Origin of the sequence: Ochrobactrum teleogrylli (assembly GCF_006376685.1) — a bacterium.
Lineage (GTDB): Bacteria > Pseudomonadota > Alphaproteobacteria > Rhizobiales > Rhizobiaceae > Brucella > Brucella teleogrylli.
In genome coordinates this window covers 576717-632535 of sequence record NZ_VEWL01000001.1, presented here as the reverse complement: position 1 = coordinate 632535, position 55819 = coordinate 576717, and the positions used below count along the sequence as shown (strand labels likewise).

Genomic DNA, 55819 nt, shown 5'->3' with positions numbered 1-55819 from the left:
CCGCGCTGAGTGCGAACACGCCAGCCGGAAGCAGACCACCGAACCAGCCGTTGCCGATATGGTAAGGCAGCGACATGCCGGTGTAGCGGATGCGGGTCGGGAACATTTCCACCAGGATTGCAGCGATTGGGCCATAAACCATCGTCACATAGATGACGAGGACGGTCAGGATCGCAATCGTCATGACCCAGTTCACCTTGGCAGGGTCTGCCACCATCTTGAATGCGCCTGCATTCGGAATGGTGTAGACGGCCTGATCGGTGCTGACACCGAGGCCTTCGGCTTCAGTCTGGGTCAGGAGTTTCTGCTTGACCAGATCGGCAGCAGGGACCATCGCCTTGTCGCCACCGCGGACAGCATCAGCACTCAGCTGGAGTTCCGGATTGGCGGCCAGGAAGGCGTCAAGCTTGATGTCCGGCACCTTGGCAGGATCGCGGACCAGCGGGAAGCCTGCCTTCTGGAGAGCCAGGTTCACGCCATGAGCGAGTTCAGCCTGCTTGCCGGCAGCACCTGCACCAGCCTGAACGGCATCATAGGACGTAATCGTCGCGTCGCCGATGGTGACGGTTGCAGGCGTTCCAGCCGCAGCGGTCTGCACGACTTCGTAAGGCACCGAGCTCTTGGCGAGGAAGCTGGTCGCAACATCGCAGGAGCTGGTAAACTTGGACGTGCCGGTGGCGTTGAACTGGAAGTTACAATCGCCAGGGGCCGCGGTGACGGTTGCCTTGATGGTCTGCTCAGCCTGCGCCAGTGCCGGATTTGCGGCATTGGTCAGCGCCTTGAACAGCGGGAAGTAGGTTACGGCCGCCAGAAGCAGGCCCGCCATGATGATCGGCTTACGGCCGATCTTGTCCGACAGCCAGCCGAAGAAGACGAAGCCGCCGGTGCCGAGCAGCAGGGCGATAGCAACCATGATATTGGCCGACTGATTTTCCACCTTCAAAACGTTCTGAAGGAAGAACAATGCGTAGAACTGGCCGCAATACCAGACCACGGCCTGACCGGCGGTGAGGCCGAACAGTGCGATAAGCGCGATCTTGGCATTTTTCCACTGGCCGAAAGCTTCGGATAGCGGAGCCTTCGAGGTCTTGCCCTCTTCCTTCATGCGCTTGAACGCAGGCGACTCGCTCATCTGCATGCGGATCCAGACGGAAATGCCGAGCAGGAGAACCGAGACGAGGAACGGAATACGCCAGCCCCAGGCGGCAAAGGCTTCCTTGCTCATCATAGTCTGGATGCCGAGGATCACCAGCAGCGACAGGAACAGGCCGAGCGTTGCAGTGGTCTGAATCCACGAGGTGAAGAAACCGCGACGATTATTCGGCGCATGTTCCGCGACATAGGTTGCCGCGCCACCATATTCGCCACCGAGTGCGAGACCCTGAAGCATGCGCAGCACGATCAGGATGATGGGCGCCAGAATGCCGAGCGTTGCCGAACCAGGCAGAAGACCGACCAGAAAGGTCGATGCGCCCATGATGACAATGGTGACGAGAAAGGTGTATTTGCGTCCGACGAGATCGCCAAGGCGACCGAAGACGAGCGCACCGAACGGACGCACCAGAAAGCCCGCCGCAAAAGCCAGCAGGACGAAGATGTTGCGCGTTGCTTCGGGATATTCGTTGAAGAAGGCTGCGCCGATAAAGGAAGCGAGCGTTCCGTAAAGGTAAAAGTCGTACCATTCGAAGACGGTACCAAGCGACGATGCAAAGATGACTTTGCGTTCTTCGCCCGTCATTTTCTGCGTGCCGACATCGGCACTTGACGAGACTGCCATTAATCTGTCCTCCCAAACAGAGCCCCTAAAGGGCAATGCAAGACTGGGGTTCATTCGCTATACAAATGTAACCAGTCCGATGCGCCGCCTTGTATCCCAACAAGTGAGGCGCACTCCTCACCAAATTATGATGAACCTAAAAAGGAGATTCGGGCAGTAGTCTTTAGTATGAGACAAAATCGACAGCTTGACGCCCGCCGGTTTTGCTTGCGGTGCAAAAAAATACAGGGCGGAAGCGGTGGAGAATTGACTCCATGCATAAAGCGCGTAAAAGCAATGCCGAACGAAGGAGAACTCGCGTGCAACGCGTTAACGTAGCGTCAGTTTCGTCTGGAACTGCCGGCATGAATGCCGGAGCAGTACGCATGCCTTCGATTACCAAAAAACTCACGGCCATCACTAAAACGACCACGAAAACGGTCTGATTCCCTTGGCCTGCTCGCCCTCTCCCCGGGTCTGGCCCGGGGACGGAAAACCCGCGTGGCCTGCGGGGTTCCGGATCTGGAAGCGGAGAGGGACAGGAGACGAAAAATGGGTTTCAAGGTAGCAGTAGTCGGCGCCACCGGTAATGTCGGGCGCGAAATGCTCAATATTCTAGAAGAACGCGGTTTTCCAGCCGATGAAGTTGTGGCGCTCGCATCGCGTCGCAGCCAGGGCACAGAAGTGTCCTATGGCGACAAGACGCTGAAGGTTCGCGCGCTCGACACATACGATTTTTCCGACACGGACATTTGCCTGATGTCTGCTGGCGGCAATATTTCGAAGGAATGGTCGCCGAAGATCGGCAAGCAGGGCTGCGTCGTCATCGATAATTCGTCGGCCTGGCGTTATGACATGGACGTGCCGCTGATCGTGCCGGAAGTAAACCCGGATGCCATCACGGGCTTCACCAAGAAGAACATTATTGCCAACCCGAACTGCTCGACTGCGCAGCTCGTTGTTGCGCTGAAGCCGCTGCATGACGCCGCCAAGATCAAGCGCGTCGTCGTTTCGACCTACCAGTCGGTTTCCGGCGCGGGCAAGGAAGGTATGGACGAGCTGTTCGAACAGTCGCGCGCTGTGTTCGTGGCTGACCCGGTCACGGCGAAGAAGTTCACCAAGCGCATTGCGTTCAACGTGATCCCGCACATCGATGTCTTCATGGAAGACGGTTACACCAAGGAAGAATGGAAGATGGTGGCCGAAACCAAGAAGATGCTTGATCCGAAGATCAAGCTGACGGCAACCGCAGTGCGCGTTCCGGTCTTCATCGGTCATTCGGAAGCGGTGAATATCGAGTTCGAAAACCCGCTTTCGCCGGAAGAAGCCCGCGAAATCCTGCGCGAAGCGCCGGGTTGCCAGGTTATCGACAAGCGCGAAGACGGCGGCTACATCACGCCATATGAATCTGCTGGTGAAGACGCGACTTATATCAGCCGTATTCGCGAAGACATCACGGTTGAAAACGGTCTGGCCATGTGGGTCGTCTCGGACAATCTGCGCAAGGGCGCAGCGCTCAATACGATCCAGATTGCAGAACTGTTGGTCGCTCGCGGCCTGATAAAGCCAAAGGCGCTTGCTGCCTGATCTGTCTTGGTCAGTCGAAATACAAAAGCGCCGGGAAACCGGCGCTTTTATTTTGCGGTGATGAACTAGCGTTCCGCGCTATCGGCAAGATTGCCGCGAATGTCGAGCAGGCGGGAACGCAAATCCTTCAGCTCATCGACGGGCTGACCGAGCGCACAGAGAATTTGATCCGGTACAGATTCAGCCGCTCCACGCAGTTTGAGGCCTTCCTCGGTAAGTGTGATGCGCACTTGCCGTTCGTCCTGTGGATCGCGGCGGCGCGTGATGCGTCCTGCCATTTCAAGCCGTTTCAGGAGTGGCGTCAGCGTCCCTGAATCGAGATGGAGCTTCGCGCCGATTTCGGAAACGGTCTGGTCGTCCTTTTCCCACAGCACCAGCATCACCAGGAACTGCGGATAGGTCAGGTCCAGTTTGCTCAAGATCGGCTGGTATGCGCGCGTCAGCGCATTTGCGGTCGAATAAATCGCAAAGCAGACCATGTTTGAAAGTTTGAGAAAAGAGTCCTGTGTCATGCGCCAATTCCTTCGAGCGCTGTTCCAGCGCATATCCTTCATACCATAAATCATGCGCAATTGCATTGTGCATCACTTAATTGTGAGAAATGATTTTGCAAAATTAGATTGCGCACAATTTAATTTTCGATAGCTTGTCTTCGGAGACAAATTATCACCGAAGGAGAAATCGAATGGCTATTCTCTACACCACCCAGTCCACAGCAACCGGCGGACGCACGGGCAGCGCCAAGACCGCAGATGGTCGCCTTAGCGTCGTTCTCGACACGCCGAAGGAACTCGGTGGTCAAGGCGGCGAGGGCACCAATCCCGAGCAACTTTTTGCGTCCGGCTATGCGGCCTGCTTCCTTGGCGCGCTGAAGTTTGTTGCTTCGAAGGAAAAGGTTGCCATTGCTGCCGACAGCACTGTGACAGCAACCGTTGGCATCGGCCCGCGCGAAGACGGCACCGGCTTCGGTCTCGATGTTGCGCTTGAAGTGGCGCTTCCGGGTGTCGAGAAGGTAAAGGCGCAAGAGTTGGTCAATGCGGCTCACATCGTTTGCCCCTATTCGCATGCCACGCGCGGCAATATCGATGTTCGTCTGACCGTTGCCTGACCCAAACAAAAAGGCGCCCGATGAGGGCGCCTTTTTGAATTGATATTCAGCAGACATTATTCCGCTTGGGCTTCGATGGCTTCCATGTCGTCATCCGACAGGCCAAAGTGATGGCCGATCTCATGGATAAGCACATGGGTGACGATATCGCCCAGCGTCTCCTGATTTTCAGACCAGTAATCCAGAATGGCGCGACGATAGAGCGTGATGCGGTTCGGGCCTTCACCGGTCTGCAGGCTGAAACGCTCGCCAATGCCGCGACCTTCAAAAAGGCCGAGCAGGTCGAATGGCGTGTCCAGCCCCATATCCTCGATAATCTGGTCTTCAGGAAAATCGGCGATCTGGATGATGATATCGCCGCACAACGCACGAAACTCCTGCGGCAGATGCGCAAGAGCTTCAATCGCGATGGATTCAACTTCGTCCAGCGAGGGCGAGAAACGTCCCGCCCAGTCGCCGCTTTGATCTTCTCGGGCCATTCCAGCCAATCGTGTCCTATTCAATTGCTCAGGCCACCGGGCTCAAAGGCCGCGTAAATTGCATTGTGTGTCATCAGGCCCAGGGACGCAGTTCGGCGCGCTTGGCTTCGAACGTGTCGATGCTCTTTGCCTTTTCCATGGTCAGGCCGATATCGTCCAGACCGTTGAGCAGGCAGTGGCGCTTGAAGTCGTCGAGATCGAAGGAAATCGTGCCCCCGTCAGGGCCATGGATTTCCTTTGCTTCGAGATCGACGGTGAGGGTGGCATTGGCACCGCGCGAGGCGTCGTCCATCAGCTTGTCGAGATCTTCCTGGCTGACCTTGATCGGCAGAATGCCGTTCTTGAAGCAGTTATTATAGAAGATGTCGGCAAACGAGGTCGAAATCACGCAACGGATACCAAAATCGAGCAGTGCCCAGGGGGCGTGCTCGCGCGAGGAGCCGCAGCCGAAATTATCGCCCGCGACCAGAATCTGGGCATTGCGATAGCCGGGCTTGTTCAGCACGAAATCAGGGTTTTCGGAACCGTCTTCATTAAAGCGCATTTCCGCAAACAGTCCCTTGCTCAGGCCCGTGCGCTTGATCGTCTTCAGGTAATCCTTCGGAATGATCATATCCGTGTCGATGTTGACGATCGGCAGGGGAGCGGCGACGCCGGTGAGCTTGGTGAACTTATCCATGTCCTGAACCTGTCGGTTGGGTATTTGCTATATTGCGAACTGGTTTACATCAGCATTGCCGAGAGTCAACGTTTCAGGCCCAAACTGCCCAATAGGTCGCAACCTGCGGCGAATTTATCGAACCATCCAGACCGTTTTGAGGCGATCCGGACGGTTCGATAGTTGATTACTGCGCATAATCCTGTCGGGAAATCCCGTCAACCTTTCTGAATCATGCGCCGTAAATGCCGCATCCGCAATTATTGGACGTTCAACGCCACACCGCCGCTCTCGCTGCCGGTCAGGCGGCGGGATTTTCCGTCACTGCCGACAACAATGGTAAAGCGCCGGCGCCGCATCGACATATTTGGCGAAACGGCGACATCGATCGCCGGGTCGAACTGCAATGTGATCCGCCACAGATCCGGCTTGATGGTTTCCTCGACGCCTATAATACGGGCGTCGAAGGGCGTGGTGTGAAACATGCCGGAGATGCGCTGGCCGACACGGTAGGGGGCGGTGTCGTCCTGCGCGGCAACCGGTGTTGCTTCCACCTTGCCGCCCGTGGCGGCAAGCGTGTTCCAGTCACGCGTGCCTGACTGGCGGGCCACGAGATCAAGCGCCTTACCGTGGCTGATGGTGATGCCTTCCTCGCTCAAAGCCTGCCGCAAACGGCGAGCCTGATGCTTGAAGTCAATAGTGGTGTGCCCAGCGGTCAAAGCTGTGGTCATTGTTTTCGCTCCTGATTGTGAGCGGCGTTTTCATGAACGGGTGCCCGCATTGCCGTTTCTGCCGTCACGGGACAGGAACGTGTATTTCGAATGCTTTACCGTGGCTTGAAACCTGCGGGCGGCTGGCGCATTCAACCGAAGGCTGGAAAATAGGCGGGCAGGGCACGGATTTCAAGCCCCCGCTTTAAAGGGACCTTTAACCCGCTCCCAAGGCTTGCACCGTGTCGCAGTTCCGTGCACAAATCGGCCATGAAAACAATCGCTCGTCCACGCCGTTCCGTTCTGTTCGTTCCCGCCGCCAATCCGCGCGCGCTGGAAAAATCGCTAACGCTTGCAGCCGATTGCGTGATCTACGATCTGGAAGATTCCGTTGCGCCCGAAGCAAAACAATCCGCGCGCGAGGCGTTGTTTGCGCATTTTGCAGCGCATCCGAAACCGGCCTTTGAGCGGATCATTCGCGTCAATTCTGGCGAGACGCCATGGGGCAAGGATGATGTGGCCGCAGCGGCTGATATGGGTGCCGACGCCATTCTCCTGCCGAAGGTCGAGCGACCGCAGGACATTATCGATGCTGCCAATCGGCTTGATCGCAAGGATGCCGATCCGTCCGTCGGCGTTTGGGCGATGATTGAAACCCCGCGCGGCATTTTGAACGCGGATGAAATAGCCATGCTCGGCCATCGCTCGGCAGTGCGGCTCGCCTGTTTCGTTGTTGGTCCGAACGATATAGCGCGCGAAACCGGTGTTCGCCCGCAAGCCGGGCGGCCTTATCTCGTGCCGTGGCTGATGCAGATCATTCTCGCGGCGCGAGCAGGCGGGTTTACTGTTCTCGATGGCGTGTTCAACGATTTTCGCGATTCTGTTGGCTTTGAAGCCGAGTGTTTGCAAGGGGCCGCGATGGGCTTCGACGGCAAGACGCTGATTCATCCGGGTCAGATCGAGGCCGCCAACCGCGCTTTTTCACCTACGGAGGAGGAAGTGGCGCATGCGCGGGCCGTTGTCGATCTGTTTGCGCAGCCGGAAAATGCGGATAAGGGCGTTATGTCACTGGATGGCCAGATGATCGAACGGCTGCATCTGGCAATGGCCGAAACGCTGCTCGCGAAAGCATTTCCAGCAAAAGTGTGAAACGGTTTTGCGTTCGGAAATGCGTAATAAATAGAACCAAGGCGGGCCTGAAATTTAACAAAGGAAGAAAGACTATGAAGCTCTATCGTTTCATCACCGGACCGGATGATTCCGCATTTTGCCACCGCGTTACGGCGGCGCTCAACAAGGGCTGGCAGCTCCATGGCTCGCCGACCTATGCCTTCAATGCGGCAACCGGCGTGATGCAGTGCGGCCAGCCGGTTGTGAAGGAAGTTGATGGCGTTGACTATACGCCGGATATAAAGCTCGGCGAATATTGATGGCCGTCCGTCGCATCGTCGCCAATATAGCTGCCAGCGACCCTGCGGCGGCAAAACGCTTCTATGGCGAATTGTTGGGCCTCGACGTGGCGATGGATTTCGGCTGGATCGTAACCTATGCCACCGATGCGCAGTCGCGCGTGCAGGTGAGCATCATGCGTGAAGGTGGTTCGGGCACACCGGTGCCCGATCTTTCCATCGAGGTGGACGACGTAGACGCCACGCTGGAGCAGGCAATCGCGATGGGGTTTCCTATCGAATACGGTCCGGCGGATGAGGATTGGGGCGTGCGCCGCTTTTTCGTACGCGATCCTTTTGGGCGGTTGGTCAATATCCTGACCCATAAGAACTGAAAAGGCCGGTTTCCCGGCCTTTTGCTTGATTAGTTCAACCCGCGCTTTTCGATCATCGCATCCGGTGTCGGCATCTTGCCGCGGAATGCTTTGTACAGATCTTCCGGGTCGCGACTGCCGCCAGCGGCATAGATGTGCTGCTTCAGCTTGGCGGCGAGTTCCGGGTTGAAAGCGTCGCCGGTTTCCTCGAAAGCCGAGAACGCATCCGCATCCAGCACTTCCGACCACATGTAGGAATAGTAACCGGCGGAATAGCCATCGCCGGAGAACACATGAGTGAAATGCGGTGTGCGGTGGCGCATGATGATCGCATCAGGCATGGAAAGCTTTTCGAGTGTCTTTGCCTCGAAGGACAGCGGATCGGCGATCTTCTCATTACCGGTATGGAAAGCCATATCCACCAGCGCGGACGCGGTAAATTCAACCGTGTTGAAACCGGCATTGAATGAACGCGCCGCCAAAACCTTATCGAGCAGGGCTTTCGGCATCGCTTCGCCGGTGCGGTAATGCACGGCGTATTTTTCCAGAACGGCGGGTACGGTCAGCCAATGTTCGTAAAGCTGCGACGGCAGTTCCACGAAATCGCGCGATACGGCAGTGCCGGAAACGGCAGGCCACGTCACATCCGATAGAAGTCCGTGCAGCGCATGGCCGAACTCGTGGAACAGCGTGCGGGCATCATCGAGCGACAGCAGGGCGGGTTCACCGGCCTTCGGCTTGGCGAAATTCATCACATTGTAGATGATCGGCTTCTGGCCGCCGTCGAGCTTGTGGCTGGATTGCAGCGCGCTCATCCAAGCGCCGGAACGCTTCGATGTCCGGGCGAAATAATCGCCGAGGAAAAGACCGCGTTCGCTGCCATCCGTGTTGAAAACCTGAAACACGCGTACGTCCGGGTGCCAGGCGGCAATGCCCTTCTTTTCTTCGAAGCGAACGCCGAACAGGCGCGTGGCCACATCGAAGCTCGCTTCAATGATCTTTTCCAGTTGCAGATAAGGCTTTAGCTCGGCCTCGTCGAAGGCAAAGCGTTCGGCGCGCAACTTTTCTGCATAGAAACGCCAGTCCCATGGCGCGACTTTGTGATTGCTGCCATCGGCAGCGATCAGGCGCTCAAGCTCTGCCTGTTCTTCACCAGCCTTTGCGCGTGCCTTGTCCCACACTGGTTCCAGCAGGTCCATGACGGCCTTTGGCGTCTTGGCCATGGTGTCGTCCAGCTTGTAGGCTGCGAAATTGGCATAGCCGAGCAGATGGGCCTTGCGCTCGCGCAGTTCGACCATCTCACGCACAATCTCGCGATTGTCGGAGTCGTTGCCATTCTCGCCGCGCTTGGCCCAGGCGTCGAAAGCCTGCTCGCGCAAGGCGCGGTTTTCCGAAAAGGTGAGGAATGGCTCGACGATGGAACGCGACAGCGTAACTGCATAAGCATCCGGTTTGCCGCGTTCGCTTGCTGCGCTCTGCATGGCGTTTTTCAGAAAATCCGGCAGCCCGGCGAGATCGGCTTCATCGGTGATGAACAGTGCCCAGCTCGACTCGTCTTTCAGCACATTCTGGCCGAAGCGTGCACCGAGACCGGCAAGCTTCTCGTTGATGCCAGCGAGTTCCGCCTTGCCAGCTTCATCGAGTTTCGCGCCGGACCGGACAAAACCCTTCCAGGTCTTTTCCAGAACGCGTTTGGTTTCCGTGTCGAGATCAAGCAGATCACGATTGTCATAGAGCGCGTCGATCCGGGCGAACAAAGCCGGGTCCATCATGATGCGCGAATAATGACGCGACATTTTCGGCGCAATTTCCCGCTCCAGTGCTTGAATGGTGTCGTTGCTATGGGCGCCTGCGCGCATCCAGAAAATGGCCGACACATGGTCAAGCGCCTTGCCTGTCATTTGCAAGGCCTTCAGCGTGTTATCGATGGTTGCTTCGCCGGTCGTGTTGGCAATAGCCTGCACTTCGGCGAGATCGGAGGCGAGCGCCGCGTCGAAGGCTGGCGCGAAATCGTCGTCTTTGAATGCGGTGAAATCCGGCAGGCCCAGCGGTCCGTTCCATTCTGTGAGCGCGTGATTATAGGTCGGCTTGTCGGACATGATGAAACTCCGGATCAAATGAATTCGATGGTCAAGACTTAAGGTTTCGGTGTCGGGTGAGCAAGGGCGTTCAACCGGCTTTTACGGTTAAGGCGCCAGACGACAGCATTCGACGCCTTGCTCGCAAAAACCTCTTCAGATTACTGTGTGGGGCTTGACTTTAAGGGCGACCAAGCGCACATCACGCTGGCTGTCCGAAGTCTCTTTGCGACAGCAATCTTCAACCGGAGTTTTATTCTCTTATGCCCAGCGACAGTCACAGTCGATTGTGTCAGCCGTCAAGGTAGCCGTGTACTGATCGCTTGAGGTCAGCTTGCACGATCTGCCTTTGACGGCGGATCGACGGAAAGGCAAGCTTAATGACCGACAACAACTTCTCTCCGGAAGTGCTTGATGTTGCCGACCTCCCGGCGGCTGCGATTGCTGCACGTATCGCCGAAATGCATACGGGCGATGCCGTTGAGCTATTGAACGAGCTCGAAGATGATGACGCAATCTCCGTCTTCGGACAGCTCACCCATGAAGATGCCATCCGCCTGCTTGACCAGCCGGAACTGCATCGTACCGCCGAAATCGTAGCGGCGCTTGCGCCGGGGCTTGCGAGCCTCCTTTTGGACGGTATGTCAGCTGACCGTTCGACGGACGTGTTTCAGGAACTCGACGAGGGTGACCGTGCGCGGCTGTTCGCCATTCTGGCCCCGGAAACCAAGGCCAATCTGAAAAAACTTATGGGCTATCCGCCGAATACGGCCGGTTCGCTCATGACGACCGAATTCATCGCCGTGCCGTCGAACTGGAATGTGGCCGAGACGCTCGATCACATTCGCAAGGTCGAGCGTACGCGCGAAACCGTCTACGCGATTTACGTGGTTGATCCGAAGTCCCGCGCCCTTGAAGGCGTGGTCAGCCTGCGCCGCCTGATCATCCGCGAGCCGGAAGAACCGATTCTATCGATTGTCCGTGACGAAGAGCCGATCACCATTTCGCCGCTCACCAGCCGCGAAGATGTTGCGCGCCTGTTCCGCAAGCACGATCTTCTGGCCGTCCCCGTTGTGGATGAAAGCCGCCATATCATCGGCATTGTGACGGTGGACGACGTGCTTGACGCCATCACCGAAGATGCCAGCGAAGACGCCTATCGCTTCGGCGGCATGGAGGCGCTGGACAAGCCTTATATGCGCATTGGCTTCGGCGAAATGTTGAAGAAGCGCGCTGGCTGGCTGGGCGTTCTGTTTCTTGGCGAGATGCTAACGGCGAGCGCCATGCAGCATTTCGAGATGGAGCTGGAAAAGGCGCTCGTGCTGACGCTGTTCATTCCGCTCATCATGTCGTCGGGCGGTAATTCCGGTTCGCAGGCCACCTCGCTGATTATCCGTGCGCTGGCCTTGCAGGAAGTGAAGCTCAAGGATTGGTGGCGTGTCGCGTTGCGCGAACTGCCGACCGGGCTTGCTCTCGGCAGTTTCCTCGGCCTGATCGGCATTGTCCGCATTGCCGTGTGGCAGACGATTGGCATCTATGACTATGGAGAACACTGGATTCTGGTCGCTCTGACCGTCGGCATGGCGCTCGTCTGTATCGTGATGTTCGGCTCGCTGACTGGCTCAATGCTGCCTTTTGCGTTGAAACGGCTTGGATTCGATCCGGCCAGTGCGTCAGCGCCTTTCGTGGCGACATTGGTCGATGTGACGGGTCTTGTCATTTATTTCAGCGTCGCCATTGTCATACTTTCTGGCACTTTGTTGTAGCGCTTGGTGCCGACTCCGCACGCCGACTGACAAAAAACTGACAGAATGACGGTGTAAAAGCGCCGATAAACAAGGGTTTTTCGCGAGAAATAAGGGGCAGTGTCGCGCTGCCCCTTTCTAAAACGCAAAAAAACCTGTAAGAGCGCCGCATTGTTTTTCCGCGCGGGTCTGTTGGCGCGGCTCCCAACTCATATAGAAGTGATCTCCATATGGAATTGCGTAATATCGCTATTATCGCACACGTCGATCATGGCAAAACCACACTGGTCGATGAACTGCTGAAGCAGTCTGGCTCGTTCCGCGACAACCAGCGCGTTGCAGAACGCATGATGGACTCCAACGACATCGAAAAGGAACGCGGGATCACCATTCTCGCCAAGGCGACCTCGGTCGTCTGGAAGAATACCCGCATCAACATCGTCGACACACCCGGCCACGCCGACTTCGGCGGTGAAGTTGAGCGTATTCTTTCGATGGTGGACGGCGCTATCGTTCTCGTTGACGCCGCCGAAGGCCCGATGCCGCAGACGAAGTTCGTCGTTGGCAAGGCGCTGAAGGTTGGTCTGCGTCCGATCGTTGCGATCAACAAGATCGACCGTCCGGATGGCCGTCATGAAGAAGTCATCAATGAAGTGTTCGACCTCTTCGCCAATCTCGACGCCACCGACGAACAGCTGGACTTCCCGATCCTGTACGGTTCTGGCCGTAACGGCTGGATGGCGCTGAACCCGGAAGGTCCGCAGGACGAAGGCCTGGCCCCGCTGTTCGACCTCGTGCTCAAGCACGTTCCGGCGCCGAAGGTTGCCGAAGGCCCGTTCCGCATGATCGGCACGATCCTGGAAGCCGATCCGTTCCTTGGCCGCATCATCACCGGACGCATCCATTCCGGCTCGATCAAGTCGAACCAGGCCGTCAAGGTTCTCGCTCAGGACGGTTCGCTGCTCGAAACCGGTCGTATCTCGAAGATTCTCGCATTCCGCGGCATCGAGCGTCAGGCCATCGACGAAGCACAGGCAGGCGACATTGTTGCCATCGCTGGTCTTTCGAAGGGCACCGTTGCAGACACGTTCTGCGATCCTTCGGTCAGCGAGCCTCTGGCAGCGCAGCCAATCGATCCGCCGACCGTGACCATGTCCTTCATCGTCAACGACAGCCCTTATGCGGGCACCGAAGGCGACAAGGTAACGAGCCGCGTTATTCGTGACCGTCTGCTCAAGGAAGCGGAAGGCAACGTTGCGCTCAAGATCGAAGAATCGAACGAAAAAGATTCGTTCTTCGTGTCGGGTCGTGGTGAATTGCAGCTCGCAGTTCTGATCGAAAACATGCGCCGCGAAGGCTTCGAACTTGGCGTTTCGCGCCCGCGCGTCGTCATGAAGGACGGCGAAAACGGCGAGAAGCTTGAGCCGATCGAAGAAGTCGTCATCGACGTCGATGAAGAATATTCGGGCACCGTTGTTCAGAAGATGTCGGAACGCAAGGCCGAAATGGTCGAGCTGCGTCCTTCGGGCGGCAACCGCGTTCGTATGGTGTTCTACGCACCGACCCGTGGTCTGATCGGCTATCAGTCGGAACTTCTGACCGATACGCGCGGCACGGCGATCATGAACCGTCTGTTCCACGATTATCAGCCATATAAGGGCGAAATCTCGGGCCGTAACAACGGCGTTCTGATTTCCAACGATCAGGGCGAAGCTGTTGCTTACGCGCTGTTCAACCTTGAAGATCGCGGCCCGATGATCATCGACGCTGGCGTCAAGGTCTATCAGGGCATGCTGATCGGCATTCATAGCCGCGACAACGATCTGGAAGTCAACGTTCTGAAGGGCAAGAAGCTCACCAACATCCGCGCCGCTGGCAAGGATGAAGCTGTGAAGCTCACCCCGCCGATCAAGATGACGCTGGAACGCGCCCTGTCGTGGATTCAGGACGACGAACTGGTTGAAGTGACGCCGAAGTCGATCCGCCTTCGCAAGCTCTATCTCGATCCGAATGAGCGCAAGCGCTTTGAAAAGAGCAAGTCGAGCGCTGCATAAGTTCGACAACACAAAAGAAAACGGCGCCTTCGGGCGCCGTTTTTGTTTGCACATTTAACGTGAATTTCAGCTCTTTCTCCCACTATGCATACGATTGGGGGGGCGCTAATGATAATGTCGCGTTATGAGCGTTTTGTACTGACAGTCGTTGTGGCACTCGGTGCAATCGACCTCACCCTCATTGCCGCAAAGGGTGTTCGCGTGGACTGGGCAGGTTACGCGATGATCGGCTTGATCGGTCTCGGCACGATCATGCTTGGTTTATTCTATCGGCTGGTCAGGCAGGATGCACGCATTTCGGAAACGCTTATTCTGACGGCGGGTTTCATTCTGTTCACTCTGGTTGGCTCGGTTTTCAACTATATGTTGCTGCCGGTTCATTTTCCCCGAATTGACGATTTCTTGGTGAGTGTTGACAAGCTGATGGGCTATCACTGGCCAAGTCTGGTTTTGTTCTTCTCCGAACGGCCCAGCTTCTCCGCGCTTTTAAAGATCGTCTATTTCACGTCTCTACCACAGCTTGTCATCGTTGTGCTTCTGCTCGGTTTTACCGGACAATCCCGCAAGCTTGCACATTTTCTCATCACCGGCATGATGGCGGCGCTGCTCAGCATCACAATATGGGCTTTTTTGCCGACATTTGGCACGTCTGTTGTTTGGAATATACCCGACGATATCGCGAACAAAGCCGGTCTCGCCGTCGATCAATCTTACGCCACGGAACTCATTCGCCTGTCGTTAGAAGGTGTCGACTATTTGTCGCCAGCCAATGTACTTGGCCTTATTGGCTTTCCATCATTCCATACTGTAATGGCCGCGATGTCGGTGTTTTTCACATGGCATATCGTTTGGCTGCGCCTGCTTGTGCTCGCATTGAATATACTTATGGTGCCCGCATTGCTTTTGCACGGCGGACACCATTTGAGTGACTTTCTCGGCGGACTTGTTGTGTTCGCAGTCGCTTGCCTTGCTGCAAGCTATGCCGTTAGCGCTCTCCGCGACGATAAGGCTGCATCAGCGCTTGCGGAACGCGCGCGCGCCTTGCCATGACGATCAGCGCAATAATCGACATGATATAGGGGATCATCAGGAAAAGCTGGTAAGGAACCGCCTTGCCATAGACGGTTTGCAGGCGAAGCTGAAAAGCATCGAACAGCGCGAAGAGCAATGCGCCCAGCAATGCGCGGGCGGGCTTCCACGATGCGAAAACGACAAGCGCGATACACACCCAGCCGCGTCCCTGCATCATGGTCGGGAAGAACGAGTTGAACGCCGAAAGCGTCAGGAACGCGCCGCCAACCGCCATCAATGCACTGCCGAACATGATCGTGAAAATGCGCACGCGGATCGGGTTGATGCCTTGCGCCTCGGCGGCATGGGGATTTTCGCCGGTCATGCGAATGGCAAGGCCGAGCGGTGTGCGGAAAAGCACATAGCCAAGCAGCAGCGCCAGTGGAATGGCGATCCATGTCAACGCTGTCTGTGTGCCCAATACCTGCCCGATAAAAGGCACATCAGCAAGGAACGATGGGTTCACCGGCTGGAATGGCGTGATTGTCGGCGGCGTTGAAGAAAGCGGCACCAGCAGACGGAACAGGAAATAGCTGAGGCTTGAAGCAAACAGCGTGATGCCGAGGCCGACCACATGCTGCGACAGGCCGAGCGGGACAGTCAGCGCCGCGTGCAGCAGGCCGAACAGCGCGCCCGAAGCGGCAGCGGCCAGCACGCCCACCCACAGATCGCCACCGTTATAGACAGTCAGCCAGCCGATCATCGCGCCGAAGGTCATGATGCCCTCGATGCCGAGATTGAGCACACCTGCGCGTTCGCAATAGAGCGCGCCGAGCGTGCCGAAGATCAGCGGAGTTGCAATGCGCAGCACCGAGACCCAGAGGCCCGCGGAAAGCAGGATATCCATCAACTCGTTCATCGGGCGATCCTGTATTGGGTGAAGAACAAAGCGACGAGCATGGTCAGGAGCGACAGCGCCACGGTGACATCGGCAATGAAGCTCGGAATGCCGATGGCGCGGCTCATGCCGTCCGCGCCAACGAACATGGCGGCGGCAAAGAGCGCCGAGAAGATCGCGCCGATCGGGTTTAAGTTGGCGAGCATCGCGACGATAATGCCGGAATAACCGAAGCCCGGCGAAAGGTCGGTCGTGACATAGCCCTTCACACCCATGACCTGAATGGCGCCCGCCAGACCTGCCAGACCGCCGGAGATACAGGCGACCTTGATCAGTGTGCGACCGAGGGGAACACCTGCAAAACGCGCCGCACCCGGATTGATACCGGCGGCCTTGGTTTCAAGGCCGAACACGGTGCGCTTCTGCATATAGGCAATGATCAGCGCAAGCGCGATGGCGATCAGGATGCCGATATGCAGTCGCATACCCGCCATGATTTTCGGCAGCACGGCGGCATCCGGCACCGGTTCAGACTGTGGCCAGCCAAAGGCCAGCGGGTCTTTCATCGGCCCTTCGATCATCATGGAAACGAACAGCACGGCAACGAAGTTCAAAAGCAGTGTCGTCACCACTTCATCGACGCCGAAGCGCAAGCGAAGGCCGAGCGGGATCAGTAGAAAAATCATGCCAGCAATCGCGCCGACAATCAGCAGCAGCGGAATGAGGAGCGGCGCGGGCAGCTGCAATTGCGTGCCCATGGCCACCACGGCCAGCGCGCCCATATAGAACTGTCCCTCAGCACCTATATTCCAAAGCTTGGAGCGGAAGGCGACAGCGGCGGCAAGGCCGGTCAGCATCAGCGGCGTCGCGCGTGTCAGCGTCTCGCTGATCGACAGCTTGTTGCCAAATGCGCCGATGGCGATCTGGCGGAAGGATTCGACCACCGGCGCACCGGCGGCGGCGATCAGCAGGCCCGCCAGCACGAAAGCGGCCAGGACCGCAATGATCGGTGCCGTAGTCACCAACGCCATGGGCCGCGTTTCGCGTCGTTCAATACGCATCAATTCAGCCCCTTCTTGGTATTTGCCTGCCATTCGCCAGCCATCATGAGGCCCAGTCTCTGCGCATTGGCTTCTTCTGCATCGATAGGCGGGGAGAGGCGGCCCTTAACAATCGCTTGAACACGATCAGCCAAGCCAATGATTTCATCAAGATCTTCGGAAATCAGCAGAACGGCTGCGCCCTTGGCGCGCGCTTCGAGAATGCGGGTGTGGATGGCCGCGACCGCGCCTTCATCCAGTCCGCGTGTCGGCTGCGCCGCGATGAGAATGCGCGGCGCGGTCTCCAGATTGCGGCCCAGAATGAGCTTTTGCATATTGCCGCCGGAAAGCAGGCGGATACGACTATCCGGAGTGCCGCCGCGCACATCGAAATCCTTGATAATACTTTCGGTGAATTCGCGTGCCGCAGTGCGATTGACCAGAATACCGTTCGAGAATTTCGGATCGCGCACGCGCTCCAGAATGGCATTTTCCCACAAGGTCAGATCGCCAATGGCGCCTTCAGCATTCCGGTCTTCGGGAATACGCCCGACACCTTCTGCCACAAAGCGGCGCGGATCGAATTTGGTCACGGTCTGCCCCAACATGATAAGCGCGCCGCTTGCCGGCTGGCTAAGGCCCGAAACCAACCGTCCGAGCGCTGCTTGCCCATTGCCGGACACACCGATAATGCCGAGCGTTTCACCGGCACGAACCTGAAAATTCAGTTCCGAAAGGCGAGCAATTCCGTCCTCCACAACCGTGACATTGCTGGCTTCCAGCAACGTTTCGCCGGGGGTTGCAGCGGCGCGGGCAGGGCGCGAAACACGTCGTCCCACCATCAGTTCGGCCAGTTCTTCCTTGGAAGTCTCAGAAGCCTTGCGCTCGGCGACAAGCTTGCCGCCGCGCAGCACGATAACCCGGTCGGCGGCGGACATGACTTCATGCAGTTTGTGCGAGATGAAGATCAGCGACAGGCCTTGGCGGGCCATTTCTTTGAGCGTCGCGAACAGGCCTTCCGCTTCCTGCGTCGTCAGAACGGCGGTCGGTTCATCGAGGATCAGCACATCCGCGTCGTTATAAAGCGCTTTCAGAATTTCGACGCGCTGCTGCTCACCGACCGAAAGATCGCCAAGCCGCGCATCAGGATCGACCTTGAGGCCAAAACGCTCTGCAATCTGCCCGATCTTGGCGCGCGCTGCACCATGCGCGGATTTGAGCTTCCACAGGCTTTCCGTGCCGGTGATGATATTTTCCAGAACCGTCAGGTTGGGCGCGAGCGTAAAATGCTGGTGCACCATGCCGACGCCCGCATCGATGGCGGCGCGGGGCTTGCCTTGCGGGATTTCCGTACCCTTGACGAAGACACGGCCTTCATCCGGCACATAATGGCCGAACAGGATATTCATCAGCGTCGTCTTGCCCGCACCGTTTTCGCCGAGGAAGGCGAGGATTTCACCCCGTTCCAGCTTCAACGAAATATCGTCATTGGCGGTGAGAGCGCCGAAGCGCTTGGTGATATTTTGCAGTTCGAGAACGGTCGTGGTCATCAATTCAACCCCGCAACGGGAAATTTGTGTTGCCAGCGGCGATCCTCCTCCAACCGCTGACCGATATTCAAGAGCAGTTTGTCTGCACCCATCGGTGCAATCAACTGTATGGCAACCGGCATTCCATCGGAATCTTCGCCGAAAGGCAGAGACAGTGCCGGGAAACCGGAAATATTGGCAAGCGCCGCATAGGGCGCAAATTCGTTCATCTTCCGCCAGTGATTGTCCACATCGCCATGGTTCATCGGAAACGAGCCCAATGGCAAGGGCGCTCTGGAAAGCATCGGGGTTATCAGCACATCAATATCGCGGAAAATCTGCCAGAGCATATGCGAAGCGCTGACAGCGCCGTTCATGGCACGATAGAGCGCGGTTGCATCAAACCCGCGTCCACGCTCTGCAACCGCGCGGGTGAGCGGTTCCAGTTTCTCCTGATCGATTGCCAGAAAGTCGATTGCGGCTGCAAGATTGACGGAAATGATGCGATCGAATGCGCGTGCGCTGGAAGCGACAAGAGGACTTAGATCCTGCGCGGGGATTTCGCGGATTTTATGGCCTTGCGCCTCTAGAAAACGGGCGGCTTCGGTCACAACCTGCAAACGCTCTGCTGTGACAGGATAAGCGGCAAGATCATCCGCGACAAAGCCGACGCGCAGACGTTCCGGCAGCTCGCCCGCGCGCATGGCGGGATCAGGCAGAAAGCCCTCGGTCTTGCCCTCGACGAGCGGAAGCAGTGTCTTCGCATCGCGGATCGAGCGACACAGCGCAAACTCGCTGGCGATACCGGCGAGATAATTGCCGAAATGCGGTCCGGCGGGCATCGCGCCACGGCTCGGCTTCAGGCCGATCAGACCGCAGGTAGCGGCAGGTACGCGAATGGAGCCGCCTGCATCCGTTGCGTGGGCGATGCTGACAATCCCGGCTGCGACGGCTGCCGCCGCGCCACCGGATGAGCCAGCGGGAGAAAGTGTTTCATCGAATGGATGGCGAGCCAGTGGGCCGCTTTCCGGTTCGCTGGCGAGTGCAAGGCCGAATTCCGGCACGGTGGTCGTGCCGAAGAAATTGAGGCCCGCTTTGCGCAGGCGTCTGCCAAGCTCGGAATCCATTTGCGGCGAAGCGTTTTCGAAGGCACGCGAGCCAAGCCGGATCGGCAGACCGGCGCAAGGGCCGCCCAAATCCTTGAACAGCGATGGGATGCCCGCAAACGGAGCTTTGTCGGCGTGCGCGTCAAACGCCGTTGCGTTGGTGCGGCCAAGTTCAGGATCGAGATATGCAATGGCGCCCAGAGGGCGCCATTTTTCTGCGGCTTCAAGGGCGGCATCCATGGCCTCTCGCGCACTTAAAACGCCTCCGGCAATCGCTTGCGCGAGTGCTGTTGCGTCCTGATGCTTGCTGTCGAATGCCACTTCTGCCGCCCTGTTTGCTGCTGTCTTACTTGGGCTCAGCCGCGTTCGGCTTGTACTCAAACTTGCCAGCCTTGATCTCGGCGCGGCGCGCTTCCATCTTGGCTTCGGCTTCTGCCGGTGCGACGCCCTTGACGTAGACGATGTCGTTGCCGCCTTCCTTCATCAGGCTGAATGGCGTGTAGTCCTTGCCGGTCGGCTGGGCGGCTTTCACATCTGCAATCGCTGCATTAAGGATTGGGCGGAAGTACCACATTGCATTTGCAAAAATGGTGTCCGGATAGCGCGGTGTATAGTCGATCAGCGAACCGATTGCCTTGATGCCGCGTTCCTTGGCGGCGTCGGCGGTGCCGATGCGTTCGCCGAACAGAATGTCTGCGCCGGAATCGATCTGGGCAAGACCGGCTTCACGCGCCTTCGGCGGATCGAAGAAGGTGCCGATGAAGGATGCAATGAATTTCGCATCCGGGCGGGTTTCCTTCACGCCATCCTGGAAGGCGTTCATCAGCATGTTGACTTCCGGGATCGGCACAGCGCCGACCGAACCGAAAGTGCCCGACTTGCTCATCGCGCCTGCCAGCATGCCTGCAAGATAGGCTGCTTCGAAATTCCAGGTGCCGAACACGCCGAAATTGTCGCCCTGCGGCTTGCCGGAGGAACCCATGACAAAAGTGGTCTGCGGATAATCGCCAGCAACCTGACGCGCTTCGCGTTCGACGGCATAAGATTCGCCGACGATCAGCTTGATGCCCTGTTCGGCATATTCGCGCATGGCGCGGGGATAGTCGCTCGCCGAAACGCCTTCGGAGAAGACATATTCGATGACGCCTTCGTCATTGGCCTGCTTCAGTGCTTCGTGCAGGCGGGAGTTCCAGGCGTTTTCAACCGGCGAGGCGTGAATGCCTGCAACCTTCAGCTTTTCATCCGCTGCGAAAACACGCGTGGAAATCGCAGTTGCGCCCAGTGCCGCAGACATCGCAAGAATGTCGCGGCGGGTGAAGTTCGATAATTTGGCCATTTGGACCCCTCTTAAGGTGGTGTTTGTGCGTGCTTTCCATGCGCGACGGATTGCCCTGCACCCTGATCAGGAGGAGCATAAGCAATGTCTCGTATTTCCGACTAATCTGCCTTTAATTCAAGCGCTTTTATCGGTCGCTTGAAAAACAGGCACTGGTTTGTTGCTGCGTCGTGTTTGTTCAGCCGATGGGTGCGTAATCGGCGCCATCAACCGAAGACGGACGGCCTTCGAGATTGAGCGCACTGACACGCTGCGGCGTTTCAGCAATGATCTTGCCTCGCTTCACGACCGTCAGGCGGTTGGCCTTGAGGCGCAGCGCTTCCAGCGGGTCACGCGCCTGCAACACGACAAAGTCTGCATTGCAGCCCTTTTCAAGACCATAGCCTTCCAGACCGAGCGCCTTGGCCGAATTGACGGTCAGCGCGTCGAAGACCTGTTTTTTGCCTTCGATGGACGTCATCTGCGCCACATGGACCGCCATATGCCCCACTTCCAGCATGTCGCCGGAGCCCATCGAGTACCATGGGTCCATAACACAATCATGACCGAAGGCGACATTAACGCCAGCAGCCATCAGTTCCGGCACGCGGGTCATGCCGCGACGCTTTGGATAGGTGTCGGCGCGTCCTTGCAATGTGATATTGATGAGCGGGTTCGGAATAGCGTTCATCTGCGCTTCCGCAATCAGCGGAATGAGCTTGGAAACATAGTAATTGTCCATGGAATGCATGGATGTGAGGTGCGAGCCCGATACGCGACCCTGAAGCCCGAAACGCACGGTCTGGGCGGCCAGCGTTTCCACATGACGCGACATTGGATCATCGGTTTCGTCGCAATGAATATCGACCGGCAGGCCACGCTCGGCGGCAATCCGGCAGAGCTCTTCCAGCGATGCCGCGCCGTCGGCCATGGTGCGCTCGAAATGCGGGATGCCACCGACAATGTCGAGGCCCATATCGAGCGAGCGGTTGACCAGATCGACCGCGCCGGGCGAGCGGTAATAGCCATCTTGCGGAAAGGCGACGAGTTGCAAATCTATATACGGCTTTACCTTTTCGCGCACCTCAATCATCGCTTCCGCCGTCAGCAGACGCGGATCGCTGACATCGACATGGCTGCGAATGGCCAACAGGCCCTGGCTGACGGCCAGATCGCAATAGCGCAAGGCGCGCTCGACCATGGCTTCAACGGTCAGCATGGGCTTCAGTTCACCCCAGAGCGCGATCCCTTCCAGAAGCGTACCGGAACGGTTGAGACGCGGCAGGCCAAGCGACAGCGTTGCGTCCATATGGAAATGCGGATCGACAAAAGGCGGCGTTACGAGGCGGTTGGAAGCGTCGATTTCCTTGGCAGCTTGATGCTCGCCCTTCGATGGAACGATATCGGTAATCTTGCCGTCCTTGACCAGAATGTCCTGCTTCTCACGACCGTCAGGGAGATTAGCGTTTCTCACAATCAAATCGAACATCGGCAGGCCTCTTAAGTCATTGCAGGAAGATCAAGGCTGTTAAAAAACAGCACATTTCTAAAATGCCTTATACCCTCCGCGCCGTGGGCGCAATGGCGAGCAATGCGTAAGGGGTCGTCATCTACACAGGAACATGATAGGCCGCAAAATCATAGTTGCAGGATTGCCATGTTCACGATCAGTCGCGTTGAAACCTATAGTCAGGAAATCAAGAAAAGTCGGTTTCTGGCCATTGCCGCGCCGGTTGCGAGCGAGCAGGCGGCGAAGGATTTCCTGAGCGAACATTCGGACCTTGCGGCCAGTCACAATTGCTGGGCCTGGCGTATGGGGCAGAACTATCGTTTCAGCGACGACGGTGAGCCAAGCGGCACGGCGGGCAAGCCGATCCTGCAAGCCATTGACAGTCAGCAGCTCGACAATATTGCGGTGGTGGTGATCCGTTGGTTCGGCGGCATTCTGCTCGGTAGCGGCGGCTTGATGCGCGCCTATGGCGGCACGGCGGCGACCTGCCTGCGACAGGCGGAGAAGACCGAGGTGATCCCGATGATCGGCTTTGCCTTTGCCTGCGATTTTTCCGACCACGCGCTGTTGAAAGCGCGGCTGACCGCTGTGGATCATGTCGCGATTGCGCAGGAGAATTTTACGGCAAACGGCGTGGAAATAACCGGCGCAATGCCTATTGCCGCGCAGGATGACCTGTCGCGGCTCGTGACGGACCTGACACGCGGCAAATCCGTCATCACGTTCGACGATTAAAGCTCCCGCTAGACATCAGTTGCGACGATGCGATCAGGTGCGCTTGGTCTCTTCCCCAAGCGCTCCCATCCGATCCTCCGCGAATGCGTCAACAAGACCGTGTGGTGCGTCTTCGCCAAACATCAACCGCACAAGCGCTGCTGCCTCCACCGCAGCCGACCGGCTTCGGGGGAATAGTTCTGCCTCGTATTGAGTGAGCGCAGCCTCTATATCGCCTTGACTTTCAGCGATGGCCTTGCCGAGTTCTGCGCCGTCGAACATCGCAAGATTGGCGCCCTCGCCAGACGGCACCATCAGATGCGCTGCGTCCCCGATCAGGGTTACGCCCGGAACTCTCTTCCAGCTAAAGTGTTCCGGCAACGTGTGAAGGACACGCGCAACCAGCGGCGTATCGCTCTCGGTGATGAGCGCCTTGAGCTCAGGAGCCCAGCCATCGAATTCCTCGGCAGTCGTTGCGATCGCGCTTTCGCGCTTGGAAAAGTCGATCTGCGCGATCCAGTCCTCAGGCTTGTTTAGCGCCACATAGGCATGCAGAACGCCGTCAGGCTCGCGATGCGCCATTATGCCCTTGCCGGGTGAGAGAGCAAACATCGAGCCGCCGCCGACGGCCTTGGCGGTGGCCCGATGGCGAACGTCTACATCACAGAGCCACGTCTCCACGAAAGTCGTTCCGGAATAGGTTGGTTTAACATCCGACAGGCGTGATCGCACCTTCGACCAGGCGCCATCAGCGCCAACGAGAAGATCGGTCGCCACGCTCGAGCCGTTCTCGAAGGTCAGCTGGTGCCGTCCCATACCGAGTGGCTCAACATTTCTAAGCTTGTGACCCCACCGAACGGTTTCCGGCGGAAGCGCTTTCAGCAAGATGCGACGCAGTTCTCCGCGCTGTACTTCCGGGCGGCCTCCCGTGCCGTCGTCCGGATTATCCATCAGAACACACCCGTTCTTGTCCAACACGCGGGTTTGTTGTCCTCCCGCATGGACCAGTTCCAAAAACCTCTCATAGAGGCCGGCGTCGTGGAGCGCGCGCTGGCCGTTGAAGTCGTGGATATCGAGCATGCCGCCCTGTGGTCGGGCATTGTGGGAGGAGTCCGCTTCATAGACCGTCGCCGTAATCCCGTTGACGTACAGAACGCGTGCGAGCATGAGCCCGCCGAGCCCACCGCCGACGATTGCAATATCCATTTGGCTGTTCTCCTTGAATGGAATGCTATTCCATAGTTGGAATATCATTCCATTCATGTCAAGAAGGGCTATGAGAAAAGATGGTAGACGCAGACAGGATATGCTCACGAGGGCGCAGATTATCGATGCAGCCGTCGAGCTTCTGGATAGGAACGGAGAAAGCGGGCTAACGTTTCAGGCGCTTGCAAAGCATCTGAATACCGGCTCCGGCGCGATCTATTGGCACATCAAGAACAAGGCCGCTCTGCTGGTCGCGGCTTGCGATGCCATCGTTGAACCCATTGCCCGTCCGGCTAGCCAAGGCTCTCCGTCTTGCGGGATCCGAGATTTTTCTGGCGCTATTTTCGACGCCATCGACAACAGGCCCTGGATCGGATCTGTCCTCGCTCAGGCACCTGGATCATTGCCCTCGGTTCGCATCATTGAACTCTTTGGCCAGCAAATCCGAAGGATGGGCGTCGCTCCAGCCAAGGAATGGTCGGTCGTCGCTGCTATTCTGAACTACGTTCTGGGCGTTGCCTGCCAAAATGCGGCCAATGCCACGATGGCGCGCAGGCTCGAGCTCGACCGGGAACAGTTCTTGGGTGAAATGGCGGAAGAATGGTCGCGTCTCGACGCCGCAATCTTCCCGTTTACGCAGGACATTTCCAGTCAACTATCGGCGCATGATGACCGTGACGATTTTCTCACCGGGGTCGATCTCATCCTTGCTGGCATTCAGCAGAGCCTAGATACCGCCCTTGGATGAATATTGCTGGCGCTTGTTTTCATACATCAGGAGATCGGCGCGTTTGGCGACGGCTTCGAGCGTTTCTCCCGGCGTGGTGGTTGCCGTGCCGATGGACAGGTTGAGCTGCAATTGGGAATAGTACTGATTGTTGATTTCAACCAGCCGCTTGATGTCTTCCACCATGGCTTCCGCGCCGCGCTCATCCACATAAGGCAGCACAATTGCAAATTCGTCGCCGCCGATCCGCGCGGCATGGCCGGGCAGCTTGACCGCTTCGTTCAGAACTTCGCCGATACGGCGCAGCAATCCGTCGCCTGACGCATGTCCCCAAAGATCATTGGCCGACTTCAGGCCATTCAGATCGATGATGATGATAGAAACGGGCAGGTGGCCCTTCCGCTCCAGCCGATTAAGCTCATCCACATAAAAGGCGCGGTTGTGCAGCTTGGTCAGCACGTCGTGCTTGCCGAGATATTCCAGATAGGCTTCAGCCTTCTTGCGCGCTGTGATATCCGTCAGCGCCACCTGCACCAGCGACCAGTCATTTTCATGGCCGGGCAGAACCGAGAACTGCAACAGAACGTGCCGTTCGGTGCCATCCAGCGCGTAGTTGATTACCTCGCGGCGCTGGAACAGAATGCCATTCCACAGGTCGATCAGCTGCTCACGGAAATGCGCTTCCATTTCTCCGCGCAGAATCTGCGGCAGGGATTGCAGCAATGTCTGTTTGTCGGGTGCGAGGAAAAGCTCCAGCGTCTCGTTGTTGATTTCCAGCACGCGGATTTCGCTCATGCACTGGCGCACAAATTCCGGGTGCACATCGGTGAACACGCGGAAATCGACAATGCCGCGCTGGCGCACATCGTCCATCAGTTCCTTGATGCGGCTGAAATCCTCAACCCACAGCGAAACCGGCGAATGCTCGAACAGGCCTTGCGCATGACGCTTGTGGCGATCCTGCTCGCGCATCGCGTTCTCGCGTGCGGTCACGTCCTCAATCGACAGGAGGACACGATCCCAGCTTTGTTCGTGACCGGGCAGGATACGGCCCTTCAGCTGAATATCGATGCGCCGGCCTTCTAGCGAATAGTTGATCGTGTTGCTGTAGAACGTGTCGGAGCCGTTCCAGAGCTGCACCATCTCGTCGATATGCGGTTCCAGCATATCGTCGCGGAAAACGCGCTCCAGATTGGTGACGAGGTGATCGATATCCTTCGCCTCGAACAGCGAAAGCGTCTTGCGGTTAACCGCGAGAACCCGGATGTGACTCGTGCAGATGCGAAGACGGCTAGTGTCTTCCATCAGAAAAGTCTTAAGGTCAGTGATGCCTTCCGACCGCCATGTATCGAACTGCTTGCGAAGACCGCTATAGTCTTCAAGCCAAAGAGAAATAGGAGCCAGATCGAAGATGCTGGCTTTGTCGTTCACGGCCGTCTCGATGTTCATTAGGTTCCCGCTTTTAACACCACCCTATTGCGAGGCGGCAATAAAATATCAGGGGCGCCTTATATTATGAAAGTGTTGAATAGACCAGCGGCTTTGAAGTCACAGCGATGCAATATTTATAACACTAAATAAGAAAATGCTGTTTCTTTGTGAGCCGGACGGCTTTGCCTTTTAGCTATCTGCACGAAAGACATAGGCTTTGTGTGCAGCGCTTATTGAAATTCGCCATTGCCATCACCATTCTGGCTTTTGCACATTATTCCACGCCAAATGTGGTTCATTTTCCTTGCGAACGAAGCAAAATTTTACGAGGTGTCTGGTATGAAAACCTGGAAGTGGTTGCATGAAACGAATTGAGTTGATGATTGAGAACATCATTCTGGCCTCGCGTTGGCTGTTGGTGGTTTTCTATCTGGGTTTGGCCATTGCCTTGGCCATTTATGCCGTATCTTTTGCGGGTAAGCTTTTCGATTTCGCCAGCAAGGCCACGTCGCTGAACGACACCGATACGATCCTGAAAATATTGGGGCTGATCGATGCGGCGCTGATTGCCAGCCTCGTGGTGATGGTGATCATTTCCGGCTATGAAAATTTTGTCAGCCGCTTCGATCAGGCGGGCGACGAGGTGCACTGGTTGGGCACGATTGATGCCGGTTCGCTCAAGATCAAGGTCGCATCGACGATTGTGGCCATCTCGTCGATCCATCTTTTGCAGATATTCCTGAATGCCACGACCTATACGTCGAACCAGCTTATGTGGTTCACGATCATACATCTGGCCTTCGTCGTGTCTGCGCTGTTCCTTGCCTATATCGACAAGCTCACAGCCAAGGATAAGGGCAAGGCCAAAGGCAAGATCGAACCCAATATCTGATAGGCCTTCCCGGCATCAATATAGATCAAAAAAGCCCGGCACTGCCGGGCTTTTTATTTTTCTGGATGCTAATAAAGGGAATTTGATCGCAATCAATGAAATCAAGCCGCTGGCGTGGGTTGATAGCGCCGGGACGTGTTCCATATCGCCTATGGGATGCGTTGCATTGCCATTCATCAAATCACTCAGGAAAGGATGAATCATGTCGGCTAACACCAAGGTTGCGCTCGTCACCGGTGCGGCACAGGGCATCGGTCGGGGCATCGCCCTTCGGCTGGCCAAGGACGGTTTCGATATCGCTCTGGTCGATCTCAAGGCGGACAAGCTCAATGCTGTCAAAAAAGAGGTGGAAGCCTTGGGCCGCAAGGCGTCCACATTCTCAGCCGATGTCAGCAAGCGCGACGATGTCTATGCCGCTATCGACCATGCGGAAAAGGAACTGGGCGGTTTCGACGTGATCGTCAACAATGCCGGTATCGCGCAGGTTCAGCCGATTGCGGATGTGAAGCCGGAAGAGGTCGAGCGTATTTTCCGCATCAATGTCGATGGTGTGCTCTGGGGCATTCAGGCGGCTGCCGCCAAGTTCAAGGCGCGCAACCAGAAGGGCAAGATCATCAATGCTTCGTCCATTGCCGGTCATGATGGTTTTGCGATGCTCGGTGTTTATTCCGCCACAAAATTCGCCGTTCGTGCGCTGACGCAGGCCGCAGCCAAGGAATATGCCAGCGCGGGCATTACCGTGAACGCCTATTGCCCCGGCATCGTGGGCACCGACATGTGGGTGGAAATCGACGAACGTTTCGCCGAGATTACCGGCGCGCCGAAAGGTGAAACCTATAAGAAATATGTCGACGGCATTGCGCTTGGTCGCGCGCAGACGCCGGACGATGTGGCATCTCTCGTCTCTTTCCTGGCGAGTCCGGATTCCGACTACATCACCGGTCAGGCCATCCTGACCGATGGCGGTATCGTCTACCGTTGATCCTACGGAGAGCGGGAAGATACCCCGCGCTTTCGCACGTGGGGTATCTGTCATTTATCCGGAAGCACCCTGTGTTAAACTGACCTCCTTGAAAGAGGAGAGCGCTGCCCATGACACGTTTGACGGCAAAAGACTTCCCGCAGGAACTGCTCGAGCTTTACGACTTTTACGCGCATGGCAAGATCACCAAACGCCAGTTTCTCGACCGGGCCGCAAAGTTCGCCGTCGGCACGATGACGGCAACCGCTATATTGGCATCGCTCAGCCCGGATTACGCCATGGCGCAGCAGGTTGAGTTTACCGATCCTGATATTCTGGCCGAATACATCACCTATCCATCACCGGAGGGCACCGGTCAGGTACGCGCCTATCTTGTCCGTCCTGCGAAGGTGCAGGGCAAGGTTCCGGCGGTCGTGGTGGTGCATGAGAACCGCGGCCTCAACCCTTATATCGAGGATGTCGCGCGCCGTGTGGCCAAGGCCGGTTTCATCGCATTGGCACCGGATGGTCTTACATCGGTCGGCGGCTATCCCGGCAATGACGAAAAGGGCCGCGAATTGCAGCAGCAGGTCGACCCAACCAAGCTGATGAACGACTTCTTCGCTGCCGTCGATTTCATGATGAAAAGCGATCTGACCACCGGCAAGGTTGGGATCACCGGCTTCTGCTATGGCGGTGGCGTTGCCAATGCGGCAGCAGTCGCCTTTCCCGAACTGGCCGCTGCCGTGCCGTTTTATGGTCGGCAGGCACCGAAAGACGAGGTTTCGCGCATCAAGGCGCCAATCTTGCTTCATTATGCCGAGTTGGACACGCGTATCAACGAAGGCTGGCCGGCCTATGAAGAAGCGCTGAAAAAGAACGGCAAGACCTACGAGGCCTATATCTATCCGGGCGTCAATCACGGCTTCCACAATGATTCCACCCCACGCTATGACGAGGCCGCCGCCAAGCTCGCCTGGGACAGAACAATCGCCTGGTTTAGGCGCTATCTGGCGTGATCAGGCCTTGGATTTAACCGCCTTGACGACATGTACGATGCCGACAATGACGGCCCCGATCAGGATGGCGAGCACTGCTTGCAGGAAAGACGTTGCGATCCACTCCAGAACGCCGCCGAAGCTGCTGCCTTCGGTCGGCAGATGGGCGACGATGTTGTGAATGAATTCCTCGACGCTGTGAACGCCGATCGATGCCAGACCGTGAACGATGATGCTGCCGCCAACCCAGAGCATGGCGACGGTGCCCACGGTGCTGAGCACCTTGAGCACGACGGGCATACCCGCAACCAGACCCTTGCCGAACCGCTTACCAAAACCGGTATGGGCATTGCGGGCAAGCGCGACACCCATGTCATCGAGCTTGACGATAAAGCCGACAACGCCATAAACGGCGAAGGTGATCAGGACGGCGACACAAACAAGGATCGCCGCCTGCGTATAGACATTCGAAGGCGGCAGACCGGCAAGCGTGAGTGCCATGATCTCCGCTGACAGGATGAAGTCGGTTCGGATGGCCCCGCTCACAGTTGTCGCTTCAATTTCCTTCGCGGTGGTGGCCTTTGTTTCCGCTTGTTCCTCATCCTTATGCGGCACGAAAAACTCGACCAGCTTTTCCGTGCCCTCAAATGCGAGATAGGCGCCGCCGATCATCAGAAGCGGCATGATGAGACCGGGCGCGAAATAGCTGAAGATCAGCGCCAGCGGCAGCAGAAAGATCAGCTTGTTGCGCAGCGAACCCTTGGTGATTTTCCAGATGACCGGCAATTCCCGTTCCGGCTTCAGACCAACGACATATTTCGGCGTCACCGCCGTATCATCAATCACAATACCTGCCGCCTTGGCGCTGGCCTTCGCGGTTTGTCCTGCCACATCATCCAAAGAGGCCGCCGCCATTTTTGCGATTGCTGCCACGTCATCGAGAAGTGCAAACAAGCCGGACGCCATGGGAGGCCTTTCTTTGTCATTGCGATAAAGGTTAGCTAAACTTTGTAGGGGGCCTCAGTCCAGCACCTATTGGCAGGGATAGCTAATTGTATTCGATCTGGAGACAATCTGTGTATGATTGTCAATATATCCAGATGCATTCCGATCATTATATCTTGCTGCAACACAACAGGAGAGATCGCCATGCTTAATCAGATCAAAGGCCTCCACCACGTTACGTCGTTGGCAGCAGATGCCAGTTCGAACAACAAGTTCTTCACAGATGTGCTGGGATTACGCCGCGTCAAGAAGACCGTGAACTTCGATGATCCGAGCGTTTATCACCTCTATTATGGCGATGAAGTCGGCACGCCGGGCACCGTCATGACCTATTTCCCCTTTCCCGGCATTCAGCGCGGTCGCGATGGTACGGGCGAGGTGGGAACAACCGTTTTTGCAGTCCCGCAAGGCTCGCTCGGTTTCTGGAAGGATCGCTTCGCGCAATCCGCCGTCACTGTCGAATCGGAAGATGAAGCTTTTGGCGAAAAGCGCGTCTTCTTCCGCGGCCCCGATGGCGACAGTTTCGCTCTGGTGGAAGTGAAGGACGATCCGCGTGAGCCTTGGGCGCATGAAGGCATCGATGCCGATCACGCCATTCGCGGCTTTCATTCGGTTTCGATGCGCTTGCGTGACGAGGGCGCGACTTCGGAACTGCTCAACTATATGGGCTATCAGAAACTGGACGCGAAGGATGGCATCACTCGCCTTATCATGCCGGAAGGCAACGGAGCTGGTGTGATCGATCTTCAGACCTTGCCTTCTGTCGGCCGTAACCAGCAGGGAGCAGGTTCGGTGCACCACGTCGCCTTTGCGGTCGAAAACCGCGAAAAGCAGCTCGAAGTTCGCAAGGCCCTGATGGATACCGGCTATAATGTCACGCCAGTGATCGACCGCGATTATTTCTGGGCGATCTACTTCCGGACACCGGGTGGTGTTCTGTTCGAAGTCGCAACAAACGAACCCGGCTTTGATCGCGACGAAGACACCGCGCATTTGGGCGAAGCTCTGAAGCTGCCGTCGCAGCACCAGCATCTTCGTGCTTATCTCGAAGAACATCTCGACAAGATTTAAGCGCGAGCAGGAGACAGATTATGACCATTCAGACCTACGTGCACCGGCTGAAGGCCGGTGCGGTCGGCGCGCCGCTGTTCATTGTCTTTCACGGCACCGGCGGCGATGAAAATCAGTTCTTCGGTTTGGCCGAACAGCTTTTGCCGGAGGCGACCATTGTTTCCCCGCGCGGCGACGTGTCGGAATTTGGTGCGGCCCGCTTCTTCCGCCGAACGGGTGAGGGTGTCTATGACATGCCAGACCTTGCCCGCGCCACGGACAAAATGGCTGCGTTTATCGCCGCTCTGGTCGAAGAGTATCAGCCGTCGGAAGTGATCGCTTTGGGTTATTCCAACGGGGCCAATATCATGGCCAATCTGCTGATCGAGAAAGGCAGGATATTTGACAAGGCAGTGCTTCTGCATCCGCTTATCCCGTTCAAACCAGCGAATAATCCGGGGTTGGAAGGCGTGAAAATCCTGATGACGGCTGGCCGAATGGACCCGATCTGCCCGCCGGATTTCACGGAGGCGCTCGCGCACTACTTTGAAAGCCAGAAGGCCGACGTCGATCTTGTCTGGCATCCGGGCGGTCATGAACTGCGCCAGACCGAGCTGACGGCTGTGCAGGAATTCCTCGGTTAACCAAACTCATCACCGCCATTCGTCAGGATGGCGGTGATTTCTGTATCTGCGCAACTCCAGCATGACCCTTGATTTTATCAATATATATTATATGTAAGCGTATATTGAATTTGGAGTTGCCTCATGGATAGTGTTACGGGCACCAATGCCGTCATGTCGCGCCAGCAGATGGAAAATCGTGCGGGCGAAGTGGCCGAATTGCTGCGCACCCTGTCGCATCCGGCCCGTCTGATGCTGGCCTGTGCGCTGGCGGAAAAAGAATATTCGGTTGGTGAATTGGAACATGGGCTTGGCATTCGTCAGCCGACCCTGTCGCAGCAACTCGGCGTGCTGCGTGAATCCGGCATCGTCGAGACCCGGCGGGAAGCCAAGCAGATTTTCTATCGCCTGACGGAAACCAAGGCCGCGCAGCTCATCGAGGCGCTGTATGGCATCTTCTGTCATGAGGCGCCTAAGGGAGATTTGTCATGATGATCTATCTCCAGTCGCTGGCAGGCGGCATGATTCTCGGTGCAGCGGCGATTTTTCTTCTGATTTTCAATGGTCGCATTGCCGGTATCAGCGGTATCGTCGGCAGATTGCTGAACGGAAGTCAGGCCGCGCTCAATGCAGCTTTCGTTCTTGGCCTCATTCTCGGCCCCGTGGTCTACGCCGCGCTTTTCGGGAGCTTCCCGGTAACAACCATTTCGGCTTCCTGGCCGATTATCGTCGTCGCCGGTCTTCTGGTCGGCATTGGAACGCGCATGGGCTCGGGCTGCACATCTGGCCACGGTATCCTCGGCATGGCCCGCTTTTCCAAACGTTCCATCGCTGCGACAATCACCTTCCTGATAACTGGTGTCGCGGCGGCGACCCTCACGGGAGTTCTGCTATGAAAAGGTTCGCTTATTACCGGCTCGCGGCAGCGCTTTTCGCAGGCGCGCTATTCGGGTTCGGATTGTCGCTTTCAGGCATGATCGACCCGTCACGCGTGCAGGGCTTTTTGAATATCGCAAGCGGTCACTGGGATCCCAGCCTTGCATTCGTGCTCGGTGGCGCTCTTCTGGTCGCCATCCCGGGCGTAATGCTACAGCGTAAGCTGGCAAAGCCGGTGCTGGATGACAGCTTTCACCTCCCCGAAAAGACCCAGATCGACCGGCCTCTGCTGTTTGGCTCGGCGCTGTTCGGTCTAGGCTGGGGACTGGCCGGCTTCTGCCCGGGACCTGCGGTCGCAGCCTTGTCTATCGGCTTGCCGCAGGTCTGGTTATTCGTGGCCGCCATGGCGGCAGGCATGGTCATCCACGACCGTTTTGGGAAGGCTTAAAGTCCGCGAGCAATCACCAGTCGCTGAACTTCGCTCGTGCCTTCATAAATCTGGCAGACGCGCACATCGCGATAGATGCGCTCAACCGGATAATCGGCAAGGTAGCCATAGCCGCCGTGAATCTGGATGGCGGCGGAACAGACTTCCTCTGCCATTTCCGACGCCACGAGCTTGGCCATCGAGGCTTCCGTCAGGCAGGGTTTGCCCGCCTCGCGCAAGGCTGCGGCGTGCAGGACCATCTGGCGGGCTGTTTCAATCTTCGTCGCCATATCGGCAATACGGAAGGCGACGGCCTGATGTTCGGCAATCGGCTTGCCGAAGGTGATGCGCTCTTTGGCATAGTCGCGGGCTCCTTCGAAAGCGGCGCGCGCCATGCCCACGGCCTGCGCGGCAATGCCGATGCGTCCGCCTTCAAGATTGGCAAGCGCTATTTTATAGCCTTCGCCTTCCGCGCCCAGCCGGTTTTCCACTGGCACGCGCATATTGGTGAAAGCCAGCGCGCAGGTATCGGATGAATGCTGGCCGAGCTTGTGTTCGACCGTCATGACCTCGTAGCCTGGTGTGTCGGTCGGCACGATAAAGGCCGAAATGCCCTTCTTGCCCGCAGCCGGGTCGGTAACCGCAAAGACAATCACCACACTGCCATTCTTGCCGGACGTGATGAATTGCTTGGAGCCGTCGATCACATAATGATCGCCATCAAGCCGGGCGCGGGTTTTCAGCGCCGACGCATCGGAACCAGCCTGCGGTTCAGTCAAAGCAAAGCCGCCAATCCATTCACCCGATGCCATTTTGGGTAGAAAACGGCGCTTTTGATCTTCTGTGCCGAAACGCAGGATCGGCGCGCAACCGACCGATGAGTGCACGGAAACGATGGTGGAGCAGGCGCCGTCGCCTGCGGCGATTTCTTCCAGAGCCAGCGCATAGGCCACCATGCCGAGGTCGGAGCCGCCCCATTCTTCCGGCACAAGCATGCCGAGAAAGCCAAGCTCGCCCATCTCGGAAAGTTCTGTGCGCGGGAAAGCATGTTCCCGGTCACGCTTTGCCGCGCCCGGCGCAAGACGCTCCTGCGCGAAATCGCGGACGGCGTCGCGGATCTGCTCCTGCGTATCGGTCAGAAGCATCACACGATCCTTTCAATGCCGATTGAGGTGGCTTCGCCGCCGCCGAGGCAGATACCAGCCACGCCGCGTTTTAGGCCATGCGTTTCAAGTGCGGCGAGCAGCGTCACCAGAATGCGCGCGCCGGAAGCGCCGATCGGGTGGCCGAGCGCGCAAGCGCCGCCATGAATGTTGACTTTATCATGCGGCAGGTCGAGATCGCGCATGGCCGCCATGGTGACGACAGCGAAAGCCTCATTGATCTCGAACAGATCGACATCCTTGAGGTTCCAGCCGATCTTTTCCGAAAGCTTGCTGATTGCGCCGATAGGCGCGGTCGCGAAAAGGTTCGGCTTGTCGGCATAGGTCGCATGACCAACCAGTACCGCGCGCGGGGTCAAGCCGCGCTTCTCCGCTTCCGATGCGCGCATCAGGACGAGCGCCGCAGCGCCATCGGAAATCGACGAGGAATTGGCCGCCGTTACTGTGCCGCCATCGCGGAATGCAGGGCGCAGCGAGGGGATTTTGTCGAGCTTCGCCTTGCCGGGCTGTTCGTCAATCGAGACCTGCACCTCGGCGCGCCCGGACTTCACCGTGACGGGCGTGATCTCTGCCGCGAACAGACCGTCCTTGATGGCCTTTTGGGCGCGGGTCAGCGAGGCAATGGCGAATTCGTCCTGCGCCTCACGGGTGAACTGGTAGGCTTCCGCGCAATCTTCCGCAAAAGTGCCCATCAGGCGGCCCTTGTCATAGGCATCCTCAAGACCGTCGAGGAACATATGATCCAGAATCTGGCCGTGGCCCATGCGATAGCCGCCACGCGCCTTGGGCAGCAGGTAGGGCGAGTTGGTCATGCTTTCCATACCGCCCGAAACGATCACATTTGCCGAACCGGCCAGCAGAAGATCATGCGCCAGCATGGTGGCTTTCATGCCCGAACCGCACATTTTGTTGACGGTCGTGGCCCCGGTCGAAACGGGCAGACCGGCCTTGATCGAAGCCTGACGGGCCGGGGCCTGTCCCTGACCGGCAGGCAGGACACAGCCCATCAAAACTTCTTCGACAGCTTCTGGTGCCAGACCCGCACCGGCCAGCGCGCCGCTGATTGCTGCCGCGCCGAGATCGGTCGCCTGCGCGCCGGAAAAGTCGCCCTGAAAGCCGCCCATGGGGGTGCGGGTTGCGCCGACAATGACAATAGGATCGCTGTGGGACATGATTATTCCTCGCTTCCTGATGATGAATTTATTTCGCAGCCATGCGCAGCGCACCGTCGAGACGGATGACTTCGCCGTTGAGCATCTGGTTTTCCGCAATGTGGCGCACGAGCGCTGCATATTCCGCCGGGCGTCCAAGCCGCGACGGGAACGGCACCGATGCGCCGAGCGCGTCCTGCACGTCCTGCGGCATGCCTGCCATCATCGGTGTCTCGAAAATGCCGGGGGCAATCGTCATGACGCGAATGCCGTGGCGCGCCAGTTCACGCGCGACAGGCAAGGTCATGGCCGCAACGCCGCCCTTCGAGGCGGAGTAGGCGGCCTGTCCGATCTGGCCGTCAAAGGCGGCAACCGAGGCGGTGTTGATGATCAATCCGCGTTCGCCGCCATCGCCCGGTTCATTCTTTGCCATGGCTTCGGCTACCAGCCGCAGCATGTTGAAGGTTCCGATCAGATTGATCGAAATGGTGCGCGCAAAACTGTCGAATTTGTGTGGACCTTCGCGGCCTAGCACCTTTTCGCCCGGCGCAATGCCTGCGCAATTGACGAGCGCATCGATACGGCCAAAAGCCTTGAGCGCGGCAGCAATGGCAGCTTGTCCATCTGCCTCGCTGGTCACGTCGGTGCGCTGGAACATAGCGGCTGCACCAAGCGCTTTCGCCGCCGCTTCACCCGCTTCCGTGTTGACATCCAGAAGGGCTACCTTGCCGCCAGCTTCGACAACCATCCTGGCCACAGCTGCGCCGAGACCTGAGCCCGCGCCGGTGATCAGAAATACCCGATCTTGAATCTGCATAATTGTACCTCAGGCTGTTGTCTGTTGCTGTTTGTCGATTTCTGCCTTGCGCAGCAGAAAGCGCTGGATTTTTCCGCTTGGCGTTTTCGGCAGCTCGCTGACGAAATCGATCTCGCGCGGATAGGCATGGGCGGAAAGCCGTTTCTTCACATGTTGCGCCAGTTCTTCGGCAAGCGCGGGCGTGCCTTCCTGTCCGGGTGCCAGAATGACGAATGCCTTGACGATTTCGGTGCGTTGCGGATCAGGAACGCCGACGACCGCCGCCTCATTGACCGCCGGATGTTCCAGCAGGGCGCTTTCCACGTCGAACGGTCCGATGCGATAGCCGGATGAGGTGATGACATCATCGGCACGACCAATGAAGCTGACGGAACCGTCGTCTTCGAATTCCACCGTATCGCCGGTGCGGTAATAGCCGCCTGCAATGGCTGGTGTTTCCTGCTTGTAATAACCGAAAAACCAGAGCAGTGGCGATTTTGCGATATCGATGGCGAGAACACCCGGCTGGTTCGGGCCGAGTTCATTTCCGGCCTCATCCAGAACCGCGACGCGATAGCCCGGCATGGCATAGCCCGCCGAACCCTGACGCACGGCATGTTCAAGACCGTGGTGATTGTTGACCACCATGCCGAGTTCCGTCTGTCCGTAATGGTCGTGGATCGGCGCGCCGAGATTGGCGTCGAACCAGCGGATCACTTCCGGATTGAGTGGCTCGCCCGCACTGGAAACCACGCGCAGACGTCCCTTGATCCGGGCCGCTGCTTCCGGGCCCGCCGCCATCAGCAGGCGAAAGGCGGTTGGCGAACCGGCCAGACTGGTGACGCCCAGACGTTCGATAATGTCGTAGGTGCTTTCGGCGTTGAAACCGCCTTCGTAAAGCGTGGTGGCGATGCCCAGTTGCAGTGGGCCCGTGACGGCATAGTAAAGTCCATAGGCCCAGCCGGGATCGGCAATATTCCAGAAAATGTCGTCGGAACGCAGGCCCACGGCTTCACGCATATAGGCGCCAAAGGCGAGAAGCGCGAAAAGCGGAACCGGCACGCCTTTTGGCAGGCCAGCCGTGCCGGAGGTGGACATCATCATGAAAAGATCATCACCCTTGCGCATGACAGGCGGACAATCGGTGGAGGCAGCGGCGAGCGCTGCGCGGAAATCGATATCACCGGCAGGTGCGGTTTCGTCGGGCGCAAGTATCGTTGCGACCTGCGGGCAATTTTCGACTTCGTCAAGCTTGCTGCGATTGGCAAGATTGGTCACGACCAGTTTTGCATCGCTTGTCTTGAGGCGGTGTTCGATGGCCTTTGGACCGAAAGCGGTGAAGAGCGGCTGATATATAGCGCCGATACGCCAGGCACCGAGAATGGTTGCAACAAGTTCCGGTGTGCGGGGCAGGAGGCCAGCAACGACATCGCCCGCACTGACGCCTGCATTCTTCAGCACGTCGCCGACTTTTGCGGAAAGATCGCGCAATTCTTCAAAGGTGAGTTCTGTCAGCTGGCCGTCGGCGGAAATGGCGCGCAGCGCTACCCGGTTTTCGCCGACATAACGGTCGCAGCATTCCACGCAGGCATTGAGGCCGGTGTCGGGATGGCCCGCAAGCTGTGTGATGGCATGATCGAGTTCAAACTTTGCCACGGCATCATCATAACGCACACGCTGCGTGAAAGCAGACGCTTCAGTCATTCCGGTATTCCTCCCAGACTAGTCACTGCAGCGCCAAGCTCCTCTAGAAACGCTGCGAGGAAGAGGTTAATCCCTCAATCATTGCAAACAATGACATTAGAGGTCTTAATTGATGATCGTTTTTGCAATAGAGTTCAGTCCATGGAACGCCATAATATCACACCCGGCTTCGTTGAAGATGCTTTGGAAAGCGTGCGCCAGCGTGGCATCGATACCGCGCCATTGATGGCGGCAGTCGGCCTGCCGGATAGACTGACCGAGCCGGTCACGAATATCCAATACGGTCGCCTGTGGTGGCTGATTGCCGAGACGATAGACGATGAGTTCTTCGGTCTTGCAGCCCGGCCGATGCGGCCCGGCAGTTTCAATCTTCTCTGTCACGCCGTCTTGCATGCGGGCACTCTGGAGCGTGCCTTGCGTCGTGCCCTACAGTTTTTGAATGTCGTGCTGGACGATCCGCGTGGCGAATTGCGCATCCGAGACGGCATGGCGCATGTGGTGCTGACGGATGCAGGCTCGCCGCGTCCGGCCTTTGCCTATCGCGCCTATTGGCTGATCCTGATGGGCGTGGCCTGCTGGCTCGTGGGGAGGCGCATCCCGTTGCGAACACTCGATTTCGCCTGTCCGGCACCCGTGGACCGGCAGGATTATCGAAAATTCTTCGGCGCGCCGGTGCTGTTCGATCAGCCCGCAACACGACTGGTTTTCGATTCATCCTATCTCGCTTTGCCGATAATTCGCAGCGATGTGGCGCTCGAAAATTTTCTGCGTGAGGCTCCGGCCAATATCCTGATCCGCTATCGCCACGATCACGATATTTCCTCACGGGTTCGCACACATCTGAGTCAGATGCCTGCGCAGGAATGGCCTTCATTCAAAGATATCGCCGTACAGCTGAAAATGTCCGCCCCGACGCTGCGACGCAGGCTGAAGGCCGAAGGGCAAAGCTTTGGAACGATCAAGGACGAGTTGCGCTTCGTAACAGCGCAGCAACTGTTGCAGGAGGACAGGCTGACCGTTGCGGAAGTGGCTGCCGAACTCGGCTATAGCGAGCCCAGCGCATTCTATCGCGCCTTTCAAAAATGGATCGGGCAAAGCCCCGGCACATTCAGAAAAATCGAGCCTTCCCAATAAAGGCCAGCGGGTGCAAGCGCATCTGCTCCAACTTTTTTGCGAATGAAAGCGTTAATATCTGTACCCGGCGGTTCTCCGGTGTTAAAGCACCCGCGCAACAAGAACTGGCGGCCTCCCACCGCGCAAGCAGCTGACATATCCGAAAATATCGTATTGACGACAGATTTGGCTTCATTCATGTCGTAATCCGACCGTTTGCTGTTCCAGCCTGGAAACCCTGACAATGACCGAACGTCTTTCTTTCGCCCGTGATCGCATCAATGTTCTTCTTCTCGAAGGCATCAATCCGACTGCCGTTGAATACTTCAAATCCTCCGGCTACACGAATGTCACGCATCTGCCCAAGGCGCTGGACAAAGCCGATCTGATTGAAGCGATTTCGCATGCGCATATCATCGGTATCCGCTCGCGCACGCAGCTGACCGAAGAAATCTTCGCCGCAGCGAACCGTCTGGTTGCTGTCGGCTGCTTTTCCGTTGGCACCAATCAGGTCGATCTGAAAGCGGCCCGCAAGCGCGGCATCCCGGTTTTCAACGCGCCGTTTTCCAATACGCGCTCGGTTGCAGAACTGGTGATCGGCGAGATCATCATGCTGATGCGTCGCATTTTCCCGCGGTCGGTATCGGCTCATGCCGGCGGCTGGGATAAGACTGCGACCGGCAGCCGCGAAGTGCGCGGCAAGACGCTCGGCATTATCGGATACGGCAATATTGGCTCGCAGGTCGGCAATCTGGCCGAAAGCCTCGGCATGACCGTTCGCTACTACGACACATCCGACAAGCTGCAATATGGCAATGTGAAGCCAACGGCGACACTCGACGAATTGCTGAAGATTTCCGATGTCGTCAGCCTGCATGTACCGTCGAACAAGTCCACGTCGAAGCTCATCACCGAAGCACGACTGCGCAAGATGAAGAAGGGCGCCTTCCTCATCAACAATGCGCGTGGCACGGTTGTCGATCTGGATGCGCTGGCAAAAGTTCTTCAGGAAGGCCATCTTGCCGGTGCGGCAATCGACGTTTTCCCGGTCGAGCCTGCTTCCAACAACGACAAGTTCGTTTCACCGATTCAGGGCATCGAGAATGTCATTCTGACGCCGCATATTGGCGGTTCGACGGAAGAAGCGCAGGAGCGCATCGGCATCGAAGTGACGCGCAAGCTGATCGAATATTCCGATGTTGGCTCGACGCTGGGCGCCGTGAACTTCCCGCAGGTTCAGCTTCCGCCGCGCCCGACCGGCACGCGCTTCATGCATGTGCATGAAAACCGTCCGGGCATCCTCAACAGCCTGATGAACATTTTCTCCACGCATGGCATCAACATCGCCAGCCAGTTTCTGCAGACGGATGGCGAAGTGGGCTATCTCGTGATGGAAGCCGATGGCGTCGGCGAAGCCAGCGACGACATTCTGAACGCCATGCGCGAAATTCCCGGCACCATTCGCGCGCGTCTTTTGTACTAACAGTCAAAACAGCTGTTTTAATTCTATGACGGCGTACCCCGATGCGCCGTCATATTCGTTTCAAGAAACTGTATTATATGCCCGGCAAATAAGGACTTTTTGCCATGCAGTTTTTAAAGACATTTGATCTTTTTCCTTTTCTGGATACGGTCGTCAGCCTGACCGCAGCATTCATTTTCGGCACGCTGATCGGCGCGGAACGCCAGTATCGGCAGCGAACAGCCGGACTGCGCACCAACGCTCTGGTGGCGCTCGGCGCTGCCGCTTTCGTCGACCTTGCGGTACGTATTGCCGGGGCACCGGAGTCCACGCGTGTGATTGCCTATGTCATTTCGGGTATCGGCTTTCTCGGCGCAGGCGTCATCATGAAAGAGGGCATGAATGTGCGCGGCCTCAACACTGCCGCGACGCTCTGGTGCTCGGCAGCAGTGGGCGCATTTGCGGGAACCGACATGGTTGCCGAAGCTGCGTTGCTCACGGTTTTTATCCTGTTCGGCAACACGCTTCTGCGGCACCTCGTCAATCTCATCAGCCGCATCCCGATCCATGAACGCGCCTTGGAGCAAACTTACGAAGTGCGCGTCATCGCTTCTCATGACGGGATGGAGGAACTGCGCGAATTGCTGGTCGAACGGCTGGAAGACGCGAAATATCCCGTCAGCGACGTGGAGATCACTGATCGCAACCCGAAAACCGTGGAGATACTGGCAACCCTGGTCAGCACATCCATCGAGCCGGATGAAATCGAGGCAGTCACTGCTTTCATGGAAAAGCAGAACGGCGTTTTCTATGCGGGCTGGGAAGGCAGTTCGAAGGACTGACGCTCGAAGGCTATGCGCTTATCGGTCGATGCGCGTGGAAAGCACAATGGACGACATGGTGCGTTCCACGCCTTCCAGCGCGCCGATCCTGTCGAGAACTGCGTCCAGTTCCTGAATAGAGGGCGCTTCAACCACGACAATCATGTCGAAATGACCGCTGACGGAATGGAGCGTTCTGACCGTCATCATGCCGCGCAGCGCGGTTTCAACCTTTGGCGCTAGTTTGGGCAGTGCTGTCACTAGCACATGGGCGCGCACCAGATCGCGCTCGAATTCCGGTGCGATTCGAACGGTATAGCCCTCGATGACGCCCTGCTTTTCCAGCTTTTCGATGCGGCTTTGCACAGTTGTTCGCGAGACGCCCAGGCGCCGGGCGAGCTCGGCTGTGGAAGCGCGCGCGTTTTCACGAAGGAGGGCGATGAGGTTCAGGTCTGCATTTGTCGGCATAATGCATAATTATTACGGCATAATGTGCAAATAAACAACGTCAGATCGTCGGTTCATACGCTTCTTTTTGCATAAGACTATGCGATTCTTGCATATCGAATTGCATTCCAGTGGGACCAGAAAGGCCAAGGGGAAAACAAAATGAAACAGATCGTTGTCGTCGGCGCAGGTAAAATCGGTGCAACCATTGCCGATCTTCTGGCTTCCACAGGTGAGTATGACGTCACCGTCGTCGATCGTTCGCAGGCACAGCTCGACGCGCTGGAATCCGGCGCTTCGGTCAAGACGCAGGCGCTCGATATCGAAGACGCCAAGGCGCTTGAAGCTGCCCTTACCGGCAAGTTTGCCGTGCTGAGTGCCGCTCCGTTCCACCTGACCACCCGCATCGCCGAAGCCGCTGCCAAGGCAGGCGTTCACTATCTCGATCTGACCGAAGACGTTGCCAGCACGCGCCGCGTGAAGGAACTCGCGCAAGAAGCCAAGACGGCTTTCATCCCGCAGTGTGGCCTTGCCCCCGGCTTCATCTCCATCGTCGCTTATGATCTGGCCAAGCGTTTCGACAAGCTCGATAGCGTTCGCATGCGCGTCGGCGCTCTGCCGCAATATCCGTCCAATGCGCTCAACTACAACCTGACCTGGAGCACCGACGGCGTCATCAACGAATATATCGAGCCTTGCGAAGCCATCGTGGACGGCGAACTGTCGGAAGTTCCCGCGCTGGAAGAACGTGAAGAATTCTCGCTCGACGGCGTGACCTATGAAGCGTTCAACACGTCTGGCGGTCTCGGCACGCTGTGCGAAACACTGGAAGGCAAGGTGCGCACCCTCAACTACCGCACCATTCGCTATCCGGGCCACGTTGCGCTCATGAAGGCGCTTCTGAACGATCTCGGCCTGCGTCATCGCCGCGAAGTTCTGAAGGACATCTTCGAAAACGCGCTACCGACTACGCTTCAGGACGTTGTCGTGATCTTCGTGACCGTTTCCGGCACCAAGAATGGCCGTCTGGTTCAAGAAACCTACGCAAACAAGGTTTATGCTGCGCAGGTTGGCAAGATCGTCCGTTCCGGCATCCAGATCACCACGGCTTCGGCCATTTGCGCGGTGCTCGACATGCTGGCTAAGGGCGACCTGCCGCAGAAAGGCTTCATTCGTCAGGAAGACATCACGCTGGAAGCATTCCTCGCGAACCGCTTCGGCAAGGCCTATGCACAGGACGACCATTCCACGCGTCTGGTTGCCTGATTTTTCTGGGCTGATGAACTTGGGCTCACTGCGTGCCAGCGCAGTGAGCCCTTTCGTGCTTTTGGCCAAGGGGGCTTGCCACCGGGGCTTTGAGAAACGGGCGAACTCTCGCCTCATGCAACGGCACTCCGGTCAACAGCCGGAATTGCACAGGACTATGAAACAGGGAAATCATGTTGAAATCAGTTTTGCTGGCCGGTCTGGCCACTGTCGTTCTCGCCTTGCCCGTTCAGGCCAAGGAATGGAAGGAAATCCGTATCGCCAGCGAGGGCGCATATCCTCCGTTCAATTACATGTCGCCAGAAGGCAAGCTCGTTGGCTTCGATCTCGATATCGCCAATGCTCTGTGCGAAGCCATGGAAGCCAAGTGCACGGTCGTCGCCAATGATTGGGATGGCATGATCCCCGGCCTGCAGGCCAACAAGTTCGACGCAGTGATCGCATCGATGGCCATCACGCCGGAACGCGAACAGCAGGTTGCCTTTACCGAGCGCTATTACACGACGCCGCTTGCAGTCGTCGTGCCCAAGGATACGGACCTCACTTCGCTTGAACCGTCGGCATTTGATGGCAAGACCATCGGCGCACAGGCTGGCACCACGCAGGGCAATTATGCCGATGACGTTTATGGCAAGGCTGGCGCTGACGTGAAGCTCTATCCGACCGCCGACGAAGCCAATGCCGATCTGGAAAGCGGTCGCGTCGATGCGATTGCAGCCGACAAGTTCCTCGCTGCCGACTGGCTGAAGAAGCAGGGCGCGGATTGCTGCAAGTTCCTCGGCGACATTCCGGGTTCCGAAACCAAAATCGCCGTGGCGCTGCGCAAGGGCGATGACGATCTGCGCGAGCAGTTCAATGCCGCGATCAAGAAGATCCGCGAAAACGGCACCTACGACACGATCCGCAAGAAGTACTTCGATTTCGACATCTATTGATCTTAAAATATCATCGGATGCCGCCAAAAGCCTACTTGATGTTGGCGGCATCCGGTGCTTCAGTCAAACTGAAGCCGATGAGGTTCGCGCGCTGCACTAAACAGCGAATTTCTGTCGGACGAACTAAAAAGCAGTCAACAAAAATAAGCATTTAAGGGGAAACCATCATGCTGAAATCTATCCTTGCCGCGGGCCTTTTTGCTGGCCTTTCCACTGTGGCCGCCGTTATTCCGGCGCAGGCAAAGGAATGGAAGGAAATTCGCATCGCGACGGAAGGCGCTTATCCGCCCTTCAACTTCGTTGCTGCTGACGGCTCCCTTCAGGGGATGGACGTTGAAATTGGAAAAGCGCTCTGCGCTGCCATGCAAGCCAAGTGCACGATTGTCGCCAATGACTGGGACGGCATGATCCCAGGCCTGAAGTCGAACAAGTTCGACGCTGTTCTCGCTTCCATGAGCATCACCGAAGAGCGCAAGAAGCAGGTCGCATTCACGGACAAATATTATTCCACGCCGCTCGCGGTTGCCGTTCCGAAGGACAGCGCGATCACTTCGGTTGACGTTGAAGCGTTGAAGGGCAAGACCATCGGTGCGCAGGCTTCCACGACGCAGGCAACCTATGCCGAAGACGTTTATGCAAAGGGTGGTGCCGAAGCCAAACTTTACCCGACCGCCGACGAAGCCAATGCCGATCTCAAGAGCGGTCGTCTGGATGCCGTCGTGTCGGACAAGTTCCCGCTCGTGGATTGGCTTAAGGCTGATGGCGCTGATTGCTGCAAGCTTCTCGGAGACGTGCCGGGAACGCAGACCGCAGCCGGTATTGCCGTCCGGCAGGAAGACAACGATCTGCGCGAACAGCTGAATGCCGCGATCAAGAAAATCCGCGATGACGGCACCTATGCCACCATCGTGAAGAAATATTTCGACTTCGACATTTATTGATCCCGACCAGCAGCAGACTTTGCTGCAAGCAGAAACGCGCCAGCTAAACGCTGGCGCGTATTGTAATGAGAATGCCGGAAATACCGATGCAAAATCAGGATATTATCGTTCTAGGCGCTGGCATTGTCGGCGTTTCGGCTGCGCTTCATTTGCAGGCGCGCGGACGTTCCGTCTGTCTGATCGACAAGGCAGAGCCGGGGCAGGGAACGAGTTTCGGCAATGCCGGCCTGATCGAACGCTCCAGCGTCATTCCCTATTCCTTTCCGCAGGGTTTTGGGAAGCTTCTGCGCTACGCCACCAATCGCCGTACCGATGTGCGCTATTCTCCGCTTTATGTTCCGCGGATGGCGCGCTGGCTTTACCGTTACTGGCGGGAATCGTCGCCGGAACGTCTGGAGATTGCCGCACAGGCCATGCTGCCGCTGATCGAAGCAAGCGTGCATGAGCATGATGCTCTGATTGCGGAGGCGGGCTGCGAAAAGCTCATTCGCAAACAGGGCTGGATGCAGGTTTACCGCAACCAGTCCGGTTTTGATGCCGCGGTGCGTCGTCTGCCCAATTTACAGCGCTTCAATCTGGCCTATGACATTCTGGATGCCGGAGCCTTGCGCGCACGCGAAACCGCTCTGGGCGAGGTTGCGGGTGCCATTCACTGGCTCGATCCCAAATCGGTGGTCAATCCGGCTGGACTTGTGCGGGCCTACGCCGATCTATTCATCAATCGCGGCGGCAGATTTGTACATGGCGACGCGTCAACGCTGGCGCAGAATGGCGACAACTGGCAGGTGACGACGCGGGAAGGGCCGGTTAAGGCGCGTGAGGTTGTCGTGGCGCTTGGGCCTCAGTCGGGGCTCATTTTCCACCGCTTCGGCTATCCCATTCCGCTGGGCATCAAACGCGGCCATCACCTGCATTTCGCAATGCGCAACAATACGCGACTGGGCCATACAGTGGTGGATGAGGAAGCCGGTTACGTTTTGGCGCCGATGGTGCAGGGTGTACGGCTGACCACCGGCATCGAATTCGCTTCGCCCTCGGCTGCGGCCAATCGTATCCAGCTTGGAAAGACGGAGAAGATTGCGCGGCGTCTGGTGCCGCAGCTTGGAGAGCCGGTGGACAGCACGCCATGGCTTGGTCTGCGCCCATGCCTACCAGACATGCGACCGGTGATTGGTCCGGTACCGCGCCACAAGGGATTGTGGTTCGATTTCGGCCACGCCCATCATGGCTTGACGCTGGGCCCTGCAAGCGGACGCCTCATCGCTGAAATGATGACAGGCGAGAAAACCTATATCGATCCGACGCCTTATTCGGCAGAACGCTTCCTGTAATCGTTGAATATTTTGTGACAGGCTTGTCAGAGGCGACGAAGCGGGGCTATCAATTCACCCCTCACATTATTCCGCAGTTCTGCGGACCAATTGATCCGGAAAATCCTCGTGAAAAAGAATTCCCTGGGCCGCACCGGCCTCTCTGTCACTGAAATTTGCCTCGGAACCATGACCTGGGGTGTGCAGAACACCGAAGCCGACGCCCACGAACAGCTGGATATTGCTGTCGATGCAGGCATCAACTTCATCGACACGGCGGAAGGCTATGCCATTCCGATGAGCGCTGAAAGCTACGGCAAGACCGAGACCTATATCGGCAACTGGTTCAAGAAATCGGGCAAGCGCGACAAGGTCATTCTCGCCAGCAAGATTGCGGGCGGCGGTCGTCAGGAGTGGATTCGCGGCGGCGCCCGCCCAAGCCGGGCCAGTGTGCGCGAAGCGGTTGAGAACAGCCTGAAGCGCCTTCAGACCGATCACATCGATCTTTACCAGATCCATTGGCCGATGCGCTCGCATTATCATTTCGGACAGGGGTGGAATTTTGATTTCACCAAGAACGATGCGAAGTCGGAATTGCAGCATATGCATGACACTTTGCTCGGCCTCGACGATATGGTTCGCGAAGGCAAGATCCGTCATGTCGGTCTTTCCAACGAAACCGCATGGGGAACGATGCGCTGGCTGCGTCTGGCTGAGGAACACGGTCTGCCGCGCATGGCGTCGATCCAGAACGAATATGGTCTGTTGCAGCGCCACTATGATTACGACATGGCTGAAGTGTCTTTGGCGGAAGATATCGGACTGCTGGCCTATTCGACACTCGCCGCAGGCGTGCTGACGGGCAAATATCTTGGCGGCAATGTGCCAGCCGGTTCACGCGCGGCGGTCACCGATGGCGGCCTGTGGCGTGACAATTCCCATTCGGAACCGGTGGTGCGTGCTTATATTGATGTTGCCAGGAAGCATGGCCTCGATATCGCCCAGATGGGCATTGCCTTCTCTTTGACCCGCCCGTTCATGACCTCGGTCATCATCGGGGCCACGACTGTTGAGCAGCTGAAAACGGATATCGCGGCCCATGAGCTGAAACTGTCGGACGAAGTGCTGGCTGATATTGCGGATGTTTACCGCAACAATCCGCGCCCGCTCTGATCGCGCTCAATAGAGCGCGGTTCGATGTGATTGGATCAGATCGGCGCTCTAATTCTTTGTTTTAACGCGCATCTTTTCCGAAAACCGTTTCACACTTTTCGGGATGCGCTCTAATGCTGACTATGAGAAGCCCGGTTTTGACCGGGCTTTCTGTTATCCGGCCAGATAAAACTCATTCTTGACGATCCACTGGTCGATTGGGGTCATGCTGGACGAACTGACAATGACCATGCGGTCGAAACGAAGGCTACGACCGGACAGTGCGTCTGAAAGACGTTTTATTTCAGCGCGTTTCTCCGGCGTCTCCTGAACGCCATAGGCAAGAGACACGTGCGGGACGAAACTTGCGAGATCGTCCATACCCGAAATGCCGATTGTATCTCGCTTCAAATCCATCAGCGGCGGCGTTTTCTCCAATTCGGCATAGAACGAACGGAAATAGGCTTCCGTTGCAGTTATACCGTCGATCTTGATATCGAGCGGCTTGCGCCCCATCGCGAGGCTGAGAACCAGCGGCTGAAGCTCTTCAGCCGAACGCTCCATATCGGGGATCAAGGTCGCATGCGGTTCGAAAACTGGCGTATCAAAGCGAAGCGCCAGATCGCGAACTATCGTTTCGAGAAACTGGAGGTCGCCACGCGACGGGCGCAGCCAGACGGAATGAAATGTCATGTGTCAGGCACCCTTTGCGCCCTTGGTCGCATAGTCTGTTTTCAGGGGCCGCACACTACCGCGCAGAATGAGCGGCATGTCCAGGATAATCGTCTGCGGCGGCTCATTGGGTGCGCTTTGTCGTTCATCGAGCAGGCGAACGATTTCCGCCGAAAGGCGCTCCGCATTCTGATCGAATGTCGTCAGACGATATGCGCCCCAGCGCGCCTCGGCCACATTATCGAAACCGATGATCGACAGATCATCGGGAATGCTGAGATTATAGACATCGCGGGCGCAATCCATCAGCCCAAACGCCATCAGATCATTCACGCAAAGCACGGCATCAACCCGGTCCTTATCGCCAAGAAGCAGCGAACCGGCAGCAAACCCGCTGTCATAATCCGTCAGTTCACCGCGCTGCACGACCACCGGCAGGCCCATACTGGCTGCCTTTGCGACAAAGGCCTGCTCTCGTTCCACAAGGCTCGGACTGCCGACGCTTGATGTAATCAGGCCAAGCTTTTTCAAACCCCGCGCAGTAAAAACATCGACCGCCGTTTCCGCTGCCAGCTTGTTGTTGGCGTGGACGCGGTCTGCCCCGGCCTCTGTCCGGCCCACGAGAATGAGCGGTTGGCCATTTCGCTGCGCCAGTTCGACGAAGGACGAGGAAGGCATGCCCGACAGAACCACCGTCGCTTCCGCGCGATAACGCAACAGCGCCTCGTGGGCGGCAGAAAGGTTTTCGCCATGCTGACCGGTGGGGATCAAAACCGGCACATTGCCGCGCGCCGCAAGGCGTCGGGAAAGGGTGGCGATCTGGCGGGCACGAAAAGGGCTGTCGGGATCGGCGGCGATCATGCCGACGATACGGCTGCGGTGGGCGAGAAGTCCGCGAGCAAGATCGTTAACCTGATAGCCAAGCTTGTCGGCGGCTTTCAGCACTTTCTCGCGGGTTGCAGCCGAGACGCTCGCGCCGGGCGTGAAGGTGCGCGAGACGGCGGAGCGCGAAACGCCTGCTTCCTGCGCCACTTCATGCGCGCTGATGAAGCGCGGGCCACCACTGGCGTCCTGATCCTGCTGAGCCATTTCTAGCGCCCCACTTTCGAAAGAACATCGGCGCGAAGAAAGCGCTCCACAACGAACATGAATGCAATCGACGGCACAAGCAGTATCAACGCGCTGATTGATGCAATCTGATAGTTGCCACCAGAGCTTGCCGTATAGAGCAAGAGCGGCAGGGTGGAAATGTCCGGTGCGCCCACGAAATAGGTCCCGGTAAATTCATCCAGCGATTCGAGGAAAACGAAGATCGCGCTTGCCAGCAGCCCCGGTGCTGCAATTGGCAATGTGATGTCGAAGAAGGTTTTCATCGCGGAAGCGCCCATGGAACGCGCGGCCTCTTCAAGCTCGTTGTCGATGGCCGAGAAGGCGGCGGTTGCAATCCAGACCGCATAGACCAGACCATGCGTGACATGCACCAACACCACGCCGATGATCGTGCCATTGAGGCCGAACGAATAGAACATTTGCGCGATGTTCACATAGACCGGGAGGTTGGGAAAGGCTTGCGGGATCAGAAGCGTCAGCAGGATCAGGCCACGAAACGGCAGTTTCAGCCTTGCCAGCGCATAGCCCGCTGGAATGGCCAGACCAAGCGAGACGATCACGGTCAGGATCGCGATGAGAACACTGGTTCCAAGCGACGACAAGGCATTGCCGCGCGGCGAGAACACATTGGCCCAGAAGGAAAAACCGTATTGCAGCGGCAGTGTGTGTGGAAAATACCAGCGTTCCGCCACAGCCCACAGGAGGAGGTTGGCCAGCGGGCCGAAAATCGCGAAGGCCAGAAGGCCGAGTATGATGCCGCGCGGTATCCAGCGCCAGTCGAAGGTGGTGCTCATTTGCCGTGCTCCTTCATGGTCTGGCGCAGATAGATCCACGCCACCAGACTGGTCATCAGCAGCGAAATCGTGCCAAGCGCATTGGCGACACCGTAATCGCCATAGGCATTGATGCGGAAGGCCATATTGGCGGTAATCATGGTGGGTGATTGCGCGTTGATCATCAGCGGTACGGACAGCACCGACATCATGGTCACGAAGCTTAAGATAAGCCCCACAAGAAGCGTCTGGCGCACCTGTGGCAGAACAATCTCGATCAGGATACGCAGGCGTCCTGCGCCCAGATTGCGGGCGGATTCAATGGTGCTTCTGTCGAGCGAAGCCATAGCGCCTGCCAGCAGCAGGGTGACGAACGGGGTTTGTTTCCAGACGAAAGCGATGGTAATGCCGCGCCAGTCAAGAAAGCTCATCGCCTGCAACGGCGTCAATATGCCGGTTTCGATCAGCAGGCTGTTCATCAGACCGTTCTTGGCGAGAAAGGTCCGCAAAATCTGTCCGACGACGATAAAGGGAATGAACAAGGGCCAGCGATAGAGCCACCGCAGCACCGCGACAGCGCGCGGATTGGAGCCGAGCGTCAGGTAACCGCTGATCGCGATGGAGAGCAGTGCGATCAGCGCCGACGACAGCACGACAATCAGCAATGTGAACAGAATGTCGCTTGAATAAAGCTCGAATGTCTTGGTGAAATTGCCGAAACCCCATTGCCCGGACACATAAAATGCTCCGGTGAGGGCGCCGAACAGCGGCACGATGAACAATACCACGACGATTGCCAATGCAGGCGCGACCAGCAGTAAACCCGTCAGTCTTGGCGACATTCGAGACCTCATGAAAACGATGGAATGCCGGATGCGCCTGCGGCGGCCCATCCGGCAACGCGGTTATCAGTTGCCAACTTGACGTTCGTAGGCTTCGAGAATGGCGGTGTTGTACGGCGCAATCGGGAAGGACTTGCCGAACTTGCCCAGATCATCTGACGAGATATCGGTGAAAAGCTTGTTCCAGGTGTCGGCATCGAGTTCCGATTTGACGTTATCGGCGTCAATGCCCGGATACCAGTTAAAGCGCTTCACAATGCCTTCGGCCTGAACCTTCGGGCTGGTTGCCAGCGCGACGAACTTTTCGGCCAGTTCTTTATTCGCACTCTTTTCCGGGATCACATAATGCATCGGCTGGCCCGGCATGCCCGGCTCAGGCAAAACAAGCTTCATTTCGGGCGGCAACTGGCCATTGGCCTTCCATGAATAGAACATATCCACCCAGACCGGACCCATGGCGATTTCGCCGCGGCTCAGCATATCCAGCGTACCGGCATTGCCCGGCGTCAGGGTCGCGTTCTTGGTGAACTCCTTCAGCGACGCAAAAGCCTTGTCCCAATTCTTGGCTTCGCCTTCTTCGAACGGTCCCTGCTGAAGCTTGTTCGCATCGCCGCCATAGGCATAAATCCAGCCCATGACGAAGCTGACGCCCGAAGCACCGCCCTTGATGCCGTTATAGCCGAACTGCTTCGGATTTTCCTTGGCCCAGGCGACGAGTTCGTCATAGCTCTTGGGCGGTGTGGCGACGAGTGCGGGATTATAGGCAAGCGCGGTCTGGCTGTTGAACATCGGCATGACATAGCCGTCGACATTGGTGCCAAGCGCCATCTTAGCATTGTCGCGGGTTACCAGCTTGCCGGTTTCGATCTTGCCGCGATAATTTTCAAGGAATTTGCCGGTGACCATCGGCCCGGCGAACTTTTCATGGATGACGGCAACGTCCGTATCCCACTTTTCGACGCCTGCCTTGGACTGGGCTTCGAAACGTTCGAGAATCTTCTGCGAACCGGCATCGCCTGGGCCGGTGCCGACAACGCGCACGGTCGTGCCCGGATTTTCCTTCTCGAACAATGGTCCGAGATACTGGTTGACGTAATCGACCATGTTCTGGTCACCGGCGGTAAGCACCGTCAGTTCGTCGGCGGATGCAGGGGCCACGGTAAGACCGAGTACCATTGCTGCTTTCAGGACCGTTCTCATGAAAAACTCCTGTTAAATCCGGATCATCCGGTTTGTAGATTGCGATTGGGATGCAAGGCATCCTGTTGCTTCATCGGGAATTTTTAAGCTGCTGCGGACTGGTTGATGCCCGCAGTTACTGACATTGGCCGAGCCGAAACGCCGCCCGGCAAAACTGGTGCGGGACTACTTGTCGAACAGAAACAGCGCCTGTTCGGGTATCTGGATTTCGACATCCGTACCGGGTTGGTGGCTTTCCTGCGCATCGACCATGATATGGCGGTCGCCGATGCTGACCATGTGTCGCCAAAGGCCGCCGGGATAGCTGGTCTGCTCCACCCTGCCTGTGAGGACGAGGGCAGGTGCATTGTCGCGCTGTGTGCCCGGCTTTACGAGATGCGCAGCTTCGCTGCGGAAGCGCGCGGAAGCGATTCCATCGGAAAGAGTGCGCCTTCCGGCTGGAATAGTGCTTGCCTTGTTATGCGCGCCTGCCGCGATTTCGATCCTGTCAGCTTTGATCGCAACAGGCAGTTCAATCAGGTTTTCCGCGCCCATGAAGGCGGCCACAAAATCGGACGCCGGATGGTTGTAGACTTCCTCGGGTGCGCCAGCCTGGGCGATCTCGCCATTGTTGAGAATCACGATCCGATCCGCCATGACCATCGCCTCTTCGCGATCATGGGTCACGTGAACCGCCGTAATACCCAAACGGCGCTGCAAGGCGCTGATTTCATGACGCACCGACAGACGGATACGCGCGTCAAGATTGGAGAGAGGCTCGTCAAGAAGCAGAATGTTGGGCTGGATGGCCAGTGCACGACCCAGCGCGACGCGCTGGCGCTGGCCACCGGATAGCGCCGCGGGCTTCCTTTCCAGCAGTGCGTCGAGGCCAAGCAGGCGGGCGACTTCCTGCACCTTCTGCTTGATCGTGTCTTTGGCAATACCGCGAATGCGCAGACCATAGCCGATGTTCTGCGCAACCGTCATGTGCGGCCACAACGCATAGGACTGGAATACCAGCGCCATGCCGCGCTTGTCCGGCGGTAGGCGAGTCACATCAGCACCATTGACTTTGATCGCGCCGCTGCTGGGCGTGTTGAAACCAGCGATTGCACGCAGCAGGGTTGTTTTTCCACAACCTGACGATCCGAGCAGGGCAACGAATTCGCCTTTGCGGACCGACAGATCTACCCCTTTGAGAACCTCATTATTGCCATAACGAACGCGCGCGCTCGCCACCTCCAGAAAAGCTGGCATAGGCGTCTCCTCCCCAGGATCGCCGGCTGCTTTTATTTTTTCTGCACAGCCGTGCAATTCAGATTGAAACATCTTTATGAGACCTCGACAAGCGGCAAAAACAGTTCCAATGCAGAAACAGCGCGAATGCACCCCCACATCGTTGCCCCCTGTTTAATAGGCTTTTATTACAGCGATGTGACGCAGCGCGACCGAGGTGGACAGCTTTGCATTCAATTCGGACAGGGCCGGTCCATTGTTTAAGCTTGATGAATGAGCCGCCATGGAAGCCCAAACCGCGCTGCATTTCGGTTTTCAATGGATGCAAAAATGCAATGGCGTGCAACAGCCCCAATATCCGCCTGATTTAGATGAGATGCTGCTAATAAGAGCAAAGGGAGGATGCAACAACGGAGCCTTATTCCGTGCCGCAACGCGTTTTGTCCGGCTTCAATAATTCGGTTGCATAATCTTACAATTGCAACTAAAGATTGATTTGCGGCATTCACACGGTTTTTGAGGGAAGGCCGTTTTGATTTTCTAAAACCCAGGGGGAATACAGGTTTCGAGTCCGTTCCATTAAACCCGTGGCGCTCCCAATATTTATTCTTTTTTTCGGTTTGATGATTGAGGATAATATGAGCATAGTCATGAAGAATAATTCAATGAATTTATCGACTTATGATCCATCGCCAGTAATCAACGCAATGCAGCTGGCATCGCTGGATGGCGGTGGCAAACCCGATATCGATTACGGGTTTTCAGACATTGGCGAGAGGACGTATCACTCGCTCGAAACCATAGCCATCATCGTGCTCGAAATGGTGCGCGGGTTGAGATGGAAGCCCTTTGAGGGGCCTGAGGAGACCATCAATTGCCCGGCAGGTATGACGTTCATCATTCCCGCTCACATGAGCTGCGCAATCGTGTGGCCCAAAAATACCGCGCATCTGACGGTGACGCTCGACACGTCGTTCTTCTCGGCGGAAGAAAGCGAAGAAGCTACCCATAGCTGGACGCCAATTCATTTTTCCAACAGACAGTGCCTGCAACTGGCGCAGATCCTTTGGGGCGAGCTACAAGTATCACCTCATGTAAGCAGCACCTATATGGATGCGTTCCGCACGGTGCTGACAGGCGTGCTGGTGCGCAATGCGTCTATCGCCCGCGGTAGCAACAAACAACAGTTTGGGCTCAGCAATTATGCCTGCCGGCAGATTGAGAATTATCTCAGGGAAAATTATCGCCAGCAGGTATCTGTGCCGGACATGGCATCCCTGATCGGGATTTCAGCGGGCCATTTTGCAACCTGTTTTCGCGCAAGCTTCGGTCTCACACCACATCAATATCTGATGCGACTGCGGCTGGACGAAGCCGAGCGATGCCTGCGCGAGACCGATATATCCTTGAGTGAGCTTGCCGCCACGTTGGGTTTCTCCAGCCAGAGCCACATGACGACTGCGCTTCGCAAATATCGCCATCTGACGCCGGGAGAAGTCCGGCGGCGCAGTTACGCGCAGCGGCGGAAGAATCTGTCCTGAACCATCAACTGATACGCGGACTCGGATTGGCCCGGCTTCATGCCGGGCCATGTCGTTTCTATCGCGTTGATTCTGTTGAGCGCTCAGGCCTGCAACGGCGCGAGATATCAGTTTCCCGTGCCACCATTGGCATTTGAGGACGCGTTGCGGCGCACCCATTTGCGCCAGATGTAGATTTCGCTGCGCCGGCGGATACGACGAACCCGGTGAGAATCGTGAGAAAGCACGATCAGGCCAAGCGGAAGCATCCAAAAACCCAGCACAGGAAGAAAACCCAGTGCACCACCGGCCACCAGAGTGCCGCCCAACATGCGGCGCATCATCACCGATTGGGGAATCGGGATTCGCCGACCAAGAATCAAAATGACCTTGCGGGGCGCTTTGGGGTTCGTTTCTTCGTTCACTGGACCAGGTCTCTCCACAGCTGCTGCATATTTTTTACGTCTGAATGTCCCAGAGAATATAGGGTTTCGTGAGGCAGATGCAAAAAGTTGGAAAAAATACGATTTTGCCCTTTGCAAACCCGAAATCCTTTTGCTATACGCCACATCGCTGACGCAACGAGCACCTGTTCCCCGGTAGCTCAGTGGTAGAGCAACCGGCTGTTAACCGGTTGGTCGCTGGTTCGAATCCGGCCCGGGGAGCCACTTCAATTGCTGAAGTTGCTTAATATCTCAATCACTTGCACAAAACTAGTCAAGCATTGCATTAGCAATGGACTGTGACTGAACGGCGTTTTACCCGTTTCAGTTCAGGCAAATTTCTCCATCTTTAAATCGTCACGTGCAGAGCGCGAATCACTTCGCCGCAGTGGCACATTGGGCCGCAGAACCGTCATTGAATGCTGATGGCTTCAGGCAGGCGCAGGAGAGCGTTCAGTCGATTTTTCCGCAATCCCCAGTCCAGAGATGGTTCACGAGCCAGCGGGCTGCGCTGGAGCCGCAGAATG

At 57.2% G+C, this 55819-nt stretch carries 56 protein-coding genes and 1 tRNA gene (2 of these 57 only partly in view); 28 read left to right on the top strand and 29 right to left on the bottom strand.

Annotated elements, in window-relative coordinates:
* On the bottom strand, positions 1-1777 hold the 5' portion of the coding sequence (locus tag FIC94_RS02795; protein WP_140023842.1) for an MFS transporter. It extends 119 nt beyond the left edge of the window; the window shows 1777 of its 1896 coding nt (coding positions 1-1777); it begins with the start codon at positions 1775-1777; the stop codon falls past the left edge of the window.
* A gap of 531 nt (positions 1778-2308) precedes the next feature.
* On the opposite strand from FIC94_RS02795, the gene FIC94_RS02790 reads away from it, so the two are divergent.
* Positions 2309-3343: an aspartate-semialdehyde dehydrogenase gene (locus FIC94_RS02790; RefSeq protein WP_109367284.1), complete on the top strand. Its 1035-nt coding sequence runs from the start codon at positions 2309-2311 to the stop codon at positions 3341-3343.
* Positions 3344-3408: 65 nt separating this feature from the next.
* Here FIC94_RS02790 and ohrR read toward each other — a convergent pair whose 3' ends face one another.
* The gene (gene ohrR / locus FIC94_RS02785) at positions 3409-3855 is read right to left on the bottom strand and encodes a transcriptional regulator OhrR (RefSeq protein ID WP_140023841.1); all 447 of its coding nucleotides are present in this window, start codon (positions 3853-3855) and stop codon (positions 3409-3411) included.
* 173 nt (positions 3856-4028) lie between these two features.
* Between ohrR and FIC94_RS02780 the strand changes: the two genes are divergently transcribed.
* A complete protein-coding gene (locus FIC94_RS02780) occupies positions 4029-4451 on the top strand; it encodes an organic hydroperoxide resistance protein (protein WP_140023840.1) in 423 nt (140 codons plus the stop codon).
* Between the two features lie 56 nt (positions 4452-4507).
* Here the strand turns inward: FIC94_RS02780 and FIC94_RS02775 are convergent, their stop codons facing one another.
* From FIC94_RS02775 to FIC94_RS02765, 3 genes are all read right to left on the bottom strand, one after another.
* Positions 4508-4930 (bottom strand): metallopeptidase family protein, encoded by a 423-nt coding sequence (locus tag FIC94_RS02775; RefSeq protein ID WP_140023839.1) that lies wholly within the window; start codon positions 4928-4930, stop codon positions 4508-4510.
* 73 nt (positions 4931-5003) lie between these two features.
* Positions 5004-5609: a 3-isopropylmalate dehydratase small subunit gene (gene leuD / locus FIC94_RS02770; RefSeq protein WP_109367287.1), complete on the bottom strand. Its 606-nt coding sequence runs from the start codon at positions 5607-5609 to the stop codon at positions 5004-5006.
* Between the two features lie 239 nt (positions 5610-5848).
* Complete coding sequence (locus tag FIC94_RS02765) at positions 5849-6319, bottom strand: glyoxalase superfamily protein (RefSeq protein WP_140023838.1); 471 nt, start codon at positions 6317-6319, stop codon at positions 5849-5851.
* A 249-nt stretch (positions 6320-6568) separates the two neighbouring features.
* Here FIC94_RS02765 and FIC94_RS02760 point away from each other — a divergent pair, with 249 nt between their 5' ends.
* The 3 genes from FIC94_RS02760 (at position 6569) to FIC94_RS02750 (ending at position 8081) form a co-directional block, all read left to right on the top strand.
* Positions 6569-7447 carry an HpcH/HpaI aldolase/citrate lyase family protein gene (locus FIC94_RS02760; RefSeq protein WP_140023837.1) on the top strand — a complete coding sequence of 293 codons (879 nt, stop codon included), beginning with the start codon at positions 6569-6571 and terminating at the stop codon, positions 7445-7447.
* A gap of 74 nt (positions 7448-7521) precedes the next feature.
* Entirely contained in the window at positions 7522-7728 is a 207-nt protein-coding gene (locus tag FIC94_RS02755; RefSeq protein ID WP_109367290.1) for a DUF1737 domain-containing protein, read from the top strand.
* Complete coding sequence (locus FIC94_RS02750) at positions 7728-8081, top strand: VOC family protein (RefSeq protein ID WP_140023836.1); 354 nt, start codon at positions 7728-7730, stop codon at positions 8079-8081. Before FIC94_RS02755 ends, FIC94_RS02750 begins: the two co-directional genes overlap by 1 nt.
* Before the next feature lie 29 nt (positions 8082-8110).
* Here FIC94_RS02750 and FIC94_RS02745 read toward each other — a convergent pair whose 3' ends face one another.
* Positions 8111-10159, bottom strand: a complete 2049-nt coding sequence (locus FIC94_RS02745; protein WP_140023835.1) for a M3 family metallopeptidase — start codon at positions 10157-10159, stop codon at positions 8111-8113.
* 359 nt (positions 10160-10518) lie between these two features.
* Here FIC94_RS02745 and mgtE point away from each other — a divergent pair, with 359 nt between their 5' ends.
* The 3 genes from mgtE (at position 10519) to FIC94_RS02725 (ending at position 14987) form a co-directional block, all read left to right on the top strand.
* Positions 10519-11904: a magnesium transporter gene (gene mgtE / locus FIC94_RS02735; RefSeq protein ID WP_140023834.1), complete on the top strand. Its 1386-nt coding sequence runs from the start codon at positions 10519-10521 to the stop codon at positions 11902-11904.
* 209 nt (positions 11905-12113) lie between these two features.
* Complete coding sequence (gene typA, locus FIC94_RS02730) at positions 12114-13937, top strand: translational GTPase TypA (protein WP_140023833.1); 1824 nt, start codon at positions 12114-12116, stop codon at positions 13935-13937.
* 108 nt (positions 13938-14045) lie between these two features.
* Complete coding sequence (locus FIC94_RS02725; RefSeq protein ID WP_140023832.1) at positions 14046-14987, top strand: phosphatase PAP2 family protein; 942 nt, start codon at positions 14046-14048, stop codon at positions 14985-14987.
* On the opposite strand, the gene FIC94_RS02720 is transcribed toward FIC94_RS02725, so the two are convergent.
* From FIC94_RS02720 to FIC94_RS02695, 6 genes are all read right to left on the bottom strand, one after another.
* Positions 14923-15867: an ABC transporter permease gene (locus tag FIC94_RS02720; RefSeq protein ID WP_140023831.1), complete on the bottom strand. Its 945-nt coding sequence runs from the start codon at positions 15865-15867 to the stop codon at positions 14923-14925. The genes FIC94_RS02725 and FIC94_RS02720 overlap by 65 nt on opposite strands.
* Positions 15864-16907, bottom strand: coding sequence for an ABC transporter permease (locus tag FIC94_RS02715; protein ID WP_140023830.1), 1044 nt, complete (start codon positions 16905-16907; stop codon positions 15864-15866). The genes FIC94_RS02720 and FIC94_RS02715 overlap by 4 nt, the downstream gene beginning before the upstream one ends.
* Positions 16907-18436 carry an ABC transporter ATP-binding protein gene (locus FIC94_RS02710; RefSeq protein WP_140023829.1) on the bottom strand — a complete coding sequence of 510 codons (1530 nt, stop codon included), beginning with the start codon at positions 18434-18436 and terminating at the stop codon, positions 16907-16909. The genes FIC94_RS02715 and FIC94_RS02710 overlap by 1 nt, the downstream gene beginning before the upstream one ends.
* On the bottom strand, positions 18436-19842 hold the full coding sequence (locus FIC94_RS02705) for an amidase (RefSeq protein WP_235891941.1): 1407 nt from the start codon (positions 19840-19842) through the stop codon (positions 18436-18438). Before FIC94_RS02705 ends, FIC94_RS02710 begins: the two co-directional genes overlap by 1 nt.
* A 25-nt stretch (positions 19843-19867) precedes the next feature.
* Positions 19868-20857 carry a BMP family protein gene (locus FIC94_RS02700; RefSeq protein WP_121538283.1) on the bottom strand — a complete coding sequence of 330 codons (990 nt, stop codon included), beginning with the start codon at positions 20855-20857 and terminating at the stop codon, positions 19868-19870.
* Between the two features lie 178 nt (positions 20858-21035).
* A complete protein-coding gene (locus FIC94_RS02695; protein ID WP_140023828.1) occupies positions 21036-22325 on the bottom strand; it encodes an amidohydrolase family protein in 1290 nt (429 codons plus the stop codon).
* A 168-nt stretch (positions 22326-22493) separates the two neighbouring features.
* On the opposite strand from FIC94_RS02695, the gene FIC94_RS02690 reads away from it, so the two are divergent.
* The gene (locus FIC94_RS02690; protein WP_140023827.1) at positions 22494-23081 is read left to right on the top strand and encodes an IMPACT family protein; all 588 of its coding nucleotides are present in this window, start codon (positions 22494-22496) and stop codon (positions 23079-23081) included.
* Between the two features lie 33 nt (positions 23082-23114).
* Here FIC94_RS02690 and FIC94_RS02685 read toward each other — a convergent pair whose 3' ends face one another.
* Positions 23115-24266, bottom strand: coding sequence for an FAD-dependent oxidoreductase (locus FIC94_RS02685; protein ID WP_140023826.1), 1152 nt, complete (start codon positions 24264-24266; stop codon positions 23115-23117).
* A 100-nt stretch (positions 24267-24366) separates the two neighbouring features.
* Between FIC94_RS02685 and FIC94_RS02680 the strand changes: the two genes are divergently transcribed.
* Positions 24367-25014 (top strand): TetR/AcrR family transcriptional regulator, encoded by a 648-nt coding sequence (locus tag FIC94_RS02680; protein ID WP_235891940.1) that lies wholly within the window; start codon positions 24367-24369, stop codon positions 25012-25014.
* Here the strand turns inward: FIC94_RS02680 and FIC94_RS02675 are convergent.
* Positions 24994-26442 carry a sensor domain-containing diguanylate cyclase gene (locus FIC94_RS02675; RefSeq protein ID WP_140023825.1) on the bottom strand — a complete coding sequence of 483 codons (1449 nt, stop codon included), beginning with the start codon at positions 26440-26442 and terminating at the stop codon, positions 24994-24996. The genes FIC94_RS02680 and FIC94_RS02675 overlap by 21 nt on opposite strands.
* Positions 26443-26785: 343 nt before the next feature.
* On the opposite strand from FIC94_RS02675, the gene FIC94_RS02670 reads away from it, so the two are divergent.
* Positions 26786-27316 (top strand): TIGR00645 family protein, encoded by a 531-nt coding sequence (locus tag FIC94_RS02670; RefSeq protein WP_109367302.1) that lies wholly within the window; start codon positions 26786-26788, stop codon positions 27314-27316.
* A gap of 15 nt (positions 27317-27331) precedes the next feature.
* Here FIC94_RS02670 and FIC94_RS02665 read toward each other — a convergent pair whose 3' ends face one another.
* Complete coding sequence (locus FIC94_RS02665) at positions 27332-27520, bottom strand: hypothetical protein (protein ID WP_140023824.1); 189 nt, start codon at positions 27518-27520, stop codon at positions 27332-27334.
* Here FIC94_RS02665 and FIC94_RS02660 point away from each other — a divergent pair.
* Both FIC94_RS02660 and yghX read left to right on the top strand, forming a co-directional pair.
* On the top strand, positions 27519-28298 hold the full coding sequence (locus FIC94_RS02660; protein ID WP_140023823.1) for an acetoin reductase: 780 nt from the start codon (positions 27519-27521) through the stop codon (positions 28296-28298). The two genes, FIC94_RS02665 and FIC94_RS02660, sit on opposite strands and share 2 nt — an antisense overlap.
* A gap of 110 nt (positions 28299-28408) precedes the next feature.
* Complete coding sequence (yghX, locus tag FIC94_RS02655) at positions 28409-29296, top strand: YghX family hydrolase (RefSeq protein ID WP_121538294.1); 888 nt, start codon at positions 28409-28411, stop codon at positions 29294-29296.
* Here the strand turns inward: yghX and FIC94_RS02650 are convergent, their stop codons facing one another.
* A complete protein-coding gene (locus FIC94_RS02650; protein WP_140023822.1) occupies positions 29297-30241 on the bottom strand; it encodes a DUF808 domain-containing protein in 945 nt (314 codons plus the stop codon).
* Positions 30242-30424: 183 nt separating this feature from the next.
* Between FIC94_RS02650 and FIC94_RS02645 the strand changes: the two genes are divergently transcribed.
* From FIC94_RS02645 to FIC94_RS02625, 5 genes are all read left to right on the top strand, one after another.
* Positions 30425-31351, top strand: a complete 927-nt coding sequence (locus tag FIC94_RS02645; protein ID WP_140023821.1) for a VOC family protein — start codon at positions 30425-30427, stop codon at positions 31349-31351.
* A 20-nt stretch (positions 31352-31371) separates the two neighbouring features.
* On the top strand, positions 31372-31974 hold the full coding sequence (locus FIC94_RS02640) for an alpha/beta hydrolase (RefSeq protein ID WP_140023820.1): 603 nt from the start codon (positions 31372-31374) through the stop codon (positions 31972-31974).
* Between the two features lie 123 nt (positions 31975-32097).
* Positions 32098-32445 carry a sulfite-sensing transcriptional repressor BigR gene (gene bigR / locus FIC94_RS02635; protein ID WP_140023819.1) on the top strand — a complete coding sequence of 116 codons (348 nt, stop codon included), beginning with the start codon at positions 32098-32100 and terminating at the stop codon, positions 32443-32445.
* Entirely contained in the window at positions 32442-32849 is a 408-nt protein-coding gene (locus FIC94_RS02630) for a YeeE/YedE family protein (RefSeq protein ID WP_140023818.1), read from the top strand. The genes bigR and FIC94_RS02630 overlap by 4 nt, the downstream gene beginning before the upstream one ends.
* Complete coding sequence (locus tag FIC94_RS02625) at positions 32846-33277, top strand: YeeE/YedE family protein (RefSeq protein ID WP_140023817.1); 432 nt, start codon at positions 32846-32848, stop codon at positions 33275-33277. Before FIC94_RS02630 ends, FIC94_RS02625 begins: the two co-directional genes overlap by 4 nt.
* On the opposite strand, the gene FIC94_RS02620 is transcribed toward FIC94_RS02625, so the two are convergent.
* The 4 genes from FIC94_RS02620 to FIC94_RS02605 are packed head-to-tail and all read right to left on the bottom strand — an operon-like array spanning position 33274 to position 38070.
* Entirely contained in the window at positions 33274-34401 is a 1128-nt protein-coding gene (locus FIC94_RS02620; protein ID WP_140023816.1) for an acyl-CoA dehydrogenase family protein, read from the bottom strand. The two genes, FIC94_RS02625 and FIC94_RS02620, sit on opposite strands and share 4 nt — an antisense overlap.
* A complete protein-coding gene (locus tag FIC94_RS02615; RefSeq protein ID WP_140023815.1) occupies positions 34401-35591 on the bottom strand; it encodes an acetyl-CoA C-acyltransferase in 1191 nt (396 codons plus the stop codon). Before FIC94_RS02615 ends, FIC94_RS02620 begins: the two co-directional genes overlap by 1 nt.
* A 28-nt stretch (positions 35592-35619) precedes the next feature.
* Entirely contained in the window at positions 35620-36387 is a 768-nt protein-coding gene (locus tag FIC94_RS02610) for a 3-hydroxyacyl-CoA dehydrogenase (RefSeq protein ID WP_109367313.1), read from the bottom strand.
* Between the two features lie 9 nt (positions 36388-36396).
* Positions 36397-38070: an acyl-CoA synthetase gene (locus FIC94_RS02605; RefSeq protein ID WP_140023814.1), complete on the bottom strand. Its 1674-nt coding sequence runs from the start codon at positions 38068-38070 to the stop codon at positions 36397-36399.
* A gap of 141 nt (positions 38071-38211) precedes the next feature.
* On the opposite strand from FIC94_RS02605, the gene FIC94_RS02600 reads away from it, so the two are divergent.
* The 3 genes from FIC94_RS02600 to FIC94_RS02590 all read left to right on the top strand — a co-directional run bounded on the left by FIC94_RS02600 (position 38212) and on the right by FIC94_RS02590 (position 41487).
* On the top strand, positions 38212-39204 hold the full coding sequence (locus FIC94_RS02600; protein WP_140023813.1) for an AraC family transcriptional regulator: 993 nt from the start codon (positions 38212-38214) through the stop codon (positions 39202-39204).
* A gap of 223 nt (positions 39205-39427) precedes the next feature.
* The gene (gene serA / locus FIC94_RS02595; protein ID WP_109367316.1) at positions 39428-40666 is read left to right on the top strand and encodes a phosphoglycerate dehydrogenase; all 1239 of its coding nucleotides are present in this window, start codon (positions 39428-39430) and stop codon (positions 40664-40666) included.
* 104 nt (positions 40667-40770) lie between these two features.
* Positions 40771-41487 (top strand): MgtC/SapB family protein, encoded by a 717-nt coding sequence (locus FIC94_RS02590; protein WP_109367317.1) that lies wholly within the window; start codon positions 40771-40773, stop codon positions 41485-41487.
* A gap of 18 nt (positions 41488-41505) precedes the next feature.
* Here the strand turns inward: FIC94_RS02590 and FIC94_RS02585 are convergent, their stop codons facing one another.
* Complete coding sequence (locus tag FIC94_RS02585) at positions 41506-41934, bottom strand: Lrp/AsnC family transcriptional regulator (protein WP_078336932.1); 429 nt, start codon at positions 41932-41934, stop codon at positions 41506-41508.
* Between the two features lie 141 nt (positions 41935-42075).
* Here FIC94_RS02585 and FIC94_RS02580 point away from each other — a divergent pair, with 141 nt between their 5' ends.
* The 5 genes from FIC94_RS02580 to FIC94_RS02560 all read left to right on the top strand — a co-directional run bounded on the left by FIC94_RS02580 (position 42076) and on the right by FIC94_RS02560 (position 47538).
* Complete coding sequence (locus tag FIC94_RS02580; RefSeq protein WP_140023812.1) at positions 42076-43179, top strand: saccharopine dehydrogenase family protein; 1104 nt, start codon at positions 42076-42078, stop codon at positions 43177-43179.
* Between the two features lie 173 nt (positions 43180-43352).
* Entirely contained in the window at positions 43353-44114 is a 762-nt protein-coding gene (locus FIC94_RS02575) for an ABC transporter substrate-binding protein (protein WP_109367319.1), read from the top strand.
* A gap of 179 nt (positions 44115-44293) precedes the next feature.
* A complete protein-coding gene (locus FIC94_RS02570; RefSeq protein ID WP_371830817.1) occupies positions 44294-45055 on the top strand; it encodes an ABC transporter substrate-binding protein in 762 nt (253 codons plus the stop codon).
* 80 nt (positions 45056-45135) lie between these two features.
* Positions 45136-46386 carry an NAD(P)/FAD-dependent oxidoreductase gene (locus tag FIC94_RS02565; RefSeq protein ID WP_140024029.1) on the top strand — a complete coding sequence of 417 codons (1251 nt, stop codon included), beginning with the start codon at positions 45136-45138 and terminating at the stop codon, positions 46384-46386.
* Positions 46387-46494: 108 nt separating this feature from the next.
* Positions 46495-47538 carry an aldo/keto reductase gene (locus FIC94_RS02560; RefSeq protein WP_140023811.1) on the top strand — a complete coding sequence of 348 codons (1044 nt, stop codon included), beginning with the start codon at positions 46495-46497 and terminating at the stop codon, positions 47536-47538.
* Between the two features lie 153 nt (positions 47539-47691).
* On the opposite strand, the gene FIC94_RS02555 is transcribed toward FIC94_RS02560, so the two are convergent.
* From FIC94_RS02555 to FIC94_RS02530, 6 genes are all read right to left on the bottom strand, one after another.
* Positions 47692-48210 (bottom strand): 2'-5' RNA ligase family protein, encoded by a 519-nt coding sequence (locus tag FIC94_RS02555; protein ID WP_140023810.1) that lies wholly within the window; start codon positions 48208-48210, stop codon positions 47692-47694.
* 3 nt (positions 48211-48213) lie between these two features.
* Positions 48214-49278 carry a LacI family DNA-binding transcriptional regulator gene (locus FIC94_RS02550; RefSeq protein WP_140023809.1) on the bottom strand — a complete coding sequence of 355 codons (1065 nt, stop codon included), beginning with the start codon at positions 49276-49278 and terminating at the stop codon, positions 48214-48216.
* Between the two features lie 2 nt (positions 49279-49280).
* Positions 49281-50093, bottom strand: a complete 813-nt coding sequence (locus FIC94_RS02545; protein WP_140023808.1) for an ABC transporter permease — start codon at positions 50091-50093, stop codon at positions 49281-49283.
* A complete protein-coding gene (locus FIC94_RS02540; RefSeq protein ID WP_140023807.1) occupies positions 50090-50914 on the bottom strand; it encodes an ABC transporter permease in 825 nt (274 codons plus the stop codon). The genes FIC94_RS02545 and FIC94_RS02540 overlap by 4 nt, the downstream gene beginning before the upstream one ends.
* Positions 50915-50980: 66 nt before the next feature.
* Complete coding sequence (locus FIC94_RS02535; RefSeq protein ID WP_171318840.1) at positions 50981-52114, bottom strand: ABC transporter substrate-binding protein; 1134 nt, start codon at positions 52112-52114, stop codon at positions 50981-50983.
* Between the two features lie 165 nt (positions 52115-52279).
* Positions 52280-53350, bottom strand: coding sequence for an ABC transporter ATP-binding protein (locus tag FIC94_RS02530; RefSeq protein WP_140023806.1), 1071 nt, complete (start codon positions 53348-53350; stop codon positions 52280-52282).
* Positions 53351-53979: 629 nt separating this feature from the next.
* Between FIC94_RS02530 and FIC94_RS22595 the strand changes: the two genes are divergently transcribed.
* Positions 53980-54870 carry an AraC family transcriptional regulator gene (locus tag FIC94_RS22595; RefSeq protein WP_235891939.1) on the top strand — a complete coding sequence of 297 codons (891 nt, stop codon included), beginning with the start codon at positions 53980-53982 and terminating at the stop codon, positions 54868-54870.
* Positions 54871-54977: 107 nt separating this feature from the next.
* Here the strand turns inward: FIC94_RS22595 and FIC94_RS02520 are convergent, their stop codons facing one another.
* The gene (locus tag FIC94_RS02520) at positions 54978-55193 is read right to left on the bottom strand and encodes a hypothetical protein (RefSeq protein WP_235858964.1); all 216 of its coding nucleotides are present in this window, start codon (positions 55191-55193) and stop codon (positions 54978-54980) included.
* Between the two features lie 249 nt (positions 55194-55442).
* Here FIC94_RS02520 and FIC94_RS02515 point away from each other — a divergent pair.
* Positions 55443-55517: transfer RNA gene (locus tag FIC94_RS02515), tRNA-Asn, on the top strand.
* Positions 55518-55783: 266 nt separating this feature from the next.
* Here the strand turns inward: FIC94_RS02515 and FIC94_RS02510 are convergent.
* Positions 55784-55819, bottom strand: the final stretch of a protein-coding gene (locus tag FIC94_RS02510) for a bestrophin-like domain (protein ID WP_140023805.1). Its footprint extends 759 nt past the window's final position; 36 of the gene's 795 nt are visible here — the last part of the coding sequence; the start codon falls outside the window, past its right edge — the gene reads right to left on this strand; it ends in the stop codon at positions 55784-55786.

Bases quoted from the DNA above. Each gene is read 5' to 3' on its own strand.
- FIC94_RS02790 (WP_109367284.1), top strand. From the start codon at position 2,309: ATGGGTTTCAAGGTAGCAGTAGTCGGCGCCACCGGTAATGTCGGGCGC.
- ohrR (WP_140023841.1), bottom strand. From the start codon at position 3,855: ATGACACAGGACTCTTTTCTCAAACTTTCAAACATGGTCTGCTTTGCG.
- FIC94_RS02780 (WP_140023840.1), top strand. From the start codon at position 4,029: ATGGCTATTCTCTACACCACCCAGTCCACAGCAACCGGCGGACGCACG.
- FIC94_RS02775 (WP_140023839.1), bottom strand. From the start codon at position 4,930: ATGGCCCGAGAAGATCAAAGCGGCGACTGGGCGGGACGTTTCTCGCCC.
- leuD (WP_109367287.1), bottom strand. From the start codon at position 5,609: ATGGATAAGTTCACCAAGCTCACCGGCGTCGCCGCTCCCCTGCCGATC.
- FIC94_RS02765 (WP_140023838.1), bottom strand. From the start codon at position 6,319: ATGACCACAGCTTTGACCGCTGGGCACACCACTATTGACTTCAAGCAT.
- FIC94_RS02760 (WP_140023837.1), top strand. From the start codon at position 6,569: ATGAAAACAATCGCTCGTCCACGCCGTTCCGTTCTGTTCGTTCCCGCC.
- FIC94_RS02755 (WP_109367290.1), top strand. From the start codon at position 7,522: ATGAAGCTCTATCGTTTCATCACCGGACCGGATGATTCCGCATTTTGC.
- FIC94_RS02750 (WP_140023836.1), top strand. From the start codon at position 7,728: ATGGCCGTCCGTCGCATCGTCGCCAATATAGCTGCCAGCGACCCTGCG.
- FIC94_RS02745 (WP_140023835.1), bottom strand. From the start codon at position 10,159: ATGTCCGACAAGCCGACCTATAATCACGCGCTCACAGAATGGAACGGA.
- mgtE (WP_140023834.1), top strand. From the start codon at position 10,519: ATGACCGACAACAACTTCTCTCCGGAAGTGCTTGATGTTGCCGACCTC.
- typA (WP_140023833.1), top strand. From the start codon at position 12,114: ATGGAATTGCGTAATATCGCTATTATCGCACACGTCGATCATGGCAAA.
- FIC94_RS02725 (WP_140023832.1), top strand. From the start codon at position 14,046: ATGATAATGTCGCGTTATGAGCGTTTTGTACTGACAGTCGTTGTGGCA.
- FIC94_RS02720 (WP_140023831.1), bottom strand. From the start codon at position 15,867: ATGAACGAGTTGATGGATATCCTGCTTTCCGCGGGCCTCTGGGTCTCG.
- FIC94_RS02715 (WP_140023830.1), bottom strand. From the start codon at position 16,907: ATGCGTATTGAACGACGCGAAACGCGGCCCATGGCGTTGGTGACTACG.
- FIC94_RS02710 (WP_140023829.1), bottom strand. From the start codon at position 18,436: ATGACCACGACCGTTCTCGAACTGCAAAATATCACCAAGCGCTTCGGC.
- FIC94_RS02700 (WP_121538283.1), bottom strand. From the start codon at position 20,857: ATGGCCAAATTATCGAACTTCACCCGCCGCGACATTCTTGCGATGTCT.
- FIC94_RS02695 (WP_140023828.1), bottom strand. From the start codon at position 22,325: ATGTTCGATTTGATTGTGAGAAACGCTAATCTCCCTGACGGTCGTGAG.
- FIC94_RS02690 (WP_140023827.1), top strand. From the start codon at position 22,494: ATGTTCACGATCAGTCGCGTTGAAACCTATAGTCAGGAAATCAAGAAA.
- FIC94_RS02685 (WP_140023826.1), bottom strand. From the start codon at position 24,266: ATGGATATTGCAATCGTCGGCGGTGGGCTCGGCGGGCTCATGCTCGCA.
- FIC94_RS02680 (WP_235891940.1), top strand. From the start codon at position 24,367: ATGCTCACGAGGGCGCAGATTATCGATGCAGCCGTCGAGCTTCTGGAT.
- FIC94_RS02675 (WP_140023825.1), bottom strand. From the start codon at position 26,442: ATGAACATCGAGACGGCCGTGAACGACAAAGCCAGCATCTTCGATCTG.
- FIC94_RS02670 (WP_109367302.1), top strand. From the start codon at position 26,786: ATGAAACGAATTGAGTTGATGATTGAGAACATCATTCTGGCCTCGCGT.
- FIC94_RS02660 (WP_140023823.1), top strand. From the start codon at position 27,519: ATGTCGGCTAACACCAAGGTTGCGCTCGTCACCGGTGCGGCACAGGGC.
- FIC94_RS02665 (WP_140023824.1), bottom strand. From the start codon at position 27,520: ATGATTCATCCTTTCCTGAGTGATTTGATGAATGGCAATGCAACGCAT.
- yghX (WP_121538294.1), top strand. From the start codon at position 28,409: ATGACACGTTTGACGGCAAAAGACTTCCCGCAGGAACTGCTCGAGCTT.
- FIC94_RS02650 (WP_140023822.1), bottom strand. From the start codon at position 30,241: ATGGCGTCCGGCTTGTTTGCACTTCTCGATGACGTGGCAGCAATCGCA.
- FIC94_RS02645 (WP_140023821.1), top strand. From the start codon at position 30,425: ATGCTTAATCAGATCAAAGGCCTCCACCACGTTACGTCGTTGGCAGCA.
- FIC94_RS02640 (WP_140023820.1), top strand. From the start codon at position 31,372: ATGACCATTCAGACCTACGTGCACCGGCTGAAGGCCGGTGCGGTCGGC.
- bigR (WP_140023819.1), top strand. From the start codon at position 32,098: ATGGATAGTGTTACGGGCACCAATGCCGTCATGTCGCGCCAGCAGATG.
- FIC94_RS02630 (WP_140023818.1), top strand. From the start codon at position 32,442: ATGATGATCTATCTCCAGTCGCTGGCAGGCGGCATGATTCTCGGTGCA.
- FIC94_RS02625 (WP_140023817.1), top strand. From the start codon at position 32,846: ATGAAAAGGTTCGCTTATTACCGGCTCGCGGCAGCGCTTTTCGCAGGC.
- FIC94_RS02620 (WP_140023816.1), bottom strand. From the start codon at position 34,401: ATGCTTCTGACCGATACGCAGGAGCAGATCCGCGACGCCGTCCGCGAT.
- FIC94_RS02615 (WP_140023815.1), bottom strand. From the start codon at position 35,591: ATGTCCCACAGCGATCCTATTGTCATTGTCGGCGCAACCCGCACCCCC.
- FIC94_RS02610 (WP_109367313.1), bottom strand. From the start codon at position 36,387: ATGCAGATTCAAGATCGGGTATTTCTGATCACCGGCGCGGGCTCAGGT.
- FIC94_RS02605 (WP_140023814.1), bottom strand. From the start codon at position 38,070: ATGACTGAAGCGTCTGCTTTCACGCAGCGTGTGCGTTATGATGATGCC.
- FIC94_RS02600 (WP_140023813.1), top strand. From the start codon at position 38,212: ATGGAACGCCATAATATCACACCCGGCTTCGTTGAAGATGCTTTGGAA.
- serA (WP_109367316.1), top strand. From the start codon at position 39,428: ATGACCGAACGTCTTTCTTTCGCCCGTGATCGCATCAATGTTCTTCTT.
- FIC94_RS02590 (WP_109367317.1), top strand. From the start codon at position 40,771: ATGCAGTTTTTAAAGACATTTGATCTTTTTCCTTTTCTGGATACGGTC.
- FIC94_RS02585 (WP_078336932.1), bottom strand. From the start codon at position 41,934: ATGCCGACAAATGCAGACCTGAACCTCATCGCCCTCCTTCGTGAAAAC.
- FIC94_RS02580 (WP_140023812.1), top strand. From the start codon at position 42,076: ATGAAACAGATCGTTGTCGTCGGCGCAGGTAAAATCGGTGCAACCATT.
- FIC94_RS02575 (WP_109367319.1), top strand. From the start codon at position 43,353: ATGTTGAAATCAGTTTTGCTGGCCGGTCTGGCCACTGTCGTTCTCGCC.
- FIC94_RS02555 (WP_140023810.1), bottom strand. From the start codon at position 48,210: ATGACATTTCATTCCGTCTGGCTGCGCCCGTCGCGTGGCGACCTCCAG.
- FIC94_RS02550 (WP_140023809.1), bottom strand. From the start codon at position 49,278: ATGGCTCAGCAGGATCAGGACGCCAGTGGTGGCCCGCGCTTCATCAGC.
- FIC94_RS02545 (WP_140023808.1), bottom strand. From the start codon at position 50,093: ATGAGCACCACCTTCGACTGGCGCTGGATACCGCGCGGCATCATACTC.
- FIC94_RS02540 (WP_140023807.1), bottom strand. From the start codon at position 50,914: ATGTCGCCAAGACTGACGGGTTTACTGCTGGTCGCGCCTGCATTGGCA.
- FIC94_RS02535 (WP_171318840.1), bottom strand. From the start codon at position 52,114: ATGAGAACGGTCCTGAAAGCAGCAATGGTACTCGGTCTTACCGTGGCC.
- FIC94_RS02530 (WP_140023806.1), bottom strand. From the start codon at position 53,350: ATGCCAGCTTTTCTGGAGGTGGCGAGCGCGCGCGTTCGTTATGGCAAT.
- FIC94_RS22595 (WP_235891939.1), top strand. From the start codon at position 53,980: ATGAAGAATAATTCAATGAATTTATCGACTTATGATCCATCGCCAGTA.
- FIC94_RS02520 (WP_235858964.1), bottom strand. From the start codon at position 55,193: ATGATGCGCCGCATGTTGGGCGGCACTCTGGTGGCCGGTGGTGCACTG.